Origin of the sequence: Streptomyces sp. NPDC056224 (assembly GCF_042267665.1) — a bacterium.
In the GTDB taxonomy this organism is placed as follows: Bacteria; Actinomycetota; Actinomycetes; order Streptomycetales; family Streptomycetaceae; genus Streptomyces.
On record NZ_JBHJTK010000010.1, the window covers coordinates 48,436 to 106,106 of the forward strand.

The following is a 57,671-nucleotide window of genomic DNA, read 5'->3' on the forward strand; positions in this document are numbered from 1 at the left end:
CACCCCCCCTCTATCCCTCGATCGATCGATGGTTGTTTTTTTTTATCTATCGCTCGGTACTGCGAGCCTCCCTCCCTCCCTCCCTCCCTCCCTCCCTCCCTCCCTCCCTCCCTCCCTCCCTCCCTCCCTCCGCAAGATTGGACGTAGACGTGTCCCCTGACACCTGGAAGACCGCCGGACTCGCCGCGATCACATCCGCATGCATCATTACCGCCGCCTTCCTGGTGGTGGCGGCCAGAGCCGCCCGCAAGCGCGCTCCCCGAGACCACCGACCCCGCCTGTCCTTCTCGGCGCCGGTCGCCGCGGCATCCGTCCTGGGCACCGTCCTCGGCGCACTGGCAACCGACCGCACGCTCCACCTCGGCATGGACGAGCTGAAGACCCTGCTGATCCCCTTGACCACGGGTCACGCGGCAGATGCCCTGCTGCGCTCCCGTTCCCCTCGCCATTCCCCCCGGCCGTGGTCCGGCGGCTATGCCGCCGCGACCTGCGCACTCCTCATCGGCACCGTCGTCTCTGGCGCCACGACCTATCTCGGAGCCTGACGCCGCCGCCGTTTCCTGCGGTGGAGGCTGCCGCAGCTTGAGTCGTCAACTGTCCTCCGGCCCGGAGGATGTGGCTAGCACGGTCCGGCGAGCGGCAAGACCCACAAGCTGGGCGACCGTGTCCGGGTCTGCGTGGCCGATCACCATCGGCTGCCGTTCCCCGACCGCTGCTTCGACGCCGCGTACCTTCTCGAATCGGCCATCTGCTCCACCGACCTCGTCGCTCTCTTCCAAGAGATCTCCCGCGTCCTACGCCCCACTGGCGTGCTCTACGTGAAGGACAGTCCTTCGCCTGCCCACGCAACACAGTGGCGAGCTGAGCCTGCATCGCCTGGTCCCGCGCCGAGTCCATCGCCGCCTGCCATCGGACCTTCCGGTCCTCCCTGGCCCGCCCCTCATCGATCCCGCGCTGGGCGCCCTCCCCTGCGCGTACCTCCACCTCCTGCAGAATCCTGCCGAGAACGTCCTCCAGCCTCCACCGCTTCCGGTCCGCCCACTTCCCCTGGCGGCCCGCGCGGCTGTAGCGAAGCTCGATCATCAGACTCTGCGCCCGCTCCGGATCCGCGGACTGCACAAACTCCTGCTTGATCGTCACCATGTACGTGAAGTCGCCGACGCCCAAGTCCAGCTCCTCCTCACGCCGGGAGAGACGAGAGGGCGGTACGTGCCTCCGTACGCATGGGGCCGACTCCGGTAGTTCTCAACCACCGGTTCTCCCGCACCGTGTGACCGCGCTTCACCGCTTCCGCGCACAGCGCCTGGAGCAGGCGCAGAGCTCTGTTCCGAAGAGCCGCGGGCACGGCGAGTTGGCACTGGTCTTCCTTGAGAGCAGCCACCACCGGGTGCAAGACACGGAGCTGGGCGGGCACGGGGATGGGCGCCGCATCCCGGTGCGCCACGCCCGCGCCACAGGCCGCTCCGAGTGCAGTGTAGGAGTCTTCTTGGCGACCTCCTGGGGCCTGGCGGTATTCCGCGGATCCTCCGGATGGTGACCGTGTTCCAGGTAGAACTTCGCGGCACCGGTGACCTCGGTCTGCACGGCCCCGCCGCGGCGTACGACGACCAGCAGCCCTCGATCGCGCAACGCGTACGCGGACAGCCGTTCAGCCGACGCCACGCCAGGCTCCTCGCCGGCATCCAGCCGCCGCAGGAGCTCTCGCTGGCGGTCGTTCAACGGGGACCAGCGGTGCATGCACCCACCGCACGCTCTCACCAGCAGATGCCCCCAGCGTGTGCGCGGGAGGAGGTAGGCCAACGCCCCTATAGCGTCGCCATCCGGCCCTCCACGGCATGCAGAAAGCCGCCTCCCCGAGCTGGCACGCAGCCCGGCCCGGGGGTGACTTCCTACTGTTGATGCACCGTCAAGAAACCAGCCCGACGAGCGTCAAATGAGCGTCACGATCCACGTGGTGCGTCATCGCAACCATGTCAATGGAGAACACGTTAAAGAAAACTTCAGGTCACGGCTTGCGTGAGGCAAATCGGGCTCAAGATCAATGTGCGTTGCGGGCGCCATGGGCGCTGCGTGCCACCTTTCGACGCACGCCTACAGCCGCCCCGAGGGTCGCGAAGACCTTGGGTCGTCGTGGGGGCCGGGTGTGTGTCCCCGTGCCAGGGAAGCCATGCACGAGGCACAGCACACGGTGGCGGTGAGCGATACGCGCAGCCGGTGCACGAGGGACACCACACGCTCCGACGGTGTTCTCCGGTCAGGCACGGGCCAGCCGTTTCATCGACAGGTCCACCGCCGCGTCCACGGCCCGCCGCACCGCGGCCGGCACCTCGTCCTCGTCGAGCACGCGCAGCGCGGCCTCCGTCATGCCGCCCGGCGAGGCGACGGAGTCGATGACCGCGTCCACGGTCACCGCCTCCTGCGCCAGGAGCGCGCCGGTGCCGCGAACCGCGTGGGCGGCGAGGACCGCGGCCGTCCGGGCGTCGAGGCCCTCGGCCCGGCCCGCCTCCGCGAGCGACCGCGCGAAGTGCGCGACCAGTGCCGGGCCCGCTCCGGAGACCGCGCTCACCGCCTCGAGGAGGTCCTCCTCGACGACGAAGGTCTCTCCCAGCGGCCTGAACAGGCGCTCCACGGCCGCCAGCCGGGCCGCGTCGGCGCGGGGGCCGGCCGAGAGGACGGTCGCTCCGGCGCGCACCGCCACCCCCACGTTCGGCACGGCCCGCACCACCGGCACCCCGGGCAGCGCCGCCGCCACGGCCTCCGTCCGCCACGAGGCCACGAGCGACAGCAGGGTCTGCTCCGGGCCGAGCAGGCCGGACAGGGCGGCGAGCGCCTCCCGGGTCTCGTGCGGGTGCACGGCGAGCACCACGATGTCGGCGCCCCGCACCGCGGCGGCGTTCCCGTCCGCCGCGGTGAGGCCGAACTGGCGGCTCAGCGCCAGGGCGCCGGCCCCGCTGCGGGACACACCGCGCATCGCGTGCGCGGTGTGCCCGGCGGCGACCAGCCCCCGCACCAGGGCGCGGGTGATCCGGCCGCAGCCGATGAACGCGAGCACGGGGCGGTCCGTCCCGCTCACCGGGTCTCCTCGATCAGGGTGGCGACCGCCGAGATCCCGCGGACCAGCCGCTCCTCGCTCTCCGCGCCGACCGCGATCCGGACGAACCGGTCGCAGGAGGCGCCGTAGCCCGCGCCCGGCACCACGCCGACCCCGTGCCGTACCAGCAACTCGTACGCGAACTCCTCGGAGTCCAGCCGCGAGGCGCCGAGCGAGGCGAACAGATAGAAGGTGGAGTCCCCTTCGAGGCACTCGACGCCCCGGTCCGCGAGGAGCCGGGCCATGCGGTTGCGGGTCTCCACCACGCGCCGGATCTGCGGCCTGGTGTGCTCCAGGACGGCCTCGAAGTGCTTCGCCAGCCAGTGGCTCAGGATGGTCGGCGCGCAGGTCACCAGGTGCTGCTGGACCTTGATGACCTGGGCGAGCAGGGGCGCTCCGGCCACCAGGTAGCCGATCCGCCAGCCCGAGATCCCGTAGTTCTTCGACATCGAGTTGCACACGACGGTGTGGCGCTTGTCCGGGTCATGCTCGAGGGCCGAGACGAACCGCTCACCGGCGGGCACGAACTCGTGGTAGGCCTCGTCGGCGATGAGGAACAGGCCGTGCCGGTCGGCCAGCTGGTGCAGGACCCGCAACTGGTCGGCGCCGAGGCGGCGGCCGGTCGGGTTGTGCGGATTGTTGACGATGATCGCCTTGGTGCGCGGCGTGACGCGGGCGCCGAGCTCCTCCACGGACTCGAACCACGGCGTCATCACCGGCACGCCGCGGGCGAGGCGCACCTGGTCGGGGTAGCTCACCCACAGCGGCTCCGGGATGATCACCTCGTCGCCCGGTTCGAGCAGGGTTGTGAGCACCATGAAGATGGCCGCCTTGGAACCGACGGTCACCAGGATCTCTTCGGCCGGGTCGACCGGCGCGGCGGAGATCTCCCGCTGGTACCGGGCAAGCTTCTCGCGCAGCAGCGGCACCCCGCGGGAGTGCGAGTAGTGGTGGATCTGCTGGGCGGGCAGACCCTCGAAGGACGGCAGCGGGATGTCGAAGAACGCCTCGCCCAGGGAGAGCGTGACGATGTCCCGGCCGGCTTCCTTGAGTTCGTAGATCTGGTTGTTGAGCCGGATCGACGACGCCTCCGAGATCCCGTCGAGGAGGCTGGAGTGGCGGGGCGGGCGCAGCGGGGTCTCAGAGAACACGGACCTGCCCGTTTCCCCAGACGACGTTCTTGACGCAGGTCAGCGACTCCAGGCCCATGGGGCCGCGGGCGTGCAGCTTCTGGGTGGAGACGCCGATCTCGACGCCGTAGCCGAACTCGCCGCCGTCGGAGTACCGGGTCGACGTGTTCACGAAGACGCTGCCGGAGTCGATCGCCCGGGCGAAGCGCCGGGCCACCGTGATGTCCTGCGCCACGATGCCCTCGGCGTTCCGCGTGCCGTAGCGGTTGATGTGCGCCAGGGCCTCGTCGAGGCCATCGACGACCTTCACCGCCAGCACCAGGTCCAGGTACTCCGTCTCCCAGTCGGCGTCCTGCGCCTCGATGGCGGCGGGCCACACCTCGCGGGTGCGGGCGTCGCCGCGGATCTCGACGCCGAGGCCCTGGAGCGCGTCGAGGGTCTTGGGCAACCAGTCCGCCGCCAGGTCGGCGTGGACGAGGAGTGTCTCCACGGCGTTGCAGACGCTGGGACGGGACGTCTTGCCGTTGATCACGATGTCGGTCGCCATGGCCGGGTCGGCCGTCGCGTCCACGTAGACGTGGCAGTTGCCGTCGCCGTCGATGACGGTCGGCACCGTCGCGTTCTCCTGGACGGTCTTGATCAAGCCGGGGCCGCCGCGGGGCACCAGCAGGTCGACGTACTCGTCGGCGCGCAGCAGCTCCAGGGCCGCCTCGCGCGAGGTGTCGCGGATGAGCTGCACCGCGTCGTCGGGGACGTCCTCCTGGCGCCGCAGGACCTCGGTGAGGACGTCGGCGATGGCGGCGTTGGTGTGCTGCGCGATCGAGGAGCCGCGCAGCACCGCCGCGTTGCCCGTCTTCAGGCAGAGGGCCGCGACATCGGCGGTGACGTTGGGCCGCGCCTCGTAGATGACGGCGACGACGCCGAGGGGCTCGCGGACCTGCTGGATCTGGAGGCCGTTGGGGCGGGTCCAGCCCTGCACCACCGAGCCGACCGGGTCGGGCAGGTCGACGATCGTGCGGATCGCCTTCGTCATGCCGGCGATGCGCTTGTCGGTGAGGGTCAGGCGGTCGATCAGGGTCGCCGAGGTGCCGGCTTCGCGGGCGGCGGCGACATCGAGCGCGTTGGCCTCCTGCAGCCGGGCCGCGGCCGCGTCGATGGCGTCGGCCATCTCCGCGAGCACCCGGTCCTTGACCTCGGTCGTCAGCTCCTTCACGACGAGTGACGCCTCGTAGGCACGACGGCAGATCTCACGCACGGGTACGACGGACATTTCATGCCTCCAGAAAACTGACGTAGTCGAAGGGGGGGATGACGGGCGTCCCGGCGGGGTGGTGCCCGCCCGAGACGGCGGCGTGGTCCGCCCGGGTGCGGCCGCGGGCGATGACGCCGTGACCGGGCACGGTCACGTCGACCACGGCGTCCGCCGCGAAGCCGCCCTCGCCGGCGAGGCAGTGCCCGGCCGTCAGCGGGCCGCCGTCGTGGACGACGGCGACCGCCTCGGGGCGGCACACGAGCCGGCCCGCGGGCGGCGTGCCCAGGGACCGCCATAGCCGGCCGAGGTCGGGCTCCTTGCCCGGCGTGCGCGGGTGAACGAGCGTGCCGACGGACTCTCCGGCCATCGCGCGCTCCACGATGTCCGGGCTGTTGGCGCCCGCGATGACAGTGGGCACCCCGGCCAGGGAGGCGATCCACGCCGCGCACAGCTTCGCGGACATCCCTCCGGTGCCGAGCCCCCGCGCGGTCAGCCCGGCGAGGCGCTCCACCTCCGGGGTCATGGCCGGCACCTCCGGGATGAGCCGGGCGGCGGCGTCGCGCCGCGGGTCGCTCTCGAACAGGCCGGGCACGTCCGTCAGCAGGAGCAGCCGGGCGGCGCCGAGCGACGCGGCGAGGAGCGCCGCGAGCACGTCGTTGTTGCGGACCATGACGGCGTCGTTCTCGTTCACGATCGGTACGAGTCCGTGGGCCAGGCCCTCCTCGACCACGGTCCGGGCGCTGTCGCGGTGCTCGGGGAGCGTCAGGTCGAGCGGCGTCAAAAGGATCTGCGCCGCGACGAGTCCACGTGCGGACAGGGCCCGGCGGAACCCGTCGAAGAGCACTCCCTGGCCGACCGCGGCGGCCAGTTGGCGTCCGTGCGCCGACGGCCCGCCGGCGCCCTTGAGCAGCGCGTCACCGGCGGCGATGGCCCCGGACCCGAGGAGCACCGGCCGCACGCCGCCGGCGCGCAGCCGCACCACGGCGTCGGCGAGGGCGTCCAGTTTGACCCGGTCGGGCAGCCCTTCCGACATGAGGGAGGACGTACCGATCTTGATGACGACGCATCCGGGAGGAGCGCCAGACGACATGCTGAACCTGCTTCCGATGGGGGACATGGCGTGCGGGTCTGCGCGGAAAGGGGAAGGGGGTCACGGGGCGGGGGCTGTGCCGGCCGGTCCGTCGCCGGCCGCGGTGTGGCGCGCCAGCTCCTGCTCGGTCATGCCCAGCACCTCCGCCGTGATCACCTCCTCGACCTTCCGTGCGAGCAGGGCGACGGTCGGGTTCTCGAAGAGGGCGCGGACGGGCAGCGCGATGGCGAAGGCCTCCCGCACCCGGGACACCACCTGGGTGGCGAAGAGCGAATGCCCGCCCAAGTCGAAGAAGTTCTCGTGCGGTCCGACCGCCCCGCGGGCGAGGACCCGGGCCCAGATCCCCGCGATGATCTCCTCCTGCGGGGAACCGAAAGCCTCCGGCTCGGCGCTCCCGCCGTGTGCCGCGCCGGGCTCGGGCAGGGCCCGCCGGTCCACCTTGCCGTTGGGGTTCAGGGGCAGCTCGGCCAGGGGCACGTACGACACCGGGATCATGTAGTCCGGCAGCAGCCGCCGCAGGAAGTCCCTGAGCTCCTGCGGCGCCGGGGCCCCGGCGCCCGCCACCGGCACGACGTACGCGGTGAGCTGGAGCCCGCCGCCCGGCCCCGGGTGGACGAGGACGGCCGCGTTCTGCACCCGCGGATGGGTGCTGACGACGACCTCCACCTCGGCCGGCTCGATGCGGAAGCCGCGGATCTTCACCTGGTCGTCGGTGCGGCCGGCGAACTCGAGCCGCCCGTCCGCCGTCCACCGGGCCACGTCACCGGTCCGGTACATCCGGCTGCCCGGCTCGCCGCCGAACGGGTCGGCGACGTAGCGGGAGGCGGTCAGGCCGGGACGCCCGACGTAGCCCCGGGCCAGCGCGGCGCTGCGCAGGTAGACCTCGCCGCGGACCCCGACCGGGACGGGACGCAGCCGGTCGTCCAGGACGTACACCGCCACATTGGGCAGCGGCGTGCCGATCGCCGGGCGGGCCGGCCACGACTCCGGGTCGCCGCGCAGCGTGAGGCGGGTGACGGCGTGCGTCTCGGCAGGCCCGTACTGGTTCTCCAGGACCGCCCCGTCGAGCGCCGCCAGGAACGCGCGGATCTCCGCGGTCAGCCGGAGCGCCTCGCCGCCGACGATCACCTCCGTCAGGGCCAGCGGCAGCGCCTCCCGGTCCGCCCGGCGCGCCCAGGTCGCGGCGAGCTGCTGGAGCATGGACGGGGAGGAGTACATGCGCTGGATCCGGTGCTCGGCGAGCGCGTCGAGCAGCAGGTCGAGGTCCTCCCGCGTGGAGTCCTCGATCACGGTGAGCGTGCCGCCCGCCGCGAGCGCCACGTAGAACTCCTGGAGGGCGACGTCGAACCCCAGGGACGACAGCTGGGCGACCCTCCGGGGCCCGAGCCCGTCCGCCAGCTTCCAGCCGACGAGGTTCTCCAGCGTGCTGTCGCACAGGCCGATGCCCTTGGGGCGGCCGGTCGAGCCGGAGGTGAACAGCACGTGCGACAGATGGGCGGGGAGGGCCCGCCGCTCAGGCCGGCCCGTCGGCGCCCCGCCGGCCCGGGCCAGCAGCTCCGCGGCCTCGACCAGCTCCGCGGGCCCGCCGGCGACGCACCCCGCCAGACTCGACCCGTACACGACGAGGCCCGCGCCGGCGTCCTCCAGCATGTGACGGAGCCGCTCGGCGGGATGGATCGGATCGAGCGGCAGGTAGACGCAGCCCGCCTTCATGATGCCGAGCATCACCACGAACACGTCCACGCCGCGGGGCATGCAGACGCCGATCACCTGCTCGGGGACGCACCCCCCGGCCCGCAGGGTATGCGCGACCTGGTTGGCCCGGGCCTCCAGCTCGGCGTAGGTCAGGGACCCGCCGCTGTCCGCCAGGGCCGTGCGGTCGGGGGTACGGGCCAGCTGATCGGTGAACGTGTCGACGATGCTGCCGCCGGTGCGCACCGCGGCCGTGTCCCGGTTCCACTCCACCAGAAGGGTCTCGCGGTCACGGTCGTCCAGGGCCGACAGCTCCGACAGCGGCCGGTCGGCGTCCTCGGCGATACAGGCGAGCAGCCGCAGGAACTGCCGTACGAGGCTCTCGGCGGTCTCTGGGGTGTACAGGTCCGTGCTGTGCACGAGCCGTCCCGACAGCAGGCCGTCGCGGTCCTCCAGGTACATCTCCAGGTCGAAGCGGGCCTCCCGCGCCGGTATCGGCACCGGGGCGCACTCCAGCCGGCCGGGGAGCGTCGGCTCGGCGACGCTGTCGACGTCGAACCACACCTGGAAGACCGGGTTGCGGCTGAGGTCGCGCTCGCCGGTCAGCTCCGCCACGACGTGCTCGAAGGGGTACGCCTCGTGCGCGTAGGCGTCCAGGGTGACCTCGCGGGCCTGCCGCAGCAGCTCGGTGAAGCGCAGGTCGCCGGACCAGCGCAGTCGCAGCGGGACCGTGTTCACGAAGAAGCCGATGAGTCCGTCGAGCTCGGGACGCACACGGCCCGAGATGGGCGAGCCCGTCACGATGTCGCTGCTCGCGCTGTGCTTGCCGAGCAGCGCGTCGAACCCGGCGAGCAGCACCATGAACAGGCTCGCACCGTGGGCGCGTCCCAGCGCGCGCAGCTCGTCGGCCACGGCGACCGGGACGGTGAAGTCCACCTGCGCGCCCCGCCCGGAAAGGGCCTTGGGCCGCGGCCGGTCCGTGGGCAGGTCGAGCGAGTCCGGTGCCCCGTCCAGCTGCTCGCGCCAGTAGGCGAGGTGCCGGGCGCTCTCGGCCTCGTCCAGCCACGCGCGCTGCCACGCCGCGTAGTCGCCGTATTGGACGGGCAGCTCGGGCAGCGTGACCGGACGCCCCCGGGTCAGGCCGTCGTAGAGGGCGGAGACCTCCGCCCAGAACACGTTCATGGACCAGCCGTCCACGACGATGTGGTGGAACGTCACGGCCAGGTGGTGCGTCGTGGCGTCCGTACGGATCAGCCGGGCGCGCATCAGCGGGCCGCGGGCGAGGTCGAACGGTTCCTCCGCGCAGCGCCGGGCCACCGCCCGCACCTCGGCTTCGGCCCGCTCGGGAGCGACGTCCGACAGGTCCGTGAGCGTCAGCGGCAGGTCACCGGGGGCGCCGACGACCACGCGCGGCAGGCCGCCTTCGTTCACGAAGGTGCTGCGCAGCACGTCGTGGCGGCGCCACACCTCGCCGATGGCGCGCTCCAGGGCGGCGGCGTCCAGGTCTCCGCCGATGCGCCACAGCGCCTGCACGTTGTAGAGCGCGGGGTCGGTGACGACCTGGTCCAGGAACCACAGGCGCCGCTGCGCGAAGGAGAGTTCGGGCTCGCCGGCGGCGGGGGCGAGGACGGGGACGGCGGTGCCGCCCGCGCTCGCGACGTACTCCGTGAAGGCGCGTACGGTCGGGTGGTCGAACAGGCCGCGGACCGGGACGTCCACGCCGTACGCCTCGCGGGTGCGGGAGACGATCTGTGCGGCCTGGAGCGAGTGGCCGCCGAGTTCGAGGAAGTCGTCGTCGACGCCGAACTCGACGCCGCCGAGGACCTCCGTCCACAGCGCGGCCATCCGCTTCTCGGCCTCGTCGCGCGGCGGCACGGGCGGCGTGGTCCGGTGGGCGGCGGGCTCCGGCAGCGCGGCGCGGTCCACCTTCCCATGGGAGGTCAGCGGGAACGCGGGCAGCTCCACGAACGCGCTCGGCACCATGGAGGCGGGCAGCCGGTCACGCATGAACTCCCGCAGCTCGGCCACGGGGGGACCGGCCGGGCCGGCCGGCACCGTGTACGCGACCAGCTGTCGGTGCCCCGGGGCCGCCGGGCGCGCCACCACGCACACCTGGCGCACCGCCGGGTGCGCGGCGAGGACCGCCTCCACCTCGGCGGGCTCGATGCGGTGGCCGCGGATCTTGACCTGGTCGTCGGTCCTTCCCATGAACTGGAGCGTCGCCCCGTCCGGCAGCGTCCGCACCAGGTCGCCCGAGCGGTACATGCGGGTCCCGGCGGGACCGAAGGGATCCGCGACGAACCGCTCGGCGGTCGCCGCGGCGGCGCCGAGATAGCCCCGGGCCAGGCAGGGACCGGCGAGGTACAGCTCCCCGGTGCCGCCGTCCGCGATGGGGCGCAGCGCCGCGTCGAGCACATAGGCGCGGACGCCGTCGCCGGGGCGGCCCAGGGAGGGGACGGGCGCGTCCCCGGCGGCGCTCAGGGTGACCTGGACCGTCGCCTCGGTGGGCCCGTACGCCATGAGGACCCGGTGGTGTGCCGACCACAGGGCGAGCAGCTCGGCGGAGAGCGCCTCCCCGCCGATGGTCAGGGTGAGGGGGCCGGGTATCCGGTTGGCTACGAGCGTGCTGAGGACGCCGGGTGTGGTGGCCAGGTGGGTGACGGCGTGGTCCCGGAGCAGATCGAGGAGTTCGGCCCCGACGGGCTGTCCGCCGGACTCGGGCAGGACGAGGGTGGCGCCGCTGAGCAGGCCCGTGACGAGGTCGCCGAGGCTGACGTCGAAGTGGGGTGAGACGCCCTGCAGCACCCGGCTGCCCGGGCCGATGCCCTGGCGCTCGGTCGCGGTGGACAGCAGAGCGGCGAGGCCCGTGTGCGTGACCTGGACCCCCTTGGGCGTGCCCGTGGAGCCCGAGGTGTGGATGACGTACGCGGGGTGCTCGGGAAGCAGCGGAGCACGCCGCTCCGCGTCGGTCGGCGCGGTCTCGGGAAGCCCCGGGGCGATGTCCGCGTCGTCCGCGTCGAGGTCGATCATGAGCACGTCCGGTGCCGTTCCCGCCGTTCCCTCCGTTCCCGCCGTTCCCTCCGTTCCCTCCGTTCCCTCCGTTCCCTCCGTTCCCTCCCGGATGGTCAGGGCGGGGCGGGCGGACGAGCGGATCGCCGCGATCCGCTCCGGGGGGTGCGTGGGGTCCACCGGCAGGTAGCAGGCGCCGGCCTTGAGGACCGCGAGCACCGTCTGCACCCACCGCACGGAGCGCGGGAGTTCGACGGCGACCACCGTCTCGGGGCCCGCGCCGCACGCGATCAGCCGGTGGGCCAGACGGCTGGAGACGCGGTCGAGCTCCGCGTAGCCGACGGAGGTGTCGGCGACCCGTACGGCCGCGGCGTCCGGATGGGCCGCCGCGACGGCCGCGAACAGGGAAGGAAAGGTATGCGTGGTCACGACTGCGTCGCCTTCGGGGTGCTCTCGGGAGTGCTCTCGGGGCGGGGGGATGCGGCGTCCGGGCGCCGTACGGGCCGGAGGGCCGGCCGCGCCGGCCTGGCCCGGCCGAGCCGCTCGGCCAGCTCGGCGACCGTGGGCGCGTCGAACACGTCGGGGATGCGCAGGTCGAGGCCGAGGCGGGCGCGCACCCGGCTGACGAGCCGCGTGGCGAGCAGCGAATGACCGCCGAGCGCGAAGAAGTCGTCGTCCACCGACACCTTCGGCCGCCCGAGGATCTCGGCGAACATCTCGCACAGCGCCGTCTCCCGCGGGGTGCGCGGCCCGCGTCCGGTGCCGGAGCCCGGCAGGGCGGGGTCGGGCAGCGCGTCGAGGTCGAGCTTGCCGTTCGGGGTGAGCGGCAGGGCGTCGAGCACCTCGATGCCCGACGGGACCATGTAGGAGGGCAAGGATTCGGCGAGGGCCGCCCGCACGGACGCGGCGAGCTCCGTCGCGCGCTGCCTGCGCCCGGGATCGTTGGTGAGCCCGTCGAGCCCGTCGAGGCCGTCCGGCGCGTCGGGGTGGGGCGCCCGGGGCCGGTACGCACCGGTCACCCGGCGGGCGTCGGAGGGGACGAAGACCACGTCGAACTGGTGCTCGTCGCCCGCCCCCGACCACGTGACGGCAGCGCGGCAGCCGAGGCTCTCGGCGAGGGCGTGCACGTCCTCCGGGTCGACCGCGGCCCCGGCGGGAACCGGCGCGCCCCGGTCCGGGTGCACCGCGTGCAGGGCAGCCGCCTCGTCCGCCAGCCGGGCGTTGGGGACGCCGGTCACGCGCAGCTCGCCGGGGAGGCGGCCCGTGAGCCGTTCGCGCAGGGACGCGAGCGAGCCGAGCGAGTCCCAGGTGACGCCCTCGGCACCGGCCAGGTTCCGGACACCCGTACCTTCGGTGTACAGGAACGCGTCGTAGCGGTGGCGGGTCAGCTCGTTGTGCGCCCGGCCGCGGCGCAGCTGGACGTCGACGCCCCCGACCCCGGGCAGCGCGAGGGGCAGAGAAGTGAAGTAGTCGGGATCGACGAGGAGTTCGCGCTCCTGCTCCAGGTCCTGGGCCACCTGGGCCGCGATCGCCCCCGGGTCGCCGCCCCGGCGCGTCCGGACGGCGGCGCGCAGGGTGGGCAGCAGCCGCACGTTGCGCACGTCGCCGACGAAGACGACGCCGCCGGGGGCGAGGCGCCGGACGAGGGCCTCCAGGACGCCGGTGAGGTACCGGGCACTGGGGAAGTACTGCACCACCGAGTTGAGGACGATGGTGTCGAAGTGGCCCTCGGGAAGCCCGTCGAGCTCATGCGCGGCCTGCCGGCTCACCTGGACCCGGCCCGTGAGGTCCGGGCGCTCGGCGACGAGCCGCCGCAGCCGCTCCACCACGTCGGCCGAGACGTCGGTGGCGCGGTACTCCTCGCAGTCCGGCGCGATCCGGGACAGCAGCAGACCGTTGCCCGCGCCGATCTCCAGGACCCTGCGCGGGGCGAGGCCGCGGATCCGGTCCACGGTGGACTCGCGCCACTCGGCCATCTCCGGCTCCGGGATGGGGGCGCCGTCGTACACGCTGGTCCAGATCGCGAAGCTGTCCTCCACCGCCGTCCCGTGCGCCGGCAGGGCGTCCCGGTAGAGGCCGTCGTACACGGTCCGCCAGGCGTCGAGCTGCCGCTCCTCAAGGGTGTCCCGGCCGGTGCCGTCCGCCCGCGGCACGACGTACGCGACGAGTGCCGGGTCGCCGACGGGGGTGGTGCGCAGACGCACGGCCGCCCGCTCCACGCCCGGGTGGGCCGCCGCCGCGGACTCGATCTCGCCCAGCTCGATCCGGTAGCCGCGCAGCTTCACCTGGTGGTCGGTGCGGCCCAGGCATTCGAGTTCGCCCCCGGCGGTCCAGCGGGCGAGGTCCCCGGTGCGGTACATCCGCGTGCCCGGCGCCCCGTGCGGGTCGGCGACGAAGCGCATCGAGGTGAGGCCGGGGCGCCCCAGGTAGCCGCGGGCCAGGCCGAGGCCCGCGATGTACAGCTCGCCGGTGACTCCCGGTGGGACGGGCCGCAGGTGCCGATCGAGCACGTACACGCGGTTGTTCCACAGCGGTGTACCCACGGTCGGGACGCCGGGGGAGCCGTCCAGGACCTTCGCCGTGGAGTAGACGGTGGTCTCGGTGGGGCCGTAGAAGTTGGTCGCCTCGGCGGACAACTCGTACATGCTCGCGCCCAGTTCGGCCGAGAGGACCTCGCCGACCGTGAGCATCCGCACGCCGCGCAGGCTCTCCGGGTCCGCCTCCACGAGGGCGTGCCAGAGCGAGGGCGTGGCCTGCAGCAGGGTCGCGCCGCGCTCCCGGACGGCGCGGGCGATCGCACCGGCGTCCTTCATCAGCTCCGGTTCGGCCAGGAGGATCTGTCCTCCGCTGATGAGCGGGAGGAGGAGTTCCACGGCCGCGATGTCGAAGGCGGTCGTCGTGATCGCGAGGAACCGGTCCTGCGGCCCCGGCCGCAGCCGCTCGGCCACGCAGGCCAGCAGGTTCGACAGGGCGGCGCGCGGGATGACGACACCCTTGGGGCGTCCGGTCGAGCCGGAGGTGTAGATGACGTACGCGGGGTGCTCCGGCTCGACCGCGGGGAGCGGGACGGGGCCGGACGCGGTCGGGTCCGGGGCCCGGCTCTCCGCGCCGTCGAGCAGCAGCGTCGGTGTGCCGGTCCCGGGCAGCCCCGTCACCGCCTCGGCGGTCGTGAGGATCAGCGTCGCCCGGCAGTCCGTCAGGATGTGGGCCACCCGGGCGGCCGGCTGGTCCAGGTCCAGCGGCACATAGGCCGCCCCGGCCTTGAGGACGCCGAGCAGGCCGGCCACCGTCGCCGCCGAGCGCGGCACGGCCAGCACCACGACGTCCTCGGGGCCGATCCCCTTCGACCGCAGCACGCGGGCCAGGCCGTCGGCCCGCTCACGGAGCTCGCGGTAGGTGAGGGTCTCCGCGCCGCAGCGGACCGCCACGGCGTCCGGGGTGCGGTCCGCGTGGGCGTCGAAGGCCGCGACGGGGTCGGCGTCGGCCGGTACGGCGACGTCGGTGGCGTTCCAGGCCTCGATCAGGGTGGCCGTCTCGTCGTCGGAGAGGGGCGACAGGCGGGACAGCGGGAGCTCGGGATGCGCGGCGACGGCGCTCAGCAGCGTCCGAAGGTGGCGTGCGAGCCGTTCCACGGTCCCGGGCAGGAACAGGTCGGTGCTGTAGAGGAAGTGCCCGGACAGCTCGCCCTCACCGGTGGCGATGCGCAGTTCCAAGTCCATGCGCGCGCTGTGCCGGTCGCGGGCCAGGTCCGCCACGTCGAGGCCGGCGGGCTGCTCGAAGGTGTGGTCGCGCCCGCCGTCGAACCAGATCTGGCACAGAGGGGTGCGGCTGAGGTCGCGGGCCGGCGCCACCTCCTCCACGATGCGCTCGAAGGGCACGCCGTCGTTGGCGTATGCGTCGAGCGAGACGTCCCTGACCTTCCGGAGCAGTTCGAGGAAGGTCGGGTCACCGGTCCAGGAGACGCGCAGCGGGAGCAGATTGACGAAGAAGCCGATCAGACCTTCCAGTTCGGGGCGGTCGCGGCCCGAGGACGGAGTGCCCGTGACGATGTCGGTGCTGCCGGTGTACCGCGACAGAAGGGCGTCGAAGGCGGCGAGCAGCACCATGAAGAGGGACGCGCCGTGGTCGCGGCCCAGCCGGCGCAGCCCTTCTGCCACCTCCGCGTCGACGGTGAACTCCACCTTCTCCGCACGGCCGCTGAGCGTGCGCGGGCGCGGCAGGTCGGTGCGCAGGTCGAGCGCGGCGGGAGCGCCGTCGAGCAGCTCCTTCCAGAAGCGCAGCCGGTCGGCCGCCTCCGGGCCGCGCATCCACTCCTTCTCCCGCTCGGCGAACTGCGCGTGCTGCAGGAGCAGCGGGGCCAGCGGCGAGGCGGCGTCGGCACGGAACGCCTCGTACAGGGAGCTGAGTTCGTGCCACAGCACGCCCATCGACCAGCCATCGACCACGATGTGATGGAACGTCAGCATCAGGGCGTGCCGGTTCGGCGCGAGCGTGAACAGGGCGGCGCGCATCAGGGGGCCGGCCGACAGGTCGAAGCCCTCGGCCGCGTCGGCGCCCGCGAGCCGGACCGCCTCGGCGCGGGCCGCGTCCGGGCCCAGCGCGGAGAGGTCGACGGCCTTGAGCGGCAGCGGACGGGGCTCGTCGACGATCTGCCGGAGGGTCTCGCCCTCCTCCTCGAACCGTGCGCGCAGCGCGTCGTGCCGCTGCCAGACGGCGTCGAGGGCGGCGCGCAGGGCCGCCGTGTCGAGGGGGCCGTCGATCGACCACAGCGTGTCGACGACATGCATGGGGGATTTCGGCATCAATTGCTCGAGGAACCACAACTGCCGTTGCGCGAAGGACGCGATGCCCATGCCGCGCGGGGCGGGGGCGGGGGCGGCGGTCGGCGGGGCCGTCTTCCCGAAGGCGCTCGTCGCGTTTCCCTGGAGGCGCTGCCGGATGAGGTTCTGCTGTTCTGGAGTGAGTTGGCTCATTTCTTTCCCCCCATCGCAGGACACACATCCGCCGTGGGCAGCGGTACGGAAAACATATCCAAAGGCAATTTTCAGCAGGTTCCCGAAGGTCATTACGTGAAGCCGGATCCGTATGGTATGCGGCTGGTGGGGCCGATCGTGGATGGCACGGTCCGCCGAGCGCCCGGTGTCTCGCCGGCGGGACAGAAACGGCTCCGACGAAAGGAATGCAGTGACTCGAAAAGAGCGGTGGGTCGATCGGTACGTCCCCTTTGCTCCGATTATTTCGCACCCGAAGCTGCGGCACATTTGGCCGGGATTCGTTGTTTCTTTCGTCGGGGACGGCATGAGCGCCGTCGCGGTGAGCTGGCTGGCCCTGGAACTGGCCCCGCGACAGCACCAGGGGTTGTGGGTCGCGCTCGCCGTCGGCGCCTATACCCTGCCCGGGGCCGCGGGGGCCGTCCTGCTCGGGCCGTTCATGCGCGGCCGCAGCGGCGCGCAGCTCGTCACGTGGAACGCGACACTGCGGGCGACGGGGCTCGGCCTCGTACCCGTCGCGGCCTTCTTCGACGTCCTGTCCATCGGCGTGTACGCAGGACTGCTGGCGCTCTCCTCGCTGCTGCAGTCGTGGGGCTCGGCCGGCTACTACACGCTGGTCGCGGAGACGCTGCCCAGGTCCAGGCACCTCTCGGCAAACGCCCTCATCTCGACGCTCAGCCAGACCGGCGTCCTGATCGGACCGGTCGTCGCGGGTCTGCTCATCGCGTGGACCGGTGCCCTGTGGGCGCTCGCGGTCGACGCCCTCACCTTCGCGGTGCTCGCCGTCTCCTGCCGGCTCGCGGTGCCCTCCGCGGCCCGCGACCCGCTGGCGAAGGAGGGAGAGGAGGAGAAGGACCGGGCCTCCGGGTTCCGCATCATCGCCCGCACGCCGGCCCTCCTCGGAGTGATGGCACTGACCTTCGGCTTCTACCTGCTGTACGGGCCCGTCGAGGTCGGCCTTCCGATCCACGTCGCCAACGACCTGGGGGCGCCCGCGTCGGTCCTCGCCTGGCACTTCGCCGCCTTCGGCGCGGGGGCCATCTGCGGCGGTCTGTTCGCCTCGCACCTGGGACGGCTGCCGCACTGGCTGATCCTCAACGGGAGCGTGCTCGGGGCGGGCCTCACCCTCCTGCCGCTGGGCCTGGGCGCGCCCGTCGCCGTGACCGTGCCCTGCTTCGGCGCGGTCGGCCTGCTCTACGCGCCCTTCGGCGCCACCGCGACCGCCCTCATCCAGCGCACGGTGACCGGCGACCTGCTCGCGCAGGTGCTCGCGGCCAGAAGCGCGCTCCTGGTGACCTCGGGCCCGGCCGGGATCGGGATCGGCGGGCTGATCGTCGCCGGGTGGGGCGCGGGTCGCGCCATCCTCGCGGCCACCCTGGCCACGCTCGGACTCGGCGTCGTCAGCGCCGTACTGAGCGGGCTGCGCCGACTGCGGCGACCGGCCCCCGCCCCCGAGGCCGCCCCCGCCCCCGAGGCCGAGCCGAGCGGCACCGCGCGCTGACCGCGCGCGGCACCGCGGCGCCGACCCGGGCGCGGGCCCGCGGCGCTCAGCGGGAGCCCAGCGCGTCCTGGACGACGGGTGCGACGGCGTCCAGGACCGAGGGGCCCATCATCTCGCCGTGCAGACAGTCCAGCGACACGTCCCTGACACGGCCGGTGACGAACGGCTCCCAGCACCGGGCGGTCGGCGCGTCCAAGGGCCGCCCCCGGCCCGCGGTGAAGTAGAGCAGATCGCCCCGGAACCGCGGCGGCACGTGCTCCTCGCGCAGCTCCTGGTGGTGCAGGATCGTCTCGATCACCCGGGGCAGTTCGTCCCCGTCGATGCCGTCGAGACCGCCGATCGCGGCGGCCAGCGCGTCGACCCGCCGCCGCACGGCCGCAGGCGTCGAGCCCTCCTCCCGGGCCTGCCGGAGGTCCGCGAGCAGCTGCCGGAGGGTGTCCGCCGACGCGGGGTCGGGGCCCTGCGGCTCGCTCTCGCCGGTGATCCGCGAGGACGGGAACGTGTCCAGCATCGCGAGAAGCCCGACCTCCTCGCCCGCCTTCTGGAGCAGGGCGGCGACGGCGTGCGCGACGAGCCCGCCGAAGGACCAGCCGAGCAGCCGGTACGGCCCGTGCGCCTGGACCGCGCGCACCCGCTCCACGTAGTCCCGCGCCATCGCCTCCAGCGAGTCCGGCCGCGCGGAGGCGTCGGCGAGACCTCGCGCCTGCAGCCCGTACACCGGCACCTGCCGGTCGATCCGGCCGAGCAGACCGCTGTAGCACCAGGCGACGCCTCCACCGGGGTGGAAGCAGAACAGCGGCAGCCCGCTGCCCGAGGCGCGCAGTGGCAGCATCACGTCGAAGGCGTCCTGCCGCGGCCCCGCGGCGATCCGGCGGGCCAGCCCGGCGACCGTCGGCGCCTCGAACAGGTCACGGATCCGCAGGCTCACCCCGAGCCGCTCGCCGATCCCGCGCACCAGCCGGATGCCGAGCAGCGAATGCCCGCCGAGCGCGAAGAAGTCCTCGTCGGCGCCGACCTCGTCGGCACCGAGCACCTCGGCGAAGAGCGCGCACAGCTCGGCCTCGACCGTGGTGCGCGGCCCCGTGCGCCGCTCGGACGGTGTGGGATCGGGCTGCGGCAGGGCCTTCCGGTCCAGCTTCCCGTTGGGCGTGAGCGGCAGTTCGGGCACGATCACCACGGCCGCCGGCACCATGTACGCAGGCAGCACCCGCGCCGCATGCGCCCGGATGCCGGCCGGGTCGGGCGCGGCCCCGGGCGCGGCGGGAACCGCGTACGCCACCAGGCGACGGGTATCCCGCACCTCCTGCAGGACGACGGCGGCCCCGCCGACGTCGGGGTGGCCCGCGACCACGGCCTCGATCTCGCCGAGCTCGACACGGAAGCCGTTGATCTTCACCTGCTGGTCGGCCCGCCCCACGAATTCGAGGTCTCCGTCCTTGTTCCAGCGCCCCAGGTCCCCGGTGCGGTACATCCGCCCACCCGGTTCGCCGAAAGGATCGGCGACGAAGCGCTCGGCCGTCAGACCGGGCCGGTTCAGATATCCGTGCGCGAGTCCAGCCCCCGTCACATGAATTTCACCGACCACGCCCGGCGGAACGAGTTCCAGCGCGGAATTCAGCACGTATACGCCCTGCCGTGCCTGGGGGCGCCCCACCGGAAGAACTCCGGGCGGTGTCTCCCGGCCCGGTTCGATGCGGTACTCGGTGCAGTTCACCGTCGTCTCGGTCTGCCCGTAGACATTGAAAACAGTGGATTTGGGATTTCGGGCCCGCCAGAGCTCCAGCATTTCGGTGCTCAACGACTCGCCACCCAATAGGAGTTCTCCCGAGGGTGAGAATCCGGCCTCCGCCTCGTCGAGGATCGCGACGTGGCTGGGGGTCGCCTTGAGGAAGGTGGCCGGGAAGGCCGCCACACCGGAGAGTTCGCCGTCGGTCGGCTCGGTGACCGAGGACAGGCACACACAGCCGCCGACCGTCAGCGGCGTGCACAGACCGGTGACGGTCAGGTCGAACGACAGCGGCGAGGGGACCACCGCCACGCCGGACATCCCCGGGTACGCCCGCGCGCACCAGCTCACGTAGTCGGCGAGCGCACCGCGCGGAATCACCACGCCCTTCGGGCGGCCGGTCGAACCCGACGTGTAGATCACGTAGGCCGGGTTCCGGGGATCCTGCACGACCCCCTCGGGCGGCCCGGCCGACTGCTCGGCCAGCAGGCCCCGGACCTCCTCGTCGTCGAGCCGCAGCACGGGCACCGGGACGGCGGGCAGACCGGTCACGGCGGACGAGGTGAGCAGCAGCGCGGGCCGGGAGTCGTCGAGCATGTACGCGATGCGGTCCGCCGGGTACTCCGGATCGACGGGCACGTACGCGGCCCCGGCCTTGAGCACGCCGAGCAGCGCTGCCACGGCGTCCACGCCCCGCGGCAGCGCCAGCGCCACGAACTGCCCCCCGGCCACACCCCGGGCGGCGAGCAGCCGGGCCAGCCGGTCGGCCCGCTCGTCCAGCTGCGCGTAGCTCAGCCGGTCGCGGCCGTGGACCACCGCCATGGCGGTCGGCGTGCGGCGCGCCTGTGCCTCGAACATGCCGAGGAAGCCGCGGAGGTCCGGCTCGGGGCCGTCCGGGCCGCGCCCCCAGGCAAGGACGCGCTCCCTTTCCTCGGGGCCGAGGACGGCGATCCGCCCGACAGGAACGTCCGGGTCGGCCGTCGCCCCGTCCAGGATCCGCAGCAGCGCCCCGGCCATGCGCTCGGCCGTGGACCGGTCGAACAGATCGGTGGAGTAACGCAGTTCCCCGTCGATACCGCGTTCCCCGCCCGCGCCGTCCGAGCGCTCCATCAGCGAGAGCGCCAGGTCGAACTTGGCCACCGGCACGTCCACCGGCTCGATCCGCCCGGCAAGCGACCCGAGCGGGAACTCCACGTAGGTGTCCTGATGGACCGAAAGCATCACCTGGAACAGCGGGTGCAGCCCCAGCGACCGCGACGGATTCATCATCTCAACGAGTCGCTCGAAGGGGAGGTCCGCGTGCGCGTACGCCTCCAGATCGGTCTCCCGCACCTGCGCGAGGAGCTCACGGAAGGTGGGCTCGCCAGACAGGTCCGCGCGGAGGACGAGGGTGTTGACGAAGAACCCGATCAGATCGTGCAGCGCCTCGTCGGTGCGGCCCGACGTGACCGTGCCCACGGTCACGTCGCCGCCCGCGCCGAACTCGCGCAGCAGCACCGTCAGCGCCGCGTGCAACACCATGAAGGAGGTCGACCGGGTCTCCCGGGCGAGCCGGGCCGTACGACGGTGCAGCTCCGCGTCGATCCGCACCGGTACCGAGGCTCCCCGCCCGCTGCCCTCCGCCGGGCGCGGGCGGTCCGTGACGGGGGCCGCCTCCTGGGGCAGCCCGGCGAGCCGGGCGGTCCAGTACGCCGACTGGCGGGCCAGTTCGCTCTCCGGGTCGTCCTCCGTGCCGAGCACGTCACGCTGCCAGCTCGCGTAATCCGCGTACTGGACCGGCAGTTCCTCCCACTCGGGCGCGGCTCCCGCGCAGCGCGCGGCGTACGCGAGGCCGAGGTCCCGCACCAGCGGTCCGGTCGACCAGCCGTCGCTCGCAATGTGGTGGATGACCACGGACAGGACGGACTCGTCCGGCCCCACCCGGAACAGGCGGGCGCGCAGCGGGATCCCGGCGCTCAGGTCGAAGGGGACGGCGGCCTCCCGGACGAGCAGGTCATGGACCGCCTCCCCGCCCGGCTCCTCGACGGGAAGGGGGACGAGGACGGTCGCGGCGTCCAGGATCCGCTGGCACGGCACTCCGTCCACCTCGGCGAACACGGTCCGCAGGCTCTCGTGGCGCCGGACCACGTCGGTGAGCGCGTCCCGTAGGGCCTCCGAGACGACGCTTCCCCGTAGGCGCATCGCCAGCGGGATGTTGTAGGCGGCCGTCGGCCCGTCGATCTGGTCGATGAACCACAGGCGCTGCTGTGCGAAAGACAGGGGGATCATGAGGACTTTCCGGATCGGCTGTAGAGGGTCTCGGCGCGGTTCCAGTGCGACAGCTGCCGCTCGAACTGCTCGGCGCGCCGCCCCGGGGCGGCGGCCGCGGACGCGCCGGGATGCGGGCGGACCGCCATGTTGCCGGTACTGCGCCATTGCAGCCGGCCGGCCGGGTCGAGGAAGCTGCGGGTGCGATTGCGGTTGTCCGGGTGGATGCAGTACGGCACGTCGAGCAGCCCGGACCGGAACGCCCGCAGCAGCGCCGTGCCGACGAGGCCGTCCAGCGACATCACGGACTCGACGAGGGTGAGGGCCTCGGCCAGGACGCCTGTGGGCGTGTCCCGCCCGGCGGGCGGCGAGGCCGGAAGGTCCGCGCGCACCCGCCGCGCGTGATCCGAAGCGGTCCGCAGCGCGTCCACGTTCTCGGCCACGGTCGGGATCCTGGAGTGCTCGGCCGGGGTCTTCACGATGAGCCGCTCGGCGCCGGTCAGCACGGCCAGTTCGGCACTGCCCCGCAGCAGGTGCCCCGCCTTCGCGGGATCGTGCGGGTACAGCCCCATGTAGGTGTAGACGACGACGTGCCAGTCGACGTCGGGGAGGAACCGCGCGGCGAGGGCGCGCAGGGCGAGGACCGCCTCGACGTCCTGCTCCAGGGACGTCTGCTGGGCATAGCTGAGCGACAGGCTGCGCACTCCGTGCTGCCGGAAGAACATCGCCTCCAGCAGGGAGAGCGTGACGAGGAGGCTCGGCGGACACAGCTGCCCGAGCATGCAGCCGCCGAAGGTCTCCATGTGGACGCCGCCCGCCGAGGCGAGGAGCTCGCAGGCGCGCTGCCATTCGGCGACGGCCGTCGCCAGGGGCACCCGGCCGTACGGCAGGCAGTAGGAGACCGGACCGCCCTCGCTCGCCCGGACGCCCGAGGCGAGCATCACCTCGAAGAGGTCGAAGGGGGCGGCGGAGCCGTGCCGGATCTGGACGGGGAAGTCGTCTCCGGCGAGGCCGGCCAGGACGGCCCGGGTGCTCCGCGCCCCGTGCGCCACGATCGGATAGCCGTTCAGGGGGACGCCGTCGGCGCAGGCCGCGCGGGCGGCTACGTGGTCGCCCACCCTCGTGTAGCTGTCCAGGGTGACGGTCCCGCAGGTGGGGAACCCCAGCTCTCGGACGGCGGCGAGGCCCCGCCGCATGGCACGGGGATCGGAGAAGCCCATGCGGGGCTGGACGACCGGGACACCGCCGGCCCGCGCGGAGTCCCGCACGTACCGGGAGAAGGTGCTGACCGCGAGATGTGGGCTGTTCACATGACCTCGGTCGGGGTCGGTGTCCGCGTGTGGCGGGGGCCGGTACGGGCGAGGTCCGCCACGCGCGCCCGGAAGCGCGCCAACTCGGCCTCTCCCGGGCCGAAGACCCCGTCGAACCCGGCGGCGAGGAGCGCGTCTGCGTACGGCTCGGTCGCCCCGTCGACGCCCAGTTTTCCGCCGATCACCACGGTGATGCCGTCACGGCCGGGCAGGGAGCTGATCGCTCCGGCGTAGGCGGGACCCTCGATGTGGCCGTGCCCGTTGACCGTGCTGAGCACGACGAGCGCCGGCGGGTCGGTACGGCAGACCTCCACGAGGTCGGCCACGTCGGTGCAGGCTCCTAAGTTCCGTACGTCGAAACCGAGGTCCTCGAGGAGCAACTGCAAGTAGACGAGATTCCAGGTGTGTGCATCGGACGAGATGGAACACACGACTGCCTTGGCGTCGAGTTCTGTGCGCACTTACGCCGGCCTCTCAGGTAAGGGAATCGGCGAGGATCGTTCGTCTAACACGCCGCTTTGTCGACGGCATCCGCGATCCAGTCCTCCAGCTCGATGTTCTGCCTGCGGGCCGCTGCCCGCCATCGGCGAATCCGGTCCTGGCTCAGGACCAGGCGCAGCTGATACGGCTGGGGTTCCGGCTGCGATTCCGGGCCTTCCGATGATTCACCGGCGGCCTTTATCTGCTTTCTGAGTTCATTTCTCGACCAGCCGAATTTGACGGCGAAATCCAGCCAGTGATCCTGCTCCGCAGGGGGAAGTGCGGCCACTTCCATGTGGTGCTGGAACGTCAATTCTGCACGACGTCGCGCGAGGTCGAATTTGCGGGCGATCCAGGCGTAGTTGCGCAGGGTCTGATAGTCGAGCTGGGTGCTCGCGATCGCCTCCCGGTAGCGGGTGCGGTAGCACCGCTGGCCGAAGACGAGCCAGTCACCGATCCACCATGCCGACGCCTCGCTGACGTCGATGATCTGGCGTCCTACCGAGTGCCACGCCTCGAAGGGCAGGTCGTCGCGGAGCCGCAGGCCGAGCCGGTCCGCCACCGGGGCGTCCGTCTCGGGGTGCCGGCCGGTCAGGTTGGCGATGTCCGGGAATCGAAGGTGAGAATGCTGCCCGCCATGTCGTGGTTGCATCGGAGGATTCTTCCCGAGCGGTCCCTCTGTTTCTCATGGTCAGCGAGTGGTGGCCTCTACCAGGCTCTTCGGCCGCAAGTCGGTCCAGCGCTCTTCCACGTAGGAAAGACATTCGTCCCGCCTCGACTCGGGAAGTGCGATCTCCCAACCGGCGGGCACCTCGATGGTGGCGGGCCAGAGCGAGTGCTGCCCCTCCGAATTCACGAGGACTAAATACGTGGCGTCGTCGTCTTCGAACGGGTTGGGCATGCGATTCCCCTCAAGTTCATGTGTGATGCCTGGTCAGCATCATCCTCCGTGATCTTACTGTCACCTTGGTTCGGAGGCAACGCATTTCAAGGATTCGTAATTCACATTCTATTGGGGGCTATAGGCGGATTCGGTCGCCCTGATGGAGAGTGGGAATGGCCGGCCCGAGGGAGGTGATGTGGGTGGTGGAGCACCGCGGCTTCCGCGGCAGCCTCCGGTTCCTCAGCGCGGCCATGGCCTGTTCGCCGACGGCGCGGATGCGGGCGTGGGAAACATGCGTGGCCCGCTGACCGGCGGAGAGGTTCACCCACCGGCTGCGGAAGGGCAACCGGACCGTGGGGCCGGCGCCCTGGTAGCCCTTGTCCGCGAAGCGGGTCACGCCCCTCTCGGCCAAGGCGGCCAGGAGGCCGTGGGTACGGGCCGCACGGATGTCGGGCACCGCCCCGGCAACGCGGGCGAGGCCCACAGCAGCCGGCCGAAGAGATCGGTGATCACCTGCGCGTTCACCCCGTGCCTCTTGTGCTTGCCGCTGCAGAAGGGGCGATCGGCGGCGATGCGGTCGACGGGCAGCAGCGTGCCGTCCAGGACCACGCACCCGGAGCTCGGAGCTCGGACCGCTGCGACGTGGGCGGTCATCGACGAGGCGGCGCTGCGCCGGCGCGTGGGCGGCGCGTCCAGGTCCGGATGCACCGCCAGAAGCGGCTCTCCGAGACGACGAGCAGACGGAGGACGGCCTACGCCAGCGGGCCCGCGCCTACAGCATCCCCACGCGTCGCAGAGGCGGCCGCAGCCACGTCACAGCGCGCCGCAGCGCCGCCCCAGCCACGTTGACCGCACCCGAGGGTCTCAGCCATGGAGATCGCCGGAGCAGTGACCTCGACTGCTCCGGGATCCCCGGCAGAGCCGAGCTAGCAGCGGGCCAGTGTGCCGCTCTCCCGGGTGAGATGGGTGCTGGCCATCCAGCCTTCGGTGTTCGTGCCCTCGGCACGGGCGTAGATCCACTTGTTGCCATAGGCGTTGGTGACGTAGCAGTGGTAATAGACCTTCACGCCGGTCTTGACCACGGTCACGTAGCTGCACTCCGCGTACGGCCCGGTGTAGAGGTGGGAGTTGTCGAGCAGATAGCCGTAGCCGTTACTGCGGTTCTCGTGACTCCAGCCGGTGCAGGCCGTCGACACCGGGGTGGGCTCCTTCACCGTGGAACTGGGCTTGGTCTCCGGAGACGCGGACGGGCTCGCGGCCGGCTTGGCACCGTTGTTGCCGGGCGTCGTCGTGGCACCTGTCTTCTTCGCCGAGGGAGACGGCTGCGAGGAGGCGCCCGGAGCAACGGACGACGACGGGCCGCCGCCCGTCGGGGAGCTGACGCCGGGCGGCGTCGCCTGCGCACCGTCCGCGATCGTGCCGCCCTCTTGGCCGGTCAGGGCGTAGGTGATTCCGCCGCCTGCGGCGAGGAGTACGACGGCGGCCGCCGATGCGGTGAGGGTGCGGCTGCGGCGCCGTGTGCGACGCGCTGTGGAGGCGGTCGTTTCGGGAGTGGGGACTCCGGCGGGGCCCGCGACCGGCGCGCCGGGCTGCGGAAGCGCCGGCGGCAGGTTGGGCTGAAGGTAGCCGGCTTGCGGAGGCTGAGGCTGCGGGGTGGGCTGGGGGAACATCGGGGGGCCGAACCCGGGGGGCGGCGCGACGGCGGCCGCAGCCCCGGGAACCACCCTGGGCGTGGGATTCGGGCCCTCGGACACCGTCCGGCCCGAGGCGACGCGCTCCAGCATGCCGCGCGCCTGGTCCGCGGTGGGCCGGTCCTCCGGTTCCTTCGCCATCAGCGCCTGGAGCACCGGCGTGAGTGGTCCAGCCCGGCGGGGCTCCGGCAGTGGATCGGTGACGATGGCCGACAACGTGGACCACGCGGACGTGCGACGGAACGGCGAAGTGCCCTCCACGGCCGCATAGAGCGTCATGCCGAGCGACCAGATGTCCGACGCGGGCCCGGGCTCCCTGCCCTGCGCGCGCTCCGGTGGCAGGTAGTCGAGGGATCCGACGATTTGACCGCTTTGGGTCAGCTTGGCCACGGCCTCGTCGTCGGAGGCCTGCATGGTGGCTATGCCGAAATCGGTGAGCACGACCCGGCCGCCATGCTCCATCAGCACGTTGGCGGGCTTGACGTCCCGATGCAGTACGCCGACCCGGTGCGCGGCGTCGAGCGCGTCCATCAACTTGGCGCCGATCGCCGCGGCCTCGTGCGGCTCCAGCGGGCCGCGCTCCGTCAACACGTCGTCGAGCGAGGGCCCGTCGACGAATTCCATGACAATGACCGGCAGACCCTGCGCCTCGGTCACGTCGTGCACGGTGACCACGCCGCTGTGCCGGATGCGGGCGGCTGCCTGCGCCTCCCGCTGCATCCGGGTCCGCAGATCGGCAAGTTCGGACGCGGAGGCGTCGGTGAACGCTCGCAGGACCTTGACGGCGACCTCTCGGTTCAGCAGTTCGTCCACCGCCCGGGCGACCACTCCCATACCGCCGCGCCCGACCATGGAGGTCACCCGGTAACGCCCCCCGAGTACCTTGCCTATCAGCTCTCCGCCATTCGCTTCCCCCGCCTTCACCGCACGCTCCGTTCCATCGTTTCCATCGGTGTTCGCCATCCATCAACCGGCGGCCTCAAGGGTAGAGGCAGGAGCGTGGGGGGGTCGGCGGCCGAACTCGGCGAAATGGATGCCGCGCGCGTCAGGGCATCGGCCTCTCGTCGACGCATCGGCGAAGGCCGTACGCAGGTATGCGTGCCTGCCCGATGGCACGGCCGCCTGCGTCGAGGGTTCCCGAGTCGCCGAAAAAGCCGTGGGTCACGCCCGGTTAGCAGGTCGATTCTCGTGTCGGTGACGGCGGCGCGGACCGGCCCGCCGAATCCGAGGCCGCGGCGGCGGGTGACGGCTGCATCACCGATTTCGACCCGGGCAAGGACTGCTTCCCGGTCAAGTCGGCGGTGAAGCACGCCAAGAGCTTCACACTCCGGTACGAGAACAGCTACCAAGTCTTCACCGTCAACGAGCCGTACCCCCAGGGCGAGCCCGAGTCGTATGTGCTGGTCACGTGCCGTGCCCCAAGCCGAAGCTGACCGGCGACCTGTCGGGGGCCACGCAGATCACCACCCCCGCCAAGAGCCTGCACTCGGCCTCGACCACGCACCTGCCGCTGCTGGCCGAGACCGGCACCCTGGATGTGCTGACCGATGTGGCAAACGCCTCCAACATCAGCTCGGCCGAGGTGATCGAGCGGGGGAAGGCGGGCAAGGTCATCGAGTACGCCAAGGACCGCACCCTCAACGCCGAGAGGTCGGCGCGGGCATCTCGCCGAGCGGCCGGCCGCCGAGCTGTCCGACGGCGGACGCCAGTGCGTCCTGACCGCCCGGGCCCTCGCCCAGGAGCCCGAGGCCGTCCTGCTCGACGAGCCGACCGCGCTCCGCGGTGCGCCCCCGCGCGTGGAAGGCCGGCCGGGGCAGGACCGGGAGCTGACGGGAGGCGGTCCGGTGGACCGCCCCCCAGGCTCTCCTGGCTCAGTTCTTGCCGGTGACCCAGGTCCCGGTCACCGGCCGCTCCGGACCGGCAGCTGGCCGCAGTCGCCGCCGGCGCACTTGCTCAGCCAGTCGGTGAAGTCGGCGTCGTACTTGGTGCCGATGGTGTCGCGGAGCAGGCTGTGGGCCGCGTCGTACTCGCCTGCGCGGTAGTGGCCGAGCAGGGTTGCCACGTCCGCGGGGTGCGACTGGAGCATGTAGCGGACGCCCAGGTAGCCCCACTGGTAGATACGGGTGGTGTCGGCGTTGTCGTAGGTGGTCCCGAAGAGCTGGCTGAGCTTGTAGGTGTTCTTGCCCGCCTCCTCGATCGCCCTGTCGTAGGTGATGCCGCGGTACGAGTAGGAGACGTACTCGGCGAAACCCTCGATCCACATCACGGTCGGGGTGGTCTGCCCGGCTGCGAAGTCGCCGTACATGTCGTAGCGACCGTCGAGGTAGTGGGTGTACTCGTGGTTGAGGTTCCAGATCTGGAAGGCACCGTCCTGGGCCGGCTGCTCGTAGGCGATGAAGCGCGGCTGGTTGCCCTCGGCGGCCGGATTGCCCTCCAGGTACATGCCGCCGTTGTTGGTGTCGATGCCGAAGACGACACCGGCGTAGGTCTTGTAGTCGGTACTGGAGTTGAAGGCGACGATCTCGATGCCGGTGTTGTTGTCGTCCTTGACCGGACCGTTGTCCTTGACGATGTTGTGGAAGACCGGGCCCTGCTTGAGGGCACTGTCGCACGTGGCCGCCAGTTCGGACGCGGTGAGCTCCTGTGCGAGGATCTTCACGCTCGGACCGCATGCGTGCTTGACCGTCAGCACGGCGTCGCGCACGCGGTTCTGCAGGTTACAGGTGTCGAACTCGGCGCAGTTCTCCTTTTGGTACTCGTCCGTCATCTCGGCAAGGCCGACCCAGAGCGGGGCGGTGCGTCCAGTGATCTCGCTGCGGCCGAGCAGCTCCTTGACCAACGGCTTGACGGTGTGCTTGAGGTCGGCGTGCCGCAGGAAGCGGCCGAGTTCACGTCCGGCGTTGGCGGCCAGGTAGGACTTGTCGGTGCCGAGCAGATCGTCGTGGGCGACGGCGAAGTCACGCAGTCCGGTGAGGACGCTCGGGTCCGCCTTGACGGCTTCCACGAACTCCGGCACCTGGTGGCCGCGGAAGAGCACGGTGTAAGTGTTGTTGACCGCTGAGAGCATCCCGTAGAACTTGTCGTACGACGAGTCGTAGTCCTTCTGCAGACGCTTGACCACGTTGAGGTAGCGGGCGTTCTCTCCGGAGCTGTCGATCAGGGTGACCGTCTCGGCCAGGGTTTCTCCGTTGGCTTCGGTGACGTCGAAGGCGTGGGAAGAGCCGAAGAAGGCATCCAGGGCGCCCTGAACGGCGCTCTTCAGCGTCGGGCCGTATTCACCGACGTTCTCCGGCTGGTTGTACTGGACGTAGTAGCCGGCGCGCAGGTACAGCACCACCTGGGTTGCATAAGTGCTGTTGTCCCCCGGGTAGTTGGTGGCGACATCCTTGAGTGCGTTCGCCACGGTGACCATCTGTTCCTCGCGGAAGAGGACCTTGGAGTCTTCGCCGGTCACGCTGAACAGCGTGTTGATGCAGGTGGTTTCCGACTTCTTGATCTGCTCGGCCAGGGCAGCGCCGGTCTTCGAGGTGAAGTCGCTGACGTTGCAGTCCGCCGCGGCCTTCGCCGCAGAGCGAGCCTGCTTGCGTTCTGAGGCGTTCTGAGCCGCGGGGAGCGGAGGGCGTTGCGCGGGGATCGAGGTCTTCGTGGCCGATCGCGCGGGGTCGGCGGCGTGTCCGGGTGCGAGATCGGCGGCAAGCACGGTGGCGGAGGCGGGCTGTGGGGCGGGGGCCGACCTCGGTGCGGGCTTGGGTGCCCCTGCGCCGGCCGGGGTCGCCGTGCCATTGGGGGCGAGCACGGTGAGCCCCAGGCCGGCGACGGCCACGGCAGGTATCAGCAGTTGGGTGAGTTTCCTGAGGGTGGGGGGTTTGCGCATAGCGATGGCCTCCAGGCCGGTCGGCAGAGCCGTGCGTGGGGCACGGCGGTGGGGGGTGCGGACCGTGATGGCAACGGAAGTTGAGCACTCCCGGAGCTGACATAGCCGCGGAAAGTGTGACCGTACAATTTCACAGTTCACATGGCAATGAAAGGGGGTTGCAGGCATCAGAAAAACTGATGAGCCATCAGCGACTGCTCCCGCCACGGAACTTGAGCCTCCTGGACGGAACTACGTGATCGCTGGACATGCTCATGTCGGCTCTCAGGGACGACCTTCGTCCCTGAGGTGAGCCGGTGCCCCTCCATCCCCACTCTGGTGCGCGGATCCCGCCCCGACCCGCGCGGGTGACGCAGGCGGGGCAATCCCGAGGGCATGGAGGCGACATGGGTACGGGACCAGCTGGACGAGCCGTGCCGTGACGAGGGCTTCGCCGGCTGGTGACCTCCGCCGGGGACGCCGGTGTTCCCGCCTACTCGCCGATGGCGCCCCACACCGGCGGTCGGGCTGCCCCAGGCAGCGCGCTGCCCCGCCCTTTGCGCTCGGCGGCTTCGTACTGCTCGTCCGTGCGCAGGTTCTGGGCGAGGACGACGTGCTTGTACTCCTGGGCGAGGAACTGCGGGCTCCCGGTGAAGCCCGCGGCCCGGGCGGCCTGCTGCCAGCGGGCCGGCTCCTCGTCGGCGCGCAGGGGCCGGCGCGACGTGGACAGCACCCGTCCGGCGAACGCGTCGACGGTCATGATGTCCACCCGGTCCCGGAGCGTCTCGTCGTCGACGAGTTCGGCGAGGCCCACGCGCAGGGCGGCCACCAGTGCGTTGGTGAAGGTCGGATCCGTCCGCCGCCTCATGCCTTCTCCGGCGATCGACGACATTCTGGAGCTGCTCGAGGGCATGCCGCCCGGCAGGCGCCTGGAAGCCCTGACAGCGGGCTACATACAGATGCACCGGGACGAGGCGGGCACCGATCCGGTGAGCGCCCAGGTGAAGGCCCGCAAGTGGATCACGGCCGAGATTCCGCTCGGCGCCAGCCGCTACTTCCACCACGAAGGGCGCTGGTTCGAGATCGGGGACCAGTACCTGGAGGGCGTCCGGAGCGAGGTCGACGCCCTGCTCACCGCACCGGCCGGCTGTCCGCTGCCGGCCTGGACGACCGACCTCGCGACGGAGGAGGAATACAACCTGGAGGCAGCGAAGCGTGGTTACATCTGCCTGGATCGCCGGCTGATCAAGACCGCCCAGCATCCCCACGGTTTCGAGGCGGCGGACCTGCTCGCCGAGGACGGGACCCTGATCCACGTGAAGAGGGCCGCCTCCTCGGCGCCGCTCAGCCACCTCTTCGCCCAGGGCAGGATCTCCGCCGACGCCCTGCGCTACGACGCGGAGGCGCGCGCCGAGTTCGCCCGGCGTGTACGGGAACGGCACCCGGGACACCCGGTCGGCGACGGGTTCACCCCGAGGAAGGTCGTCTACGCCATCTCGTTCAAGAGCGGCAAGGCTCTGACGACGCAGAACCTGTTCACCTTCGCCCAGGTGTCCCTGCTGCAGGCAGCCCGTGCGCTGCGCGCCCAGGGCATCGACGTGTCTGTCATCGGGATCCACTGCTCGGCGGCGGCGTCACAGCGGTCGGCACCGCCCATGTCGGTACGCGCGTACAGCAGACCCTTCTCCTGAGGTTTGAACACCAGCCCAGTGACACAACCGCCGCCCACCACCTGGGCGTTCCGCCACGTGTCCGGGCCGGCCGCGGCCGACTGGGCAGCGGCCACCAGGCCGCTCACGCGGGAGGTGAAGGTGACGGCCTCGGAACCGCTCACCGCATCGATCCGCCACTCCGGCGAGGGGGGAGGATCCGTCGGTCTGCTGCTCGGCGACGGCCGACCGGCGGTCGCGCCGCCCGCTGTGCCAAGCAGCTTGCGGCTGTTGCGGTTCACCAGCTCGTAGTAGCCGTCCCTGGTGGACCTCAGCCGCCACTGCTGGTTGGCGGTGCTCCGGTCGGTCCACTGCTGGATACGGGTGCCGTCGGCGGTGGAGAAGCGGTTGACGTACAGCACCTTGCCGCTGCGCACCGAGACCAGCCGGTAGTAGGCACTACCGGCTGGTCTCGGCCTGCGAGTCCTCCTACACGAACAGGAAGTCCGGCACGGGGACGGCGGGCACACCGAGCGGCAGACCGGTGGCGCTCCAGCGACGGCGGTGACGCCCGCGTCGCCCGCCGGCTGTGGCGTTCTTCATCGAGAGGTGTACTCCCTGCAAATCACCGTGGATCAGGCAGGTCAGCGCTGCAGGGTGAGGACACCCGGCCGGTACGGCAGTCGGTCGTACGGGCCGCCCGCGTTGGGGGACTTGCCCTGGTAGAGGAACTGCAGGTTGCAGGGGTCGATGGTCATGGTCTGGTCGGGGTTGTCGCGGACCAGATCACCGTGGCTGATGTCGTTGGTCCAGCTGGCACCGCTGTTGGCCTTGCCGGCGAAGGGGTTGCTCTCGCTGGCGGCCTGCGGGGTCCACGAACCGCTCAGGCTGGAGGCCGTGAACGAGCGGAAGTAGCGCTGCTCATTCGCACCCCGGGCCTCGACGATCATGAGGTACTGGTTCTGGCCCTGGACCTTGTAGACCTGCGGCGCCTCGAACAGGTTCTTCGCCGTGTCGCTCATGACCGTCGTGTACGACGAGCCGAAGCTGCCCGGGAAGTTCCCGATCGGCATGCTCGCCCGGTAGATCTTGCCGTTGTCACCGGCGAAGAACAGGTACATGTTCTGGTCGTCGGCGATCAGGGTCTGGTCGATCGGGCCGGTGCCGGAGTCGGGGAGGCTCCCGGTGAACAGCGGCTGCGGCGCGGACCAGCCGTTGGGGTTGGTGGGGTCGCTCGACAAGCGGTAGCTGAAGGGCGACGCACCCCACTGGTACGCCAGCACCCAGATCTTCTTCGGCGCGAAGTAGAACAGCGTGGGCGCCACCGCGTTCTGGTTCATCTTGGTCTGGCCGGCCGACGCCATGTCCGACCAGTTCGTGAAGGGACTGAACGCCATCGAGCCGTACGAGGTTCCCTCTGCGCTCGACGCGTAGACCACGTGCTTGCCGTTGTGCACCACGTGGGTGAAGTCCTTCACCGCGGCCCACCCGTTCGACGGCTGTGCGAGGGCACCCGTCGAACTCCACTTGTACGTCGAGGGAAGAGCGCACGTGCCGCCGCCCGTCCCGGACGGGGCGGTCCACTTCTGGTTGTCGACGGACGCGCAGGAGTACAGCTGGATCTTGGTGCCGTTGGCGGTGGCCGCGCCGACGGCGTCGAGGCACAGCCCGGACTGGACGCCGGTGATCGTGCCGTTGGTGTTGATCTTCCACTGCTGGTTGGCGCCGCCGTTGCAGTCCCAGATGACCACCATTGTGCCGTTGCTGGTGCCCTTGGCCATGGCGTCCAGGCACTTGTTGCCGTAGATCATCAGCTGCTTGCCGGAAGTGTAGGTCCAGCGCTGGTTTGTCTGTCCGTTGCAGTCCGACAGCTGCGCCTGGGTGCCGTTGCCAGTGGTGGAACCGTTGATGTCGATACAACGACCGGAGGGGACGCCCTTGATCTGCCCGGTACCGGTTCCGCCGGGCGTCCCGCCCGGCCCGGTACCGGAGGCGGACTTGAGGGCGTTCATGACGGTGGTGTAGGCGGCCTTGGGGCTGCCGTTGTTGTCGAACAGCAGGGGGCTCTCGCCGCTGCGCCAGGAGTCGCTGTCACGGATGCCCCACACCGTGATGCCGGTGCACCGGGTCACGGACAGGCAGGCGTTGACCGCGTTGGCGTAGTTGGTGGACGACGCCTGGGCGATGTCCAGCTCGGTGATCTGGACGTCCACGCCCAGGGCGGCGAAGGCGGACAAGGTGGTCTGGAAGCTGGACGGCGGGCCGCCGGTCCCGAAGTGGCTCTGGAAGCCGACGCAGTCGATCGGCACGCCGCGGGACTTGAAGTCCCTGACCATGCTGTAGACGCCCTGGGTCTTGGCGTCCGACCAGTTCTCGATGTTGTAGTCGTTGTAGCAGAGCTTGGCCGAGGAGTCGGCCGCCCGGGCGGTGCGGAACGCCTCCTCGATGAAGCCGTTGCCCAGCACGTTCTGGAACACCGAGCTGCGGTGCTGGCCGCTGCCTCCGTCGGCGAAGGCCTCGTTGACCACGTCCCAGGCGTAGATCTTGCCCTTGAAGTGGGTCATCTCGGTGGTGATGTGGTTGTTCATCACGCTGCGCAGCGTGTTCGCGTCGCCGATGGAGCTGACCCAGGACGGGAGCTGCGAGTGCCAGACCGTGGTGTGGCCGCGCATGCGCTGGCCGTGTGCCATGGCGCGGTTGACGATCTGGTCGGCGGGGCCGAAGTTGAAGTTGCCGCGGGACGGTTCGATGGCGTCCCACTTCATCTCGTTCTCCGGGGTGATCATGTTGAACTCCCGGTCCGCTATCGCGGCGTACTTCGAGTCCCCGAGCCTGCCGGCGGCCACAGCGGTGCCGAAGTACCTGCCCGAGGGGGCCGCCTGCGTACCCAGGGCGGCGGCTCCGGCGGAGCTGGGCAGGAGCGTCAGGGCACCAGCCACCAGCGCCGCGGCCGACAGTCCTATCACCGCTGTTCGGCGACGCCGGCCGAGCCGGTGCAGGCCCTTCATGATTCTCCTCGGGGGCCGCGAGTCGCCCTGGGTGCCGTGATCGTGCGCGCATCGGCCGGTACGGCCTGATCCGTCGCGGGTCGGGTGCGGGGCAGGGCGTGGGCCCGTTCCTGCCTGCCGATCGCCCGGGAGGCGTGGGTGTGTCGCGTCATTGGAGCGGCTTTCTTCAGGGATACGTCAACGGGGAAAGTCGGGGGACCTGCCACGCCGGCCCGTCAAGGTGAGCGGCGGGAAGAGCACCCCACACAATGGAGGCCTCCGAACTGATGGCCTCGTAACAGAAAAGTGGCGCCGCCCGGATGATTGCCCGGTGATGCATCGCGCGGGCGAAAAGCGTTATGCCAAGCCCTGCGTTCCGGTCGTCCTGTGGAAAGGGCGCCGCCCTGATCACCAACGAGGTGTCATCGGTGGCGGTCGCGGTGATCAGCCTTCAAGCCGGTACGCCGAGTCAGCCGTCGACGAACGCGGACCGAAGCCGGTTTCGGCGCAGCACTCGGCTCGCTGCCGGGTCGAGAACAGCGTGGTGCAGGATCGTGGTGCAGGATCACCAGCTGTCACTGCGCGGGTCGGGCCACATGCTCAAGGAGCGGTTCTCAAGCCCAGGGCCTTCGCATGATGAAGGAAGCCTGGTCGGCGAAGGCCCGAGTGCCGTCGGAGCCATCGAGCCAGATGCCACCGTCGCGGTAGCGGAGGACGGAACCGGGATAGTTGTGCGCGTGCAAGGTCACCGACCCGGCGACCGCCCCGGGGTGCGGACAGAAGGTGGCGTCCTCACGGAACAGTTCGCTGCCGTCGTTGGTGCTCAGCCGTAGCCGCAGGTCACGATGGCGCAGATAGCGGCCGTCCGCGGCGAGGAAGGTGACGCACCGAGTGTCGGCCAGCCCCCCGACGACCGTGAAGGTGACCCGCTGCCGCGTCTGCGCGCTGCTGGACGCCGAGACTCGGCCGAGCGTCGCGAAGTCGCCGGCATACGTGAGGTACAGGGCGGGCTCGTCCACGGACTCCAGCGACTGTGCGCCCAGCGGAACAGTGCCCGCGACGGCCGGCGGACTCACCGGGGACGGTCCGGCCGACGTGATGGTGCTCGACGGGATCGGCGTGGGATTGCCGGCCGTGGGAGCGGCGATGACGCCGGGCACCCGATGCGCCGGTTCGGGCCAGGTCACGTAGGTGGCGGTCCCGGTGACGAGGACCGCGCCGGTGGCGAGGGCCACCAGCGGATGAGCGGTCACCGCGTGGAGTTTGCCGATCAGCAAGCTGTGCAGACTGCCTCCCCCCGTCGCCGTGCCGACGGCGACGGGTGCCGTGGCCAGCCCGGCGGCGCCGACCGCCGTACCCGACAGCAGGCCCTTGGCGGCCAGCGCGGCGATGAGCCCGGCCGGGACCGCCAGTGGGGCAAGGCTGAGGAGCAGTCGCTCGACCGGAACCCGTTCTGTCTTCGTCGCCGCGCAGACCGGGCATCCGCGGGTGTGCCGCGCGATCCGCTTGCGCCACACCGATGTACGGAGACCGTCCCAGCCGATGAGGGCCTCGTCCAACTGCGGACAGCGCGGGTCGGCCTCAAGCGCGGCAACGATCGTCCGGCTCAGTTCCAGCTGCTCGCGCATGCGTTGCAGGCGCACTCCGACGTGGGCGACCGTGAGCCCCGTCGCGGCGGCGATGTCGTCGCGGCTCAGCGAGCCGGCGCCTTCCTGCCACCACAGCGACAGCAGCACTCGATGGTCCGGGTCGAGCCACCGGCCGGCTTCGACAACCTGACGGCGCTCGTCCGACACATGCAGACGCAGAATCGTCATGTCCCCAGGTTCGGCGCCGGCGTCCGGTATCTGGTGTGCCTCGTCGATGACCGTGCTCCGGCCGGCGAAGGCGCGTTGCCGGTGCCGGTGGGTACTGATCTGGCGGAGCGCGATCGAGACCAGCCAGGACCGGAAGCTCGCCGGAGCACGCAGGGCAGGCAGGTCGCGCACCACACGCAGCAGGGTTTCCTGGACGACGTCGTCGACGTCGGCATGTCCGCTCAGCGCTCGCCCGACGATGTTGTAGAGCAACGGCAGGTACGCGGCGATCAGCTCCTCGCGCGCCCGATCGTCACCGGCCTGCGCCGCGACAACCAGCCCCGCGTGGTCCGCATCCATGAGCCTCATTCCCACCTCCTTCGACCGCGGCCGGATGTTCGCCGCGAAGGGCGTCAGCTGGTGCGGCTCCGGGTGTATCCGGAAGCCGCCGTCTTGGATCGCGCCGAGAGGCTCCTGGAGGAGGCGATCGGCTTTCGCCGCGAGGCCCCTGACTCCTCGGCCGGAACCTGGCCGGGCCTTACCGTGCCGGGGTGAACCTTCCCCAGACCGCGACGGAGCCGCCCGGGGTCTGCGTGTCGACGCGGTAGCCGTCGTCCGTGGCGTTGCGCACGCCGGTGGCGTGGTTGTACTGGCCGGCGAATACATGCTGCCCGGTCGGCACGGTACGGCCCGGTTTGAGGACCCAGCGGTAGACCAGCGCTCCGCCGGCCTCCTGAACGGTGACGATGAAGTCTTCACTCGGCAGGGTGCGCCAGTTGCCGGTGTTCTGCACGCCGCCGGTTTGGGCGATGCGCAGTTCCACGGTGAGCGAGGTGAGCGGCTGTGTGGTCTTGAGAGTGAGGTTGCTCTGGGCCCAGTAGACGGTGCTGTGCGGATCCACCGAGCCGTCCGACGACAGGGGCCCGTTCTGAACCCGGCTGCTGGGCAGCGGAGTGGGGCGCGGGCCGACCGGGGCCGTGGTGGTCGGAGTCGGGGCCGGGGCGGCGGGGGTGGTGGGAGCAGGGGGCGTCGGACGGGAAGGAAACGTCGGGGACGGGGTCGCGGGGGTGGTGGCGCTGTCCGACGGTGGCGGAGTGCGGACGATGCCCGCGACCGCGAGACCACCCGTGGCCAGGGTGGCGGTGATGGCGAGGCCTGCGAGGGCGGCCTTGGGCCAGGATCTCGCGATGGACGGTGTGCGGTGACGGACGGTGCCGTCGGCCGCCCCGCGTTCCACGCGGGCCAGCATCCGGGCGCGATCGGGCTGGTGGGCCTCGGCGGCGTCGCGCAGCCGACGGGTGATGTCCTCGTTCACCGGTTCCTCCTCCCCGCCACCAGGTCGCCGACCGCTCGTGTGCCAAGTATCCGTTCCAACTCGGCCATTCCCTTCGAGGTCTGGCTCTTGACCGTACCGACCGATATGCCCAGCGCCGCCGCGGTGTCCTTCTCCGAGAGGTCGAAGGCGTGGCGCAGCACCACGCACGACCGCTTCCGGAACGGCAGCCGGGCGAGCGCCGTACGTACGTCCAGCACGGCCGCCACGTCCGGCCCCGCCACCTGCTCCGGACTGCGGGACCAGAACAGCGCGATCCGGCGCCGCTCGCGCACCGCACTGCGGATCCGTTCCCGCGCCATGTTGGCGACCACGCCGCGAGCGTAGGCGAGCGGGTGGTCAGCCTTGCGAAGCCGGTCCCAGCGCTGCCACAGGGCGACCAGGGCATCCGCGGCGAGGTCGTCGGCCGCGTCCGTCTCGCCGGTCAGGAGATGGGCGAGACGGGCCAGTTCGGCGTAGTGGCGTTCGAAGAAGTCGTGGAACTCCGCGGACGCGTCATGAAGGAGCATCTCCCCCGGTCGCCCTCTCCCTGCTATGTGCGCGTTAACAATCGGCTCGAGCGTAACAGTGCCCGTCACCGCGGCCGGACAGTGGCCGACCGCGGGGGCAGAGCCGTGACGGTGGGTGGACGGCACGGTCAATGCCGGGCGAACTGGACGCGGGTCTGTTGCGCGACGTCCGGTTTCAGTGCGATCCCCTCGACGGTCAGTTGTTCTCCGTAAAGGTCGGTGACCCTGATCGCTCCGCCGCATCCGCTGCCGCCGGTGGAGAGGAAGTAGTTGTAGTCGGTGCGGGGCAGTTTCCGCCAGCCGCTGGCGGTCCGGAGTTCGAGCACCGCCACCGGGTTCCGATGCCCGATCACCTGGACGCCGCACCAAGAGCGGCTGGACCCGGTCTTGTACCGGATGGAGAGCGTGTCGGGCGCGGCGGGGCTCAGCAGCGTCCAGGTGATCGGGATCCGGCCGAGTGAGGGGTTCGCGAGCTTGGCGAAGGCCTGTTGGCTGAGGTCGAGTTGCCCCGGTGCGCAGGGCAGGGGGCACTCGTTGACGATCCGCACCGTGATGGAGTTCCCGTTGGCGGCGCGGACCCGCACGTACGCCCCGCACGCTTTGGCCGACTCGTAGTCGGTGTGGTTCATCGCCGCGATCATGAGATCACCGGACGGTCCGTACAGGCAGGCACCATTGCCGTCACCCGCGGCATAGGAAGTCGCGACGCCCTGGTAGCTGACCGAGGGCTTGATCCGTCCCGCCGAAGAGGCCGGCGACTCCGTGCGTGCCGGGCTGGAGGCCGAGGGCGTCGGGACACCGGCGGCTGACGGCGGGGGCGGGCTCGTGACCGTCGGCTGCGTCGATGCGGTCGCGGCGTCGGCCTCTGCTGCCGGCGACCCGGAACGGGACGGTGCGTTCGTTGGGGCAGCCGCTACGGATGCGCCGGTGGGAAGCCCGGCACCGGACCGGCTCCCGGGGAGGAGCGTGAGGGCCAGGCAGGCCAGCGCACCGACTGCCGTCACCGCCAACGGAATGCCGACGGCCGCCCCGCGTCTGCGCCGCGGCCGCGGCGCACCGTGTTTCGTTGTCCTCATGCCCATCCGTTCGGTAGATCGAGTCGACGTCGCACTAATCAGTGGCCGCCGAAGGCGAAAAGGTTGCCGCTCCGGTCCGGTCCGGTCCGGTGCCGATGTCGCCGAGACCGGGGCGGGCGCCGCGCACGGCCGCCCGCTCCGGCCCGGGGCGATCAGGACACGTCGCCGTACACCACGCCACGGCCGTAGCCGCCCAGGTAGACCCGGCCGTACACGTCCGGGTCGCCGATGATGACGGAGATGACGCTCCCGCCGAACTGGTGCTGGTCGTCGTTGATCCGGACCCAGGTCGAACCGCCGTCGATGGAGCGGAACACCCCGGTGACGCCCTTCAGCGTCCCGCTGAGGTAGAGAGCCTGGTAGGTGGCGCCCGGGGCGGGCTTGCCGAAGCCGACACCGTGCGCCTGCTGCACGCCGGCGAGCTTGTTGAAGCTCGCCCCGCCATTGGTGGAGTGCAGGAGTCCGTTGCCTCCGCCTGTGATCCACAGGTCACCGGCGACGCCCGGGGCCGCCTTGAGCTGTCCGTCACCCAGGCCGGTGGCCCGGGCGGTGAAGCTCTTGCCGCCATCGGCGCTGGCGTACAGGGTGCCGCCCTTGAGGGCGTAGAACGTGTTCGCCGACGAACGGTCGGCCACCACGGCCGAGTCCGCGGGCAGACCGGAGGCGGCCGTCCAGGTCGCACCGCTGTTCGTCGAGCGGTACGGCCTCTGGCCCGCGGGCGTCCAGACGACGGCGGCGCCGTCCGCCGAGACCGCCACGGCCCCGCCGCCCGCTCCGCGCACGGGTTCCCCGGCGAACGGCGTCCAGCCGGCCCCGCCGTCGGTCGAATAGGCGCCGTGCTGCTCGCCACCGAGACCGACCCGGACCACGAACCCCGGCTTCGCCTGGGCGAAGTCGATGCCGGTGGTGTTGGAGAACAGCGGTCCGGAGAGTGCTTTGGCGGGTACCTTGGTCAGGTCCTCGTGCCGGAATCCGCTGACGTCGCCGAGCGCACTGATCAGCGGGAGGCCCGGGGGCTTGATCAGCCCGAGGACCGCGGTCTCCTCCAGCCCCTTGGCCGGGACCGTCCAGTGCGTGGCACCCCCCTTGTCCGCCGCGGTCACGTCGTTGCTGCCCCATATCCCCGACCCGGTGCCGTACAGCACGTGCCCGGAGTCGAAGGGGTTGATGGCCAGCGCGCCCATCCAGTGCCCGATGCCCGTGCCCACGTACGGCGCAGCGGAGTTGTCCCGCACCGAGGTCGCGCCGAGCGCCTTCCAGGAGGCGCCGCCGTCGGTCGACCGGTACACCTCGTCCGAGGGCCACCAGCGGTCCAGCGTGGTGACCATCACCGTGGACGGGCGCTGCGGATCGACAGCCAGCCCGGCGAAGCCGTAACCACCGCTGGACGGTGAAATGTTCTTCCAGGCCCCGGTGGACGGCGTGTACTTCCACACGGAACCGGCCGTCACACCGTTCGGGCCCGGGGCATTGGTGTACGTCAGATACAGCGAGCCGTCACCGGACAGCACACCGTGCTGCGGCAGCTGCCCTGTGGGCTGGCCGGACACGGCCTGCCAGCTGCTGCCGCCGTCGGTGGAGCGGTACAGCGAGGTGGTCTTGTCGGCCACCCCGACGTAGATCGTCCGGCTGCCGGCCGGGCCGAAGGTCACGAAGGACAGGCCGACGCCGCTGCTCGCACCGTCCTTGACGGGGAAGGCGGCGACCTGGCTCCAGGTCACGCCGTAGTCGGTGCTGCGCCAGAGCCCGTTCTTGCGGGTGCCCAGGTAGAGCGTGCCGTGGTTGGCGGGGTCCACCACCAGCCGCTCGCCCATGGACCGGCCGTCCTCGTTGCCGCCCAGTTTGAACGGCAGGTCGGTGCGCTGGAACGTCTTGCCCTGGTCGGTGGAGCGGAGGATCGCGCCGTTGCCCGCCCAGTCATTGGTGTAGGTGCCGCTCGCGAGGTACAGGCGGTTCGGGTCGACGGGGTCGGTCGCCAGGCTCTCGATCCCGAGCAGGTTCCAGTCGGATCCACCGATCCAGTCGGTCAACGAGGTCCATTGGGCGGCGGTCGCGTCCCAGCGGTAGGCACCGCCGATGTCGGTCCGGGCGTACAGCAGGTCCTTGCGGGCGGGGTTGAAGACCAGCCCGGTGACGAACCCGCCACCGACGATCTGCGCGTTGTGCCAGGTGTACCTGCCCGAGCCGGCCGCCTTCACCAGCTTCCACTGCTGGTTGGTGCTGCCCCGGTCGGCGTACTGGATGAGCGGCACCCCCTCGCCGGTGGAGCCGCCCCACACGTCCAGCACCATGCCGTTGCTCCGGGAGACGAACTTCACCGCCCCATCGCCCACGTCCTGCATCTTCCACTGCTGCGTGGCGGAACCGTGGTCGGTCTGCTGCTCGACGGCCGCCGCGGACTCCTTGGAAGCGCCGCGCACTCCGAGGACCTTGTGGCTGCTGCGGTTCTCCACCTCGTAGTAGCCGTCCCCCGCCTGCCTCAGCCGCCACTGCTGACTCGCGGCACCTGCCACGCGGCTCGCCTGCCGTATCCAGACGCCGTCCGACGTGTCCGCCCCCGGCACGTCGAGCACCTTGTCGCTGCGGACAGAGGTCAGCGTGTAGTAGGCGTCGGCATCCACCGTCGCGGCGTTCGAATCGGCCTGCACGAACAGCAGGTAGGGGCCGAGGACTCCAGGCACGCCCAGCATCAGGCCGATCGTTATCCCGCGCCGGCGGTGGCGCCCCCGCGTACGCCGCTCACCACCAGCCGCGGCCTTGCGCCGGCTGCGGCCGTCCGCCGTGGGATCCGTCTCGTTCATGGGGGCTACTCCTTGCTTCGGCCCTGCCCCGTACAACCGCTCAGGTCAGCGGTGCGCGGCGGCATGCGGCGGGAGATCGGGCGACCCGTGGGTGTGATCGCCTTCTGGTGTGACCGTCAGTTGCCGCCGCTCCGGAAAAGGTTGCCGCCCGCCGAAGTCCGGTACCGGGCCACTGAGACCGCGTCGTTCCAGCGTCAGATCGGGGAGGGGGGAGGGCTGTCGCGTCCGTTCAGCAGCCCGCCTCGTGCGCGGCGGTTTCCGACGGCAGGCTGGGCGAAGAGCCGAGACCTCATCGGAGGGACTTCGCCAGCGTGGTTGCGCCGTTGAGCAGGTGCTCCAGCGGCCCGCGCCGAAAGAATCGGGACCAGGCCGCGGTGAACACGATGGCTGGGCCGGAGACGGCCGGAGCTTGGGGCGCTTGGCGCCCGGAGAGGAAGGCTTCGGATGTGTGTGGGGGCGACCGGGTGGGCACGGGCACGCCGCTGTGGCGGCTCCTGCCGCCTGCGGCCGTCGACGCGGGCTTGACGGCCCTCGCCGCACTCGCACCTGGATCAAGCTCTTCGACGAGAGGACCCCCGCGGCCGTGCCGGGCTGTTGCTGCGCAGGCACTCTCCGTTGACCCATCTTCTTGGGCGAACTGCGGGCCCCCGTATGGCTCGACTGAGACCCCACCCAGGCACGTTCGGCCGCCCCGTCACACTCCGCACCCGGGAGGTTCCCTGAAACACGACGGCAATCACTCAATGTCATCGCATGACTACTCTGGGGGCTGGAGTGGGCGTTGTCTGCAAAGGACCACACCCGCGCGATGAATTTCCGCCTGTCGGCGGGGGCGATTCCGCTGATCGGCGGGGTGACCACCGGCACGTTGTACTGGGACGAATCGAGACCGAGTGCAACCGCACCCGTCTGCGCAAGCACTCGGCATACAGCTACGTCACCCCGATCGAGACCCGGGCCTTGACGACTCACGATCTCACCCCGCAGCGCAACGGCGGCGGAGGATGGACCGCCAGGTCTCCTGGGGGAGGCTGCGTGAGGGCCGCTCGGTCGCGGCTCGCAGATCGAGCAGGGCGGTCTTGCCGGAGTCGCCGAGAACGAACTGCTGGTCGCTGCAGGAGGTCTCGTCGGTGTCACCACGGGACCTCTTGAGGTGCAGCGGGAGGCGAAGGTGGGGGTCGGAGAGCGCGGCGACGATGTGACGCGGACGGGACCCCGGCCGGGGACGCGGGAGAGGCGAAGGACGAGTTGTGCCGCGTCGAAAGCAGCGCCGCGGTAGCCGTCCAGGAAGAAGGTGTCGGACAGGGAGTGCAGCAGGGGGTGCCGGGGCCGCCCCGGGGGCGGACCTCGCAGGCTGCGACAGGCCATGTGATCGCGAACAAATACACTCTCGTGAGCACTCGTGAGACAGTCGTAAGGTCTGCGAAGCCCTGCGCCATCGACCGGATCCCGACAGCGGTCCAACCGCCGAGCGCCGTCACTCGTAGGCACTGAGCGGCTGTGAACCACACTGGTACGACCGATGAGGGGGCCTTGAGTGGGAACTGCAAGCACCGAGCCGGAGTCCCGCCAGCCCGTGATGGCGGATGTGGCGCGGGTCGCCGGCGTGTCCCACCAGACCGTGTCCCGGGTGCTGAACGGTGCACCGCACGTCCGGCCCGATACCCGGGACCGGGTGCTCGCCGCCATCCGGGAGCTGGACTACCGTCCCAACTCGGCAGCCCGCGCGCTGGTCACCCGCCGCTCCCAGACCCTGGGGGTGGTCAGTTTCGGCAGCGCACTCTACGGGCCCGCCTCGATGCTGGACGGGATCGAGCAGGCCGCGCGCAGTGCGGGGTACTTCGTCAGCGTCGCCAGCCTGCGTTCGCTGGACAGCCGCTCTGTACAGGAGGCGGTGGACCGGCTCCGCGACCAGGGCGTGGAGGGCATCGTCGTCATCGCGCCGCAGATCTCGGCGGTGAGCGCGGTGGCGAAGCTGTCCAGCGCGGTGCCGGTGGTCGCGGTCGGATCGGGCAGCCAGTCCCGAGTGCCGATGGTGGCCGTCGACAACGAGTCGGGGGCGCTGGCAGCCACCCGACACCTGCTCGAACTCGGGCATGCCACGGTCCACCACGTCGCCGGCCCCCCCGGCTGGCTGGAGACCAAGACCCGACAGGACGGCTGGCGCAAGGCCCTCGAGGCCGGCGGCGCCGAGGTGCCACCGGTACAGAGCGGCGACTGGAGCGCGAGGTCCGGGTACGAGGCCGGACTACGGATCGCCGAGGATCCTCTGGTCACGGCGGTCTTCTGCGCCAACGACCACATGGCCCTCGGCCTGCTCCGCGCGTTCCATGAGGCGGGACGGGCGATTCCGGGGGACATCAGCGTGGTCGGGTTCGATGACATTCCCGAAGCCGCGTACTTCGCCCCACCGCTGACCACCGTGCGTCAGGACTTCGGTGAGCTGGGACGCCGCGCTCTTGAGCTGCTGGTGGAGGAGCTGACCGGCGTCGGCCACGCCCGCAGCCACGTGCTGATCTCGCCGGAGATGGTGCTGCGGCGCAGTGCCGGCCCGGTGGCGCGTTAGCCCGCCCGCGGACGGCCTGGTCAAGATTGGGTAACGGCATGACGGTCCCCTTGTCCGTGGAATTGTGAGCGTTAACAATCTCACTCAAGCGAAACGGCACCGCTACATCCCGTTCACATGGACGGCGCGGACCGCACCGCCGCCTGCACCAACGCCGCACCGGGCGCCCATCGCCCCCGACGGTGTTTCCACCGCCTCCCGCGCCGGTCGGCCTGCCTGGTCCATCTGCCCGCGGTCGATCCGTCCGCGCCGAGAGCGGCCTCCCCACTCGAGAGGAATCCCAAGATGTCCAAGAGAGCTGCGGCGGCCCTGGTCGCCGGCACGATGGTCGCCGTTCTGTCCGCTTGCGGTTCCGGAGGCGGCGGCTCGGCCGGCGGCAAGGACTCCGGAGGGCCGCTCACCGTGGGCTTCTCCCAGGTCGGCGCGGAGAGCGGGTGGCGCACGGCCAACACCAAGTCCGTCCAGGACGCGGCCAAGAAGGCCGGGATCACGCTGAAGTTCTCCGACGCCCAGCAGAGGCAGGAGAACCAGATCAAGGCCATCCGCTCGTTCATCCAGCAGAAGGTGGACGTCATCGCCTTCTCGCCGGTGGTCGAATCGGGCTGGGACACCGTGCTCAAGGAGGCCAAGGCCGCCCACATCCCGGTCGTCCTGACGGACCGCGCGGTGGACTCCAAGGATGAGTCGCTCTATGCCACCTTCCTCGGTTCGGACTTCGTCGAGGAGGGCAAGAAGGCCGGCGACTGGCTGGTGAAGGAGTACCAGGGCAAGAGCGACCCGGTGAACATCGTGGAGCTGCAGGGCACCACCGGCTCCGCCCCGGCCAACGACCGCAAATCGGGCTTCGCCGACGTCATCAAGACGGACCCCAAGCTCAAGATCACGGCCTCCCAGACCGGTGACTTCACACGCGCCAAGGGCAAGGAGGTCATGCAGGCCTTCCTGAAGTCCCAGCCGAAGATCGACGTGCTCTACGCGCACAACGACGACATGGCACTCGGCGCCATCCAGGCCATCGAGGAAGCCGGCAAGAAGCCCGGCACCGACATCAAGATCATCTCGGTCGACGGTGTCAAGGACGCCTTCACCGCGATGAGCCAGGGCAAGATCAACGTCCTCGTCGAGTGCAACCCCCTCCTGGGCGACCAGCTGATGGACCTGATCAAGAAGGTCAAGGCCGGCGAACAGGTGCCGCGCCGGATCAAGACCGAAGAGGGCGTCTTCACCCAGGACCAGGCCGCGGCCGCCCTGCCGACCCGCCAGTACTGACCGGCCCGGTGACCAGGGGCTGCCCGGATCCGACCCGGCCGGCCCCGGTCGCGACCACGAGAGGAGGGGGCGGATGCCTGCGCACCGTGCACAGCACCCGGTCCTGGAAGTACACGGGATCCGCAAGGAGTTCCCGGGCGTGGTGGCGCTGGACGGGGTCGACTTCCGGCTCTTTCCTGGCGAGGTGCACGCCCTGATGGGTGAGAACGGCGCCGGCAAGTCCACGCTGATCAAGGTGCTCACCGGCGTCTACGCGTCGGACGGCGGCGAGGTCGTGCTGAGCGGCCGGCCCTTGCACATCCCCGGCCCGCTGCAGGCACAGGCGGCCGGGATCAGCACGGTGTACCAGGAGGTCAACCTCTGCCTGAACCTGTCGGTCGCGGAGAACATCTTCATCGGCCGTGAACCGCGCCGCCTCGGGCTCATCCACTGGTCGTCCCTCCGTCGCCGCGCCGCAGAGCTGGTCGCCGACCTCGACCTGGACATCGACGTCACCGCCCCACTGGGCAGTTACTCGATCGCGGTCCAGCAACTGGTCGCGATCGTCCGGGCGGTGGACGTCTCGGCCAAGGTGCTGATCCTGGACGAGCCGACCTCCAGCCTGGACCGCGACGAGGTGCGGCAACTGTTCGCGGTGATACGCCGGTTGCGCGATCAGGGCGTGGCGATCCTGTTCGTCTCGCACTTCCTGGACCAGATCTACGAGATCTGCGACCGGATGACCATCCTGCGCAACGGCAAGCTGGAGGGCGAGTACCCGATCAGTGGGTTGAGCCAGGTCGAACTGGTCGCCCGCATGATCGGCGGCGAACTGAGGAGCCTGGAGGAGCTGTCGGGCACCAGTCGTCACGAGCCCGCCGCCGAAGCCAGGACCACTCCGTTCCTGAGCGCCGACGGCCTGGGTCGCACCGGCGCGATCGAGCCGTACGACCTCACCATCCGGCCCGGTGAAGTCGTAGGACTTGCAGGACTGTTGGGGTCAGGGCGTACGGAAGCGGCCCGCCTGCTGTTCGGTGCCGACCGCAGTTCCCAGGGCTCGGTGCGGATCGAGGACGCCACCGTCGCGCTGCGCACGCCGCGCGCCGCGATCTCGTACGGGATCGCCTTCTGCTCGGAGGACCGCAAGAACGAGGGTCTGGTGGCGGAGTTGACGGTACGCGAGAACATCATCCTGGCCTTGCAGGCGGCCCGCGGCTGGACGCGTCCGCTCTCCCGCTCCAAGCAGGACGAGATCGCGCTGCGCTGGATCCGGTCACTGGACATCCGCCCGGACAACCCCGAGGCGCTGGTGCGCCATCTCAGCGGCGGCAACCAGCAGAAGGTACTGCTGGCTCGCTGGCTGATCACCGACCCCAAGCTGTTGATCCTCGACGAGCCGACCCGGGGCATCGACATCGGCGCCAAGGCCGAAATCCAGAAGTTGGTGGCCGCGCTGGCCCGGGACGGCATGTCGGTGCTGTTCATCTCGGCCGAGCTGGAGGAAGTTCTGCGGCTCAGCCACCGGGTGGGCGTGCTGCGGGACCGCCGGCTGGTCGCCGAGCTGCCGAACGACGGATCGCTCACTCCCGAGCGCATCATGGCGACGATCGCGAGCGGAGCCCGGTCATGACCAAGCACCGCCTCTTCTGGCCCGCCACCGTGCTCGCGGCCCTGTTGCTGGCCAACGTGCTGTTCACTCCGGACTTCTTCGCGATCCGGGTCAAGGACGGGCACCTGTACGGGAGCCTGATCGACATCCTCCACTTCGGCGCCCCGCTGATCCTGGTGGCGCTGGGCATGACGCTGGTCATCGCGACCAGCGGCATCGACCTCTCGGTCGGCTCCACCGTCGCCATCGCGGGCGCGCTGGCCTGCCTGCACATCAGCGGCGCGGCCGACCCGGCAAGCCCGGGCACGGTGTTCGGCGCCGTCGCCATCGCCCTGGCGGTGGCCCTCGTCCTGGGGCTGATCAACGGCGTACTGGTGGCGGGGGTCGGTGTCCAGCCGATCATCGCCACCCTCATCCTGATGGTGGCCGGACGCGGTGTCGCCCAGCTGGTGACGGACGGCCAGATCGTCACCGTCACCAGCGAGCCCTACAAGCTGATCGGCGGCGGTTACTGGCTCACCATGCCGTTCGCGATCCTGCTCGCGGTCGTGGTGGTGCTGCTGACGTCGCTGCTGACCCGGCGTACGGCGCTCGGGCTGCTGCTGGAGTCGGTCGGCGGCAACCCGGTCGCCAGTCGCCTGGTCGGCATCCGGGCGATGGGCCTGATATGCCTGGTGTACGTCTTCAGCGCGCTGTGCGCCGCGGTCGCCGGGCTCATGATCAGCTCGAACGTCTCCAGTGCGGACGGCAACAACGCCGGGCTCTGGATCGAGCTGGACGCCATCCTCGCCGTGGTGGTCGGCGGCACCGCGCTGACCGGCGGGCGGTTCTCGCTCGGCGGCACGGTGATCGGTGCGCTGATCATCCAGACCCTGTCCACCACCGTCTACACCATCGGCATCCCGCCGGAGACCACCCTGGTCTTCAAAGCCTTCGTGGTGATCGCGGTCTGCCTGATCCAGTCACCCGCCTTCCGGGCCAAGGCCGCGCGCCGACGGGCCCGGACCGGGCGCGGCCCGACGCCGCGTCCGCTGACGACAGAGAACACGGAGGTGGGGGCATGAGCGCGATCACGGCAGCGCGTGGCCGCGCGTACATCCCGCTGCTGGTCACATCGGCCCTGCTGATATCGATGTTCGGTGCCGGATCCGTCCAGTACGACGGATTCTTCTCCGGGCAGGTGCTGCTCAACCTGCTCATCGACAACGCCTTCCTGCTGGTGGTCGCCATCGGGATGACCTTCGTGGTGCTGACCGGAGGGATCGACCTGTCGGTCGGCGCGATGGTCGCACTGTCGACGATGATCTCCGCCTGGCTGGTGGAACAGCACGGCTGGCCGCCGTTGCTGGTGATCCCGCTGGTCCTGGCAGTGGGGACGGGCGCCGGGCTCGCGATGGGGTGGGTGATCCACTCCTTCGAGATCCAACCGTTCATCGTGACGCTCGCCGGCATGTTCCTGGCCCGTGGCCTCTGCTACACGATCAGCATCGACTCGATCTCCCTCACCGACCCGGCCTATACGGCCTTCGCCCAGACCCGGATCCCCCTGCCCGGCGACCTGTTCGTCTCGCCGAGTGTTCTGATCGCGGTAGGTGTGCTGGTGATCGCGTTCGCGGTCCTGCACTACACACGGCTGGGCCGGAACGTGTACGCGCTGGGCGGCAGCGAGCAGTCGGCCCGGCTGATGGGGCTCCCGGCCGGGCGGACGAAGATGGCCGTGTACGCCGTCAGCGGCTTCTGCTCGGCGCTCGGGGGAGTATTGCTGACCTTCTACATGCTCTCCGGCTACGGGCTCCACGCGGTGGGCCTGGAGCTGGACGCGATTGCGGCCGTGGTGATCGGCGGGACGCTCCTGACCGGAGGGTCCGGATACCTGCTCGGGACCGCGCTGGGGGTGCTCGTGCTGGGCCTGATCCAGACCGTCATCAGCTTCCAGGGCACGCTCAGCTCCTGGTGGACCAGGATCGTGGTCGGCGGCCTGCTGTTCGTCTTCATCCTGCTCCAGCGCCTGATCGCCGGCCGTCGCAAGGTCTGACCGGCTTAAGGCGAGCCCGGCCTTGACAGGCTGATTGTTAGCGCTAACAATCCCCGGGCGATGCCCCGGCGGCATCGCTGCGCCCTCTCGGGGCTCCGTACGAAGGATGTGAAGTGACCGTGACCCATCCCCCCCAGACCGCGGAGAGCCATGTCGTGGGTGTCGACTTCGGCACTCTCTCCGGCCGGGCCGTGGTGGTCCGCGTCCGCGACGGCGAGGAGGTCGGCTCCGCCGTCCACGTGTACCCGCACGGCGTCATCGAGCGTGAACTCCCCACCACCGGTCAGCCCCTGCCGCCCGACTGGGCCCTCCAGCACCCCGAGGACTGGCGCGAGGTGCTGCGCACCGCCGTCCCCGCCGCAGTGGCCGCGAGCGGCATCGACCCGGCCGCCGTCATCGGCATCGCCACCGACTTCACCGCCTGCACCGTCCTCCCCGTACGGGCCGACGGCACCCCGCTCGCCGAGACCGCGCTGGGCGTTCGCCCGCACGCCTGGCCCAAGCTCTGGAAGCACCACGCGGCCCAGGGCCAGGCCGACCGCATCAACCACCTCGCCCACCTGCGCGCCGAGAAGTGGATCTCCCGCTACGGCGGCAAGATCTCCGCCGAATGGCAGTACGCCAAGGCGCTCCAGGTTCTCGAAGAGGACCCGGACACCTACGCCGCCACCGAGCGCTGGATCGAGGCCGCGGACTGGATCGTCTGGCAGCTCGCAGGCGTCGAAACCCGCAACACCTGCACGGCGGGATACAAGGGCATCCACCAGGACGGCCACTACCCCAGCGAGGACTACCTCGCCGCCCTGCACCCCGATTTCGCCGACTTCGCGCGCACCCGGCTGGAGCATCCGCTGTCGCCGCTGGGATCGCGGGCCGGCTCCCTCACCGCCGAGGCGGCCTCCTGGACCGGGCTGCCCGAGGGCATCGCCGTCGCCACCGGCAACGTCGACGCCCATGTCGCGGCCCCTGCCGCCCAGGCCGTCGAGAACGGCCAGCTGCTCGCCATCATGGGCACCTCCACCTGCCACGTCGTCAACGGCCCCGCCCTCGCCGACGTCCCCGGAATCTGCGGAGTCGTCGACGGCGGCATCGTGGAGGGCGCCTACGGCTACGAGGCCGGGCAGAGCGCGGTCGGCGACATCTTCGCCTGGTGGCTGCGCCAAGGCGTGCCGACCCACTACCGCGCAGAGGCCGAAGCCACCGGCGAGGACCTGCACCAGCTGCTGTCCCGCAAGATCGCCGACCAGCCCGTCGGCGGCCACGGCCTGGTCGCCCTCGACTGGATGAACGGAAACCGCTCCACCCTCGTCGACCACCACCTCTCCGGAGTCATAGTCGGCCTCACCCTCACCACCCGCCCCGAGGAGATCTACCGCGCCCTTCTGGAGGCCACCGCCTTCGGCACCCGCACCATCATCGACGCCCTGGAGCAGGGCGGCGTCCCCGTCACGGAGTTCATCGTGACCGGCGGGCTGAAGAAGAACCCCCTGCTCATGCGGATCTACGCCGACGTGCTGCGCCGGCCCGTCTCCCTCGCCGAGTCCGCCCAGGGCCCCGCCCTCGGCTCCGCCATCCACGCCGCCGTCGCCGCCGGCGCGCACCCGGACGTACGCACAGCGGCCGCCGCCATGGGCCGCGTACGCCGCGGAGTCCACCAACCGGACACCGCGCGCGCCGACGCCTACGACCGCCTCTACGCCGAGTACCGCACCCTGCACGACCACTTCGGCACCGGCCCCGACAAGCTCCTCCACCGCCTCCGCGCCATCCGCAACGCGGCGCTCACCGCCCCGCGAACCGACCCCGAGGCCACCCCGGCCGCCCAGAAGAGCGAGGTCCGACCATGAGTTCCCCGATCGATCTGCTGCGCCGCCAGGTCAGCGACCTCCACCAGGAGCTGGTCCGCTACGGCCTCGTCGTCTGGACGGCCGGCAACGTCTCCGCCCGCGTCCCCGGCGAGGACCTGATGGTCATCAAGCCGAGCGGCGTCTCGTACGACGAGCTGACGCCCCGGAACATGATCCTCTGCGACCTGGACGGCGAGGTCGTCGAGGGCGACCAGTCCCCGTCCTCGGACACCGCCGCGCACGCCTACGTGTACCGCCACATGCCCGAGGTCGGCGGAGTGGTTCACACCCACTCGACGTACGCGAGCGCCTGGGCCGCGCGCGGAGAGGCCGTGCCCTGCGTACTGACCGCCATGGCCGACGAGTTCGGCGCCGAGATCCCCGTCGGCCCCTTCGCGCTCATCGGCGACGACTCCATCGGCCGGGGCATCGTCGAGACCCTCCGGGGCCACCGCTCGCCGGCCGTCCTGATGAAGAGCCACGGCGTCTTCACCATCGGCAAGGACGCCAAGGCCGCCGTCAAGGCCGCCGTGATGTGCGAGGACGTCGCCCGCACCGTCCACATCTCCCGCCAGCTCGGCGAACCCCTGCCGATAGCGCAGGACGACATCGACCGCCTCAACCACCGCTACCAGAACGTGTACGGCCAGCAGCCCGCTGCCCGCTAAGGAGACCCACGCCCCCATGAAGGCACAGAAGGCAGTCCAGGGCCGCGAAGTCTGGTTCCTGACCGGCAGCCAAGGGCTGTACGGCGACCACACCTTGCGTCAGGTCGCAGAGCAGTCCCGCCGGATCGCCGACGCACTCGGCGACTCCGGCATCCCGGTGAACATCGTCTGGAAGCCCGTACTCACCGACGCCGGCGCGATCCGGCGGGTCTGTCTGGACGCCAACGCAGACGACACCTGCATCGGCCTCATCGCCTGGATGCACACCTTCTCCCCGGCGAAAATGTGGATCGCGGGCCTGGACGCCCTGCGCAAGCCGTTGCTCCACCTGCACACCCAGGCCGATGCCGCACTGCCCTGGGCGTCGATCGACATGGACTTCATGAACCTGAACCAAGCGGCCCACGGCGACCGCGAGTTCGGCTACATCCAGTCCCGGCTCGGCGTCGCACGCAAGACCGTCGCCGGACACGTCAGCGACCCCTCGGTCGCTGCCCGGATCTCCTCCTGGGCCCGGGCCGCGGCAGGCCGCTCCGAGCTTCAGAGCCTCAAGCTGGCGCGATTCGGCGACAACATGCGCGACGTCGCCGTGACCGAGGGCGACAAGGTCGAGGCCCAACTCCGCTTCGGCGTCTCGGTCAACACGTACGGCGTCAACGACCTGGTCGCAGCCGTCGACGCGGCCGCCGACGCCGGCGTGACCGAACTGGTCGAGGAGTACGAGGACACCTACCGCCTCGCGCCCGAACTCCGCGCGGACGGGGACCGGCACGACTCACTGCGCTACGCCGCGCGCATCGAACTCGGCCTGCGCGGATTCCTGACGGACGGCGGCTTCCACGCCTTCACCACCAACTTCGAAGACCTCGGCGGCCTGCGCCAGCTACCGGGCCTGGCGGTGCAGCGGCTGATGGCCGACGGCTACGGATTCGGCGGCGAGGGCGACTGGAAGACCTCCGTCCTGCTGCGCACGCTCAAAGTGATGTCCACCGGGCTGCAGGGCGGCACCTCCTTCATGGAGGACTACACCTACCACCTGGAGGCCGGGCGGGAGTTGATCCTCGGCGCGCACATGCTGGAGGTCTGCCCGACCATCGCATCGGACGTGCCGTCCTGCGAGATCCACCCCTTGGGCATAGGGGGCCGCGAGGACCCGGTCCGCCTCGTCTTCGACGCCCGGACCGGTCCCGCCGTCGTGGTCGGGCTGGCCGACATGGGCGACCGGTTCCGCCTGGTCGCCAACGAGATCGACGTGGTCGAGCCCCTCGAACCGCTGCCGAACCTCCCCGTCGCGCGCGCCGTCTGGCAGCCGCGCCCGAACCTGCGCACCTCGACCGAGGCGTGGCTGACCGCCGGCGCGCCCCACCACACCGTGCTGTCCAGCGCGATCGGGACCGAGGAGCTGGGCGACCTCGCCGACATCCTCGCCACCGAGCTGCTGGTCATCGACGCGGACACCACGATCCGCCGGTTCACCAAGGAGATCCGCTGGAACCAGGCCTACCACCGCCTGGCCCAGGGCTTCTGACGCAGACGGCGGGCGGGGGTCCTCCCGGGCCGCCGCCGCCCTCTCGGTCCTCCCGAACCCGCCCCCGTCCCCCGAACCGGAGTGACGAACAGCCATGCCCGACGCGCCCACCCGCCTCGACGACGGTTCCCTGACGATCCGCCGCGAGCCGTACGCGACCCTCCCGGGCGGGCGGGTCGTCGAGAGGTGCGCGAGCCGAGCCGCGTCGGCGTCCGCTTCACGCTGCACAGCCCGGACGGCGACCAGGGCTTCGCCGGCGCGCTCACCGTCAAGGTGACCTGTCTGCTGGACCGTGCGGGTTCGCTCACACTCGCGTACGAGGCCGCCACCGACGCGCCCACGGTGGTCAACTCGACCAACCACGCCTACTTCAACCTGGCCGGCGAGGGCAGCGGCACCATCCTCGACCACCTGCTGCAGGTCGACGCGGACCAGTACACGGCCGTGGACGGGGAGTTGATTCCGTACGGCCCGCACTTCCCGGTCGAGGGCACCCCGTTCGACCTCACCGAGCCGCGCCCGGTCGGCGAGCGGATCACGGCCGACCACCCGCAGCTGACCCTGGCCGGCGGAGGCTACGACCACAACTGGGTGCTCCGTCCGCACGAGGGCCAGGACCCGCGGCAGGTGACGGTACTGGCGCACCGCGCCAGCGGCAGACGGATGGAGTGCCTGACCACCGAGCCCGGCCTGCAGATCTACACCGGGAACCTCTTCGACGGCTCGCTGACAGGCCCGGGCGGCGCACCGTACCGGGCCTTCGCCGGGATCGCGCTGGAAACCCAGCACTTCCCCGACTCCCCGCACCGCCCATGCTGTCCCTCCACCGTCCTGCGCCCGGGGGAGGAGTACCGCTCGACCACCGTCTACCGGTTCTCGGTGGACCCCGGCTGACCCGGCGGCGCCCGGCCGCGCGCGGCCACGCCGCCCAGGAGGGAACCCGGCTTCCTGGACGAAGAGCCCGACGCCGGTCTTCACCAGCAACTCGGCGACCGGCCAGTACGGCCCGGGTCACAACCAGTTCACCACGTCCGAAGACGGCAAGAGCGACGTCCTCGTCCACCACGACCGCAACTACAAGGACACCGCCGGGGATCCGCTGGACGACCCCAACCGCCGCAGTCGCCGTCCAGAAGCTGTACCGGAACTCCGACGGCACGCCGAACTTCGGCATCCCGGTCGCGGACGGCGCCACGCGCGTGCGGCTCTCCTCGTACAACCATCCCGACCACTACGTCCGCCACTGGGACTTCCGGGCGAAGCTGGAGGCGGACGTCACCAACCTGCCGGCCGGACTCGCAGTTCCGCACCGTGGCCGGGCCGTCCGGCACCGGCACCGTCTCGCTGGAGTCCGTCAACTTCCCCGGCTACTACCTGCACAACGGGAACGGTGAGGTCTGGTTCGAGAAGACCGACGGCACGACCGGTTTCAAGGACAGCGCCGCCCTCTACCAGCGCGCCGGCCTCGCGGACCCGGCGGGGGTCTCCTACGAGTCGTACGGCGCCGCGGGCCGGTACTTGCGGCACTACGACTTCCTGCTCCACGTCCAGCCCGTCGCCACCACCCTCGCCAAGGGCGACGCCACCTTCTACCGGCAGTGACGACCGGGTCCGGCCGCACGCCCCCGCAGGGATGCGGCCGGACCGGGGCGGAACGGGTTCAGGAGCCGGCCTTGCGCTTGTTGTAGACGTCGAAACCGACCGCGGCCAGCAGCACCAGGCCCTTGATGACCTGCTGGTAGTCGGTGCCGATACCGACCAGCGACATACCGTTGTTGAGCACGCCGAGCACCAGGCCGCCGATGAGGGCGCCGAGCACCGTGCCGACGCCACCGGAGGCCGAGGCGCCGCCGATGAACGCGGCGGCGATCGCCTCCAGTTCGAAGTTGATGCCGGCCTGCGGCGTACCCGCGTTGAGACGCGCCGCGAAGACCATGCCGGCCAGGGCGGCCAGCACACCCATGTTGACGAAGGCGAGGAAGACGACGCGCTTGCTCTTGACGCCCGACAGCTTCGCCGCGGCCTCGTTGCCGCCGATCGCGTAGGTGTGGCGGCCCAGGATGGAGTTGCGCATCAGGTAGCCGAAGGCGACCAGCAGCACGCCGAGGATCAGCAGCACGATCGGGAAGCCGTGGTAGCTCGCCAGCAGCAGGGTGAACACCAGTACCGCGGCGCCGATGGCGCCAAGCTTGGCCAGGAAGAAGCCGAGCGGGAGCAGGTCGAGGCCGTAGCGGGCGGCCTGCCGTCGGCCCCGGACCTCCTGGAGGACCGCCACCACGAGCACGACGAGCCCCAGCAGCAGAGTGAGGTTGTGGTAGTCGGTCCGCGGGCCGACCTCCGGCAGGAAGCCGCTGCTGATCTCCTGGAAGCCCTTGGGGAAGGGAGCCACCGACTGGCCCTGCAGCAGGATCTGCGTCCCGCCGCGGAACAGCAGCATGCCGGCCAGCGTGACGATGAAGGACGGGATGCCGACGTACGCGATCCAGAACCCCTGCCAGGCACCGGCGGCCGCGCCGATCAGCAGGGCGGCGGTCAGTGCGAGCGGCCACGGCACGTCGTGCTTGACCATCATGACGGCCGCGGCGGCGCCGACGAAGGCGGCCAGCGAACCGACCGAGAGGTCGATGTGACCGGCGATGATCACGATCATCATGCCGATGGCCAGGATCAGGATGTAGCTGTTCTGCTGGATCAGATTGGTGACGTTGAGGGGCTGGAGCAGGATGCCGTCGGTCCAGATCTGGAACACCACGACGATCAGCGCCAGCGCGACCAGCATGCCGTACTGGCGTATGTTGCCGCGCAGCGCCCGCACCAGCAGGGGACCGAGGCCGCCACCGCCGCCGGGCTGGACGGGCAGGGCCGTCTTGAGGTCCGTGGTGCCCGGGGTGTCCGTGGTCTCTGAATGGGCCATGCCTTACACCTGCTCGTTCTCGGTCGCAGCGCTCACGGTCATGAGGCGCATGAGTGATTCCTGGGTCGCGTCCGCGCGGTCCACCTCACCGGTGAGCCGGCCCTCGGCCATCGCGTAGATGCGGTCGCACATGCCGAGCAGCTCGGGGAGTTCGGAGGAGATGATCAGCACCGCCTTGCCCTGGGCCGCGAGTTCGGCGATGACGGTGTAGATCTCGGCCTTGGCGCCGATGTCGATGCCCCGGGTGGGTTCGTCGAGGATCAGTACGTCCGGCTCGGAGAAGATCCACTTGCTGAGGACGACCTTCTGCTGGTTGCCGCCGCTGAGCTTCCCGGTCTCCGCGAACACCGAAGGGGCCTTGATGTTCATGGCCTTGCGAAAGGACTCCGCGACCCGGGTCTCCTCGTGCTCGTTCACCCACCCGCGCCGAGCGACCTTGCCGAGCGCGCTCAGCGAGATGTTGCGACTGATGTCGTCCATCAGGTTCAGCCCGAGGTGCTTGCGGTCCTCGGTGACGTATGCGATGCCGTGACCGATCGACTCCGGGACGGTGCGCGTGCGGATCTCCTCGCCGTCCAGCAGCACCCGGCCTCCGGTACAGCGCCCGTACGAGCGGCCGAAGACGCTCATCGCGAGCTCGGTGCGGCCCGCGCCCATCAGGCCGGCGATACCGACGATCTCGCCGCGCCGCACTTCGAGCGACACGCCGTCGACGACCTTGCGCTGATGGTCGATCGGGTGGTGGACGGTCCAGTCCTCGACGGCGAAGGCGACCTCGCCCAGCTCGGGGGTGCGCTCGGGGTAGCGGTGCTCCAGATCGCGGCCGACCATGCCCCGGATGATCCGGTCCTCGGAGATGCCCTCGGCGCCGACCGCGATGGTCTCGATGGTCCGGCCGTCGCGCAGGATCGTGACGGAGTCGGCGACCTGGGCGATCTCCCCCAGCTTGTGCGAGATGAGGATGCAAGAGATGCCCTGGGCCTTGAGTTCCAGGATGAGGTCGAGCAGCTTGCGGCTGTCCTCGCCGTTCAGGGCGGCCGTGGGCTCGTCCAGGATCAGCAGCTTGACCTCCTTGGCGAGCGCCTTGGCGATCTCGATCAGCTGCTGCTTGCCCACGCCGATGTCGGCGATCCGGGTGTGCGGGCTCTCGTCCAGCCCG

Annotated in this window: 35 protein-coding genes and 5 pseudogenes (1 of these 40 running past the window's edge); 15 read left to right on the forward strand and 25 right to left on the reverse strand. The window is 70.9% G+C overall.

Annotation, left to right across the window (positions count from 1 at the left end; genetic code table 11):
- Positions 1-149: 149 nt before the first annotated feature.
- Entirely contained in the window at positions 150-545 is a 396-nt protein-coding gene (locus ACFCZ1_RS15475) for a hypothetical protein (RefSeq protein WP_376678794.1), read from the forward strand.
- A gap of 108 nt (positions 546-653) precedes the next feature.
- Positions 654-1,133, forward strand: a complete 480-nt coding sequence (locus ACFCZ1_RS15480) for a class I SAM-dependent methyltransferase (protein ID WP_376678905.1) — start codon at positions 654-656, stop codon at positions 1,131-1,133.
- Between the two features lie 1,121 nt (positions 1,134-2,254).
- Here the strand turns inward: ACFCZ1_RS15480 and ACFCZ1_RS15485 are convergent.
- From ACFCZ1_RS15485 to ACFCZ1_RS15510, 6 genes are read right to left on the reverse strand one after another with little or no spacing between them, the layout of a single operon-like run.
- Positions 2,255-3,073, reverse strand: coding sequence for a pyrroline-5-carboxylate reductase family protein (locus tag ACFCZ1_RS15485; RefSeq protein ID WP_376678795.1), 819 nt, complete (start codon positions 3,071-3,073; stop codon positions 2,255-2,257).
- Complete coding sequence (locus tag ACFCZ1_RS15490; RefSeq protein WP_376678796.1) at positions 3,070-4,242, reverse strand: pyridoxal phosphate-dependent aminotransferase; 1,173 nt, start codon at positions 4,240-4,242, stop codon at positions 3,070-3,072. Before ACFCZ1_RS15490 ends, ACFCZ1_RS15485 begins: the two co-directional genes overlap by 4 nt.
- A complete protein-coding gene (locus ACFCZ1_RS15495) occupies positions 4,232-5,491 on the reverse strand; it encodes a glutamate-5-semialdehyde dehydrogenase (protein WP_376678797.1) in 1,260 nt (419 codons plus the stop codon). The genes ACFCZ1_RS15490 and ACFCZ1_RS15495 overlap by 11 nt, the downstream gene beginning before the upstream one ends.
- A 1-nt stretch (position 5,492) precedes the next feature.
- Positions 5,493-6,563 (reverse strand): glutamate 5-kinase, encoded by a 1,071-nt coding sequence (gene proB / locus ACFCZ1_RS15500; protein WP_376678798.1) that lies wholly within the window; start codon positions 6,561-6,563, stop codon positions 5,493-5,495.
- Positions 6,564-6,623: 60 nt separating this feature from the next.
- Entirely contained in the window at positions 6,624-11,693 is a 5,070-nt protein-coding gene (locus ACFCZ1_RS15505; RefSeq protein WP_376678799.1) for an amino acid adenylation domain-containing protein, read from the reverse strand.
- Positions 11,690-16,237, reverse strand: coding sequence for an amino acid adenylation domain-containing protein (locus ACFCZ1_RS15510; protein WP_376678800.1), 4,548 nt, complete (start codon positions 16,235-16,237; stop codon positions 11,690-11,692). Before ACFCZ1_RS15510 ends, ACFCZ1_RS15505 begins: the two co-directional genes overlap by 4 nt.
- A 142-nt stretch (positions 16,238-16,379) precedes the next feature.
- On the opposite strand from ACFCZ1_RS15510, the gene ACFCZ1_RS15515 reads away from it, so the two are divergent.
- Complete coding sequence (locus ACFCZ1_RS15515) at positions 16,380-17,756, forward strand: MFS transporter (protein WP_376678801.1); 1,377 nt, start codon at positions 16,380-16,382, stop codon at positions 17,754-17,756.
- 46 nt (positions 17,757-17,802) lie between these two features.
- Here the strand turns inward: ACFCZ1_RS15515 and ACFCZ1_RS15520 are convergent, their stop codons facing one another.
- The 8 genes and pseudogenes from ACFCZ1_RS15520 to ACFCZ1_RS15555 all read right to left on the reverse strand — a co-directional run bounded on the left by ACFCZ1_RS15520 (position 17,803) and on the right by ACFCZ1_RS15555 (position 27,719).
- Positions 17,803-21,750, reverse strand: a complete 3,948-nt coding sequence (locus ACFCZ1_RS15520; protein WP_376678802.1) for an amino acid adenylation domain-containing protein — start codon at positions 21,748-21,750, stop codon at positions 17,803-17,805.
- Entirely contained in the window at positions 21,747-23,039 is a 1,293-nt protein-coding gene (locus tag ACFCZ1_RS15525) for a methylaspartate mutase (RefSeq protein WP_376678803.1), read from the reverse strand. Before ACFCZ1_RS15525 ends, ACFCZ1_RS15520 begins: the two co-directional genes overlap by 4 nt.
- On the reverse strand, positions 23,036-23,500 hold the full coding sequence (locus tag ACFCZ1_RS15530) for a cobalamin B12-binding domain-containing protein (protein ID WP_376678804.1): 465 nt from the start codon (positions 23,498-23,500) through the stop codon (positions 23,036-23,038). The genes ACFCZ1_RS15525 and ACFCZ1_RS15530 overlap by 4 nt, the downstream gene beginning before the upstream one ends.
- 44 nt (positions 23,501-23,544) lie before the next feature.
- The gene (locus ACFCZ1_RS15535) at positions 23,545-24,171 is read right to left on the reverse strand and encodes an LmbU family transcriptional regulator (protein WP_376678805.1); all 627 of its coding nucleotides are present in this window, start codon (positions 24,169-24,171) and stop codon (positions 23,545-23,547) included.
- 39 nt (positions 24,172-24,210) lie between these two features.
- Entirely contained in the window at positions 24,211-24,420 is a 210-nt protein-coding gene (locus tag ACFCZ1_RS15540) for an MbtH family protein (RefSeq protein ID WP_376678806.1), read from the reverse strand.
- Between the two features lie 118 nt (positions 24,421-24,538).
- Positions 24,539-25,068 (reverse strand): annotated as a pseudogene (locus ACFCZ1_RS15545) (transposase family protein); the annotation flags it as partial.
- Positions 25,069-25,328: 260 nt separating this feature from the next.
- On the reverse strand, positions 25,329-27,056 hold the full coding sequence (locus tag ACFCZ1_RS15550; protein WP_376678807.1) for a protein kinase: 1,728 nt from the start codon (positions 27,054-27,056) through the stop codon (positions 25,329-25,331).
- 441 nt (positions 27,057-27,497) lie between these two features.
- Positions 27,498-27,719 (reverse strand): hypothetical protein, encoded by a 222-nt coding sequence (locus ACFCZ1_RS15555; RefSeq protein WP_376678808.1) that lies wholly within the window; start codon positions 27,717-27,719, stop codon positions 27,498-27,500.
- 47 nt (positions 27,720-27,766) lie between these two features.
- On the opposite strand from ACFCZ1_RS15555, the pseudogene ACFCZ1_RS15560 reads away from it, so the two are divergent.
- A pseudogene (locus tag ACFCZ1_RS15560) lies at positions 27,767-27,856 on the forward strand (hypothetical protein); the annotation flags it as partial.
- Between the two features lie 137 nt (positions 27,857-27,993).
- Here ACFCZ1_RS15560 and ACFCZ1_RS15565 read toward each other — a convergent pair.
- On the reverse strand, positions 27,994-29,967 hold the full coding sequence (locus ACFCZ1_RS15565; protein WP_376678809.1) for a collagenase: 1,974 nt from the start codon (positions 29,965-29,967) through the stop codon (positions 27,994-27,996).
- Positions 29,968-30,442: 475 nt separating this feature from the next.
- Positions 30,443-30,793 (reverse strand): annotated as a pseudogene (locus ACFCZ1_RS15570) (DNA helicase UvrD); the annotation flags it as partial.
- A 19-nt stretch (positions 30,794-30,812) separates the two neighbouring features.
- On the opposite strand from ACFCZ1_RS15570, the gene ACFCZ1_RS15575 reads away from it, so the two are divergent.
- The gene (locus ACFCZ1_RS15575; RefSeq protein ID WP_376678810.1) at positions 30,813-31,637 is read left to right on the forward strand and encodes a DUF6119 family protein; all 825 of its coding nucleotides are present in this window, start codon (positions 30,813-30,815) and stop codon (positions 31,635-31,637) included.
- Here the strand turns inward: ACFCZ1_RS15575 and ACFCZ1_RS15580 are convergent.
- From ACFCZ1_RS15580 to ACFCZ1_RS15610, 7 genes and pseudogenes are all read right to left on the reverse strand, one after another.
- Positions 31,547-32,198 (reverse strand): annotated as a pseudogene (locus ACFCZ1_RS15580) (RICIN domain-containing protein); the annotation flags it as partial. The gene ACFCZ1_RS15575 and the pseudogene ACFCZ1_RS15580 sit on opposite strands and share 91 nt — an antisense overlap.
- A gap of 41 nt (positions 32,199-32,239) precedes the next feature.
- Complete coding sequence (locus ACFCZ1_RS15585) at positions 32,240-34,603, reverse strand: non-reducing end alpha-L-arabinofuranosidase family hydrolase (protein WP_376678811.1); 2,364 nt, start codon at positions 34,601-34,603, stop codon at positions 32,240-32,242.
- 593 nt (positions 34,604-35,196) lie between these two features.
- On the reverse strand, positions 35,197-36,747 hold the full coding sequence (locus ACFCZ1_RS15590) for a sigma-70 family RNA polymerase sigma factor (protein WP_376678812.1): 1,551 nt from the start codon (positions 36,745-36,747) through the stop codon (positions 35,197-35,199).
- A 169-nt stretch (positions 36,748-36,916) separates the two neighbouring features.
- Complete coding sequence (locus ACFCZ1_RS15595) at positions 36,917-37,693, reverse strand: hypothetical protein (RefSeq protein WP_376678813.1); 777 nt, start codon at positions 37,691-37,693, stop codon at positions 36,917-36,919.
- A complete protein-coding gene (locus ACFCZ1_RS15600) occupies positions 37,690-38,220 on the reverse strand; it encodes a SigE family RNA polymerase sigma factor (protein ID WP_257553333.1) in 531 nt (176 codons plus the stop codon). Before ACFCZ1_RS15600 ends, ACFCZ1_RS15595 begins: the two co-directional genes overlap by 4 nt.
- A 128-nt stretch (positions 38,221-38,348) precedes the next feature.
- Positions 38,349-39,302 carry an expansin EXLX1 family cellulose-binding protein gene (locus ACFCZ1_RS15605; protein ID WP_376678814.1) on the reverse strand — a complete coding sequence of 318 codons (954 nt, stop codon included), beginning with the start codon at positions 39,300-39,302 and terminating at the stop codon, positions 38,349-38,351.
- A gap of 146 nt (positions 39,303-39,448) precedes the next feature.
- Positions 39,449-42,097, reverse strand: a complete 2,649-nt coding sequence (locus ACFCZ1_RS15610; RefSeq protein ID WP_376678815.1) for an RICIN domain-containing protein — start codon at positions 42,095-42,097, stop codon at positions 39,449-39,451.
- Between the two features lie 1,579 nt (positions 42,098-43,676).
- Here ACFCZ1_RS15610 and ACFCZ1_RS15615 point away from each other — a divergent pair.
- The 10 genes and pseudogenes from ACFCZ1_RS15615 to ACFCZ1_RS15660 form a co-directional block, all read left to right on the forward strand.
- Positions 43,677-44,663: a LacI family DNA-binding transcriptional regulator gene (locus ACFCZ1_RS15615; protein ID WP_376678906.1), complete on the forward strand. Its 987-nt coding sequence runs from the start codon at positions 43,677-43,679 to the stop codon at positions 44,661-44,663.
- A gap of 285 nt (positions 44,664-44,948) precedes the next feature.
- Positions 44,949-45,932 (forward strand): ABC transporter substrate-binding protein, encoded by a 984-nt coding sequence (locus ACFCZ1_RS15620; RefSeq protein WP_376678816.1) that lies wholly within the window; start codon positions 44,949-44,951, stop codon positions 45,930-45,932.
- A gap of 73 nt (positions 45,933-46,005) precedes the next feature.
- The gene (locus ACFCZ1_RS15625) at positions 46,006-47,541 is read left to right on the forward strand and encodes a sugar ABC transporter ATP-binding protein (RefSeq protein WP_376678817.1); all 1,536 of its coding nucleotides are present in this window, start codon (positions 46,006-46,008) and stop codon (positions 47,539-47,541) included.
- The gene (locus tag ACFCZ1_RS15630; RefSeq protein ID WP_376678818.1) at positions 47,538-48,584 is read left to right on the forward strand and encodes an ABC transporter permease; all 1,047 of its coding nucleotides are present in this window, start codon (positions 47,538-47,540) and stop codon (positions 48,582-48,584) included. Before ACFCZ1_RS15625 ends, ACFCZ1_RS15630 begins: the two co-directional genes overlap by 4 nt.
- Entirely contained in the window at positions 48,581-49,555 is a 975-nt protein-coding gene (gene yjfF / locus ACFCZ1_RS15635) for a galactofuranose ABC transporter, permease protein YjfF (RefSeq protein WP_356868364.1), read from the forward strand. The genes ACFCZ1_RS15630 and yjfF overlap by 4 nt, the downstream gene beginning before the upstream one ends.
- A 119-nt stretch (positions 49,556-49,674) precedes the next feature.
- A complete protein-coding gene (locus ACFCZ1_RS15640) occupies positions 49,675-51,402 on the forward strand; it encodes a ribulokinase (protein ID WP_376678819.1) in 1,728 nt (575 codons plus the stop codon).
- A complete protein-coding gene (locus tag ACFCZ1_RS15645; protein WP_376678820.1) occupies positions 51,399-52,070 on the forward strand; it encodes an L-ribulose-5-phosphate 4-epimerase in 672 nt (223 codons plus the stop codon). The genes ACFCZ1_RS15640 and ACFCZ1_RS15645 overlap by 4 nt, the downstream gene beginning before the upstream one ends.
- A 16-nt stretch (positions 52,071-52,086) precedes the next feature.
- On the forward strand, positions 52,087-53,598 hold the full coding sequence (gene araA, locus ACFCZ1_RS15650; RefSeq protein WP_376678821.1) for an L-arabinose isomerase: 1,512 nt from the start codon (positions 52,087-52,089) through the stop codon (positions 53,596-53,598).
- A gap of 186 nt (positions 53,599-53,784) precedes the next feature.
- Positions 53,785-54,492: an aldose epimerase family protein gene (locus ACFCZ1_RS15655; RefSeq protein WP_376678822.1), complete on the forward strand. Its 708-nt coding sequence runs from the start codon at positions 53,785-53,787 to the stop codon at positions 54,490-54,492.
- Positions 54,493-54,535: 43 nt separating this feature from the next.
- Positions 54,536-55,200 (forward strand): annotated as a pseudogene (locus tag ACFCZ1_RS15660) (AbfB domain-containing protein); the annotation flags it as partial.
- Positions 55,201-55,258: 58 nt separating this feature from the next.
- On the opposite strand, the gene mmsB reads toward ACFCZ1_RS15660, so the two are convergent.
- A complete protein-coding gene (mmsB, locus tag ACFCZ1_RS15665) occupies positions 55,259-56,512 on the reverse strand; it encodes a multiple monosaccharide ABC transporter permease (protein ID WP_376678823.1) in 1,254 nt (417 codons plus the stop codon).
- 3 nt (positions 56,513-56,515) lie between these two features.
- Positions 56,516-57,671, reverse strand: the 3' portion of a protein-coding gene (gene mmsA, locus ACFCZ1_RS15670; RefSeq protein ID WP_356868376.1) for a multiple monosaccharide ABC transporter ATP-binding protein. Its footprint extends 392 nt past the window's final position; the window shows 1,156 of its 1,548 coding nt (coding positions 393-1,548); its start codon lies beyond the right edge, outside the window; its stop codon occupies positions 56,516-56,518.

Bases quoted from the DNA above. Each gene is read 5' to 3' on its own strand.
- ACFCZ1_RS15495 (WP_376678797.1), bottom strand. From the start codon at position 5,491: ATGTCCGTCGTACCCGTGCGTGAGATCTGCCGTCGTGCCTACGAGGCG.
- proB (WP_376678798.1), bottom strand. From the start codon at position 6,563: ATGTCGTCTGGCGCTCCTCCCGGATGCGTCGTCATCAAGATCGGTACG.
- ACFCZ1_RS15510 (WP_376678800.1), bottom strand. From the start codon at position 16,237: ATGAGCCAACTCACTCCAGAACAGCAGAACCTCATCCGGCAGCGCCTC.
- ACFCZ1_RS15515 (WP_376678801.1), top strand. From the start codon at position 16,380: ATGGCACGGTCCGCCGAGCGCCCGGTGTCTCGCCGGCGGGACAGAAAC.
- ACFCZ1_RS15520 (WP_376678802.1), bottom strand. From the start codon at position 21,750: ATGATCCCCCTGTCTTTCGCACAGCAGCGCCTGTGGTTCATCGACCAG.
- ACFCZ1_RS15535 (WP_376678805.1), bottom strand. From the start codon at position 24,171: ATGCAACCACGACATGGCGGGCAGCATTCTCACCTTCGATTCCCGGAC.
- ACFCZ1_RS15540 (WP_376678806.1), bottom strand. From the start codon at position 24,420: ATGCCCAACCCGTTCGAAGACGACGACGCCACGTATTTAGTCCTCGTG.
- ACFCZ1_RS15550 (WP_376678807.1), bottom strand. From the start codon at position 27,056: ATGGCGAACACCGATGGAAACGATGGAACGGAGCGTGCGGTGAAGGCG.
- ACFCZ1_RS15565 (WP_376678809.1), bottom strand. From the start codon at position 29,967: ATGCGCAAACCCCCCACCCTCAGGAAACTCACCCAACTGCTGATACCT.
- ACFCZ1_RS15575 (WP_376678810.1), top strand. From the start codon at position 30,813: ATGCCTTCTCCGGCGATCGACGACATTCTGGAGCTGCTCGAGGGCATG.
- ACFCZ1_RS15585 (WP_376678811.1), bottom strand. From the start codon at position 34,603: ATGAAGGGCCTGCACCGGCTCGGCCGGCGTCGCCGAACAGCGGTGATA.
- ACFCZ1_RS15590 (WP_376678812.1), bottom strand. From the start codon at position 36,747: ATGAGGCTCATGGATGCGGACCACGCGGGGCTGGTTGTCGCGGCGCAG.
- ACFCZ1_RS15600 (WP_257553333.1), bottom strand. From the start codon at position 38,220: ATGCTCCTTCATGACGCGTCCGCGGAGTTCCACGACTTCTTCGAACGC.
- ACFCZ1_RS15605 (WP_376678814.1), bottom strand. From the start codon at position 39,302: ATGGGCATGAGGACAACGAAACACGGTGCGCCGCGGCCGCGGCGCAGA.
- ACFCZ1_RS15610 (WP_376678815.1), bottom strand. From the start codon at position 42,097: ATGAACGAGACGGATCCCACGGCGGACGGCCGCAGCCGGCGCAAGGCC.
- ACFCZ1_RS15615 (WP_376678906.1), top strand. From the start codon at position 43,677: ATGGCGGATGTGGCGCGGGTCGCCGGCGTGTCCCACCAGACCGTGTCC.
- ACFCZ1_RS15620 (WP_376678816.1), top strand. From the start codon at position 44,949: ATGTCCAAGAGAGCTGCGGCGGCCCTGGTCGCCGGCACGATGGTCGCC.
- ACFCZ1_RS15625 (WP_376678817.1), top strand. From the start codon at position 46,006: ATGCCTGCGCACCGTGCACAGCACCCGGTCCTGGAAGTACACGGGATC.
- ACFCZ1_RS15630 (WP_376678818.1), top strand. From the start codon at position 47,538: ATGACCAAGCACCGCCTCTTCTGGCCCGCCACCGTGCTCGCGGCCCTG.
- yjfF (WP_356868364.1), top strand. From the start codon at position 48,581: ATGAGCGCGATCACGGCAGCGCGTGGCCGCGCGTACATCCCGCTGCTG.
- ACFCZ1_RS15645 (WP_376678820.1), top strand. From the start codon at position 51,399: ATGAGTTCCCCGATCGATCTGCTGCGCCGCCAGGTCAGCGACCTCCAC.
- araA (WP_376678821.1), top strand. From the start codon at position 52,087: ATGAAGGCACAGAAGGCAGTCCAGGGCCGCGAAGTCTGGTTCCTGACC.
- mmsB (WP_376678823.1), bottom strand. From the start codon at position 56,512: ATGGCCCATTCAGAGACCACGGACACCCCGGGCACCACGGACCTCAAG.